The 56,892-nt window shown below is 67.3% G+C and carries 51 protein-coding genes and 1 pseudogene (1 of these 52 only partly in view); 17 read left to right on the top strand and 35 right to left on the bottom strand.

Translation table 11 applies throughout. The features are described 5' to 3' along the window. Positions 1–200, bottom strand: partial view of a LysR substrate-binding domain-containing protein gene (locus IBL25_RS04565; RefSeq protein ID WP_187777372.1) — the 5' end (the start) only. 685 nt of this gene lie to the left of the window's left edge; 200 of the gene's 885 nt are visible here — the first part of the coding sequence; it begins with the start codon at positions 198–200; its stop codon lies beyond the left edge, outside the window. Between the two features lie 102 nt (positions 201–302). Between IBL25_RS04565 and IBL25_RS04560 the strand changes: the two genes are divergently transcribed. From IBL25_RS04560 to IBL25_RS04550, 3 genes are all read left to right on the top strand, one after another. Continuing rightward, a complete protein-coding gene (locus tag IBL25_RS04560) occupies positions 303–2,000 on the top strand; it encodes an acyl-CoA dehydrogenase family protein (protein ID WP_187777371.1) in 1,698 nt (565 codons plus the stop codon). Next, positions 1,997–2,962 (top strand): Bug family tripartite tricarboxylate transporter substrate binding protein, encoded by a 966-nt coding sequence (locus IBL25_RS04555; RefSeq protein WP_202986680.1) that lies wholly within the window; start codon positions 1,997–1,999, stop codon positions 2,960–2,962. The genes IBL25_RS04560 and IBL25_RS04555 overlap by 4 nt, the downstream gene beginning before the upstream one ends. A 334-nt stretch (positions 2,963–3,296) precedes the next feature. After that, entirely contained in the window at positions 3,297–3,413 is a 117-nt protein-coding gene (locus tag IBL25_RS04550; protein ID WP_367615559.1) for an IS66 family transposase, read from the top strand. A 329-nt stretch (positions 3,414–3,742) separates the two neighbouring features. Here the strand turns inward: IBL25_RS04550 and IBL25_RS04545 are convergent, their stop codons facing one another. Beyond that, positions 3,743–4,780: a TniQ family protein gene (locus IBL25_RS04545; protein WP_187777369.1), complete on the bottom strand. Its 1,038-nt coding sequence runs from the start codon at positions 4,778–4,780 to the stop codon at positions 3,743–3,745. Between the two features lie 238 nt (positions 4,781–5,018). Between IBL25_RS04545 and IBL25_RS04540 the strand changes: the two genes are divergently transcribed. The 3 genes from IBL25_RS04540 (at position 5,019) to IBL25_RS26650 (ending at position 10,207) form a co-directional block, all read left to right on the top strand. Beyond that, positions 5,019–6,557, top strand: coding sequence for a DEAD/DEAH box helicase (locus IBL25_RS04540; RefSeq protein ID WP_187777368.1), 1,539 nt, complete (start codon positions 5,019–5,021; stop codon positions 6,555–6,557). 1,996 nt (positions 6,558–8,553) lie between these two features. Beyond that, positions 8,554–9,333, top strand: a complete 780-nt coding sequence (locus tag IBL25_RS26655) for a reverse transcriptase family protein (RefSeq protein ID WP_202986679.1) — start codon at positions 8,554–8,556, stop codon at positions 9,331–9,333. A gap of 250 nt (positions 9,334–9,583) precedes the next feature. Continuing rightward, complete coding sequence (locus IBL25_RS26650; protein WP_202986678.1) at positions 9,584–10,207, top strand: S1 family peptidase; 624 nt, start codon at positions 9,584–9,586, stop codon at positions 10,205–10,207. A gap of 87 nt (positions 10,208–10,294) precedes the next feature. On the opposite strand, the gene IBL25_RS04530 is transcribed toward IBL25_RS26650, so the two are convergent. From IBL25_RS04530 to IBL25_RS04520, 3 genes are all read right to left on the bottom strand, one after another. Beyond that, the gene (locus tag IBL25_RS04530; RefSeq protein ID WP_187777367.1) at positions 10,295–11,290 is read right to left on the bottom strand and encodes a helix-turn-helix domain-containing protein; all 996 of its coding nucleotides are present in this window, start codon (positions 11,288–11,290) and stop codon (positions 10,295–10,297) included. Continuing rightward, positions 11,266–12,042: a TniQ family protein gene (locus tag IBL25_RS04525; RefSeq protein WP_187777366.1), complete on the bottom strand. Its 777-nt coding sequence runs from the start codon at positions 12,040–12,042 to the stop codon at positions 11,266–11,268. The genes IBL25_RS04530 and IBL25_RS04525 overlap by 25 nt, the downstream gene beginning before the upstream one ends. 138 nt (positions 12,043–12,180) lie before the next feature. Continuing rightward, positions 12,181–12,486, bottom strand: a complete 306-nt coding sequence (locus IBL25_RS04520; RefSeq protein ID WP_187777365.1) for a hypothetical protein — start codon at positions 12,484–12,486, stop codon at positions 12,181–12,183. A 125-nt stretch (positions 12,487–12,611) separates the two neighbouring features. On the opposite strand from IBL25_RS04520, the gene IBL25_RS04515 reads away from it, so the two are divergent. The 3 genes from IBL25_RS04515 to IBL25_RS04505 all read left to right on the top strand — a co-directional run bounded on the left by IBL25_RS04515 (position 12,612) and on the right by IBL25_RS04505 (position 15,703). Further along, on the top strand, positions 12,612–13,016 hold the full coding sequence (locus IBL25_RS04515; protein ID WP_187777364.1) for a hypothetical protein: 405 nt from the start codon (positions 12,612–12,614) through the stop codon (positions 13,014–13,016). Between the two features lie 66 nt (positions 13,017–13,082). Continuing rightward, on the top strand, positions 13,083–14,162 hold the full coding sequence (locus tag IBL25_RS04510; RefSeq protein ID WP_187777363.1) for a 3'-5' exonuclease: 1,080 nt from the start codon (positions 13,083–13,085) through the stop codon (positions 14,160–14,162). Positions 14,163–14,284: 122 nt separating this feature from the next. Beyond that, positions 14,285–15,703 carry a hypothetical protein gene (locus IBL25_RS04505; RefSeq protein WP_187777362.1) on the top strand — a complete coding sequence of 473 codons (1,419 nt, stop codon included), beginning with the start codon at positions 14,285–14,287 and terminating at the stop codon, positions 15,701–15,703. A 282-nt stretch (positions 15,704–15,985) separates the two neighbouring features. On the opposite strand, the gene IBL25_RS04500 is transcribed toward IBL25_RS04505, so the two are convergent. The 7 genes from IBL25_RS04500 to IBL25_RS04470 form a co-directional block, all read right to left on the bottom strand. Further along, entirely contained in the window at positions 15,986–17,902 is a 1,917-nt protein-coding gene (locus IBL25_RS04500) for a bifunctional sugar phosphate isomerase/epimerase/4-hydroxyphenylpyruvate dioxygenase family protein (RefSeq protein ID WP_187777361.1), read from the bottom strand. A 218-nt stretch (positions 17,903–18,120) separates the two neighbouring features. Then, positions 18,121–18,939, bottom strand: a complete 819-nt coding sequence (locus IBL25_RS04495) for a shikimate dehydrogenase family protein (protein ID WP_187777360.1) — start codon at positions 18,937–18,939, stop codon at positions 18,121–18,123. 34 nt (positions 18,940–18,973) lie between these two features. After that, entirely contained in the window at positions 18,974–19,960 is a 987-nt protein-coding gene (locus IBL25_RS04490; RefSeq protein ID WP_187777359.1) for a Bug family tripartite tricarboxylate transporter substrate binding protein, read from the bottom strand. Positions 19,961–20,045: 85 nt separating this feature from the next. Next, entirely contained in the window at positions 20,046–21,281 is a 1,236-nt protein-coding gene (locus tag IBL25_RS04485) for a CaiB/BaiF CoA transferase family protein (RefSeq protein WP_187777358.1), read from the bottom strand. A gap of 29 nt (positions 21,282–21,310) precedes the next feature. Then, positions 21,311–21,769 (bottom strand): MaoC family dehydratase, encoded by a 459-nt coding sequence (locus IBL25_RS04480; RefSeq protein WP_187777357.1) that lies wholly within the window; start codon positions 21,767–21,769, stop codon positions 21,311–21,313. Positions 21,770–21,789: 20 nt separating this feature from the next. Then, positions 21,790–22,173 carry a VOC family protein gene (locus tag IBL25_RS04475; protein ID WP_187777356.1) on the bottom strand — a complete coding sequence of 128 codons (384 nt, stop codon included), beginning with the start codon at positions 22,171–22,173 and terminating at the stop codon, positions 21,790–21,792. Further along, positions 22,170–23,117, bottom strand: coding sequence for a ketopantoate reductase family protein (locus IBL25_RS04470; RefSeq protein ID WP_187777355.1), 948 nt, complete (start codon positions 23,115–23,117; stop codon positions 22,170–22,172). Before IBL25_RS04470 ends, IBL25_RS04475 begins: the two co-directional genes overlap by 4 nt. A 131-nt stretch (positions 23,118–23,248) precedes the next feature. On the opposite strand from IBL25_RS04470, the gene IBL25_RS04465 reads away from it, so the two are divergent. From IBL25_RS04465 to IBL25_RS27225, 3 genes are all read left to right on the top strand, one after another. Then, complete coding sequence (locus IBL25_RS04465) at positions 23,249–24,211, top strand: LysR family transcriptional regulator (protein ID WP_202986677.1); 963 nt, start codon at positions 23,249–23,251, stop codon at positions 24,209–24,211. 492 nt (positions 24,212–24,703) lie between these two features. Beyond that, a complete protein-coding gene (locus IBL25_RS04460) occupies positions 24,704–25,684 on the top strand; it encodes a Bug family tripartite tricarboxylate transporter substrate binding protein (RefSeq protein ID WP_187777354.1) in 981 nt (326 codons plus the stop codon). 52 nt (positions 25,685–25,736) lie between these two features. Further along, the gene (locus IBL25_RS27225; protein ID WP_275295949.1) at positions 25,737–25,859 is read left to right on the top strand and encodes a hypothetical protein; all 123 of its coding nucleotides are present in this window, start codon (positions 25,737–25,739) and stop codon (positions 25,857–25,859) included. Positions 25,860–25,961: 102 nt separating this feature from the next. Here IBL25_RS27225 and IBL25_RS04455 read toward each other — a convergent pair whose 3' ends face one another. The 3 genes from IBL25_RS04455 to IBL25_RS04445 form a co-directional block, all read right to left on the bottom strand. Continuing rightward, positions 25,962–27,101: an epoxide hydrolase family protein gene (locus tag IBL25_RS04455; protein WP_187777353.1), complete on the bottom strand. Its 1,140-nt coding sequence runs from the start codon at positions 27,099–27,101 to the stop codon at positions 25,962–25,964. 768 nt (positions 27,102–27,869) lie between these two features. Next, positions 27,870–28,829, bottom strand: a complete 960-nt coding sequence (locus tag IBL25_RS04450; RefSeq protein WP_187777352.1) for a quinone oxidoreductase family protein — start codon at positions 28,827–28,829, stop codon at positions 27,870–27,872. Between the two features lie 108 nt (positions 28,830–28,937). After that, complete coding sequence (locus IBL25_RS04445) at positions 28,938–29,336, bottom strand: RidA family protein (protein ID WP_187777351.1); 399 nt, start codon at positions 29,334–29,336, stop codon at positions 28,938–28,940. 169 nt (positions 29,337–29,505) lie between these two features. Between IBL25_RS04445 and IBL25_RS04440 the strand changes: the two genes are divergently transcribed. After that, positions 29,506–30,078 carry a TetR/AcrR family transcriptional regulator gene (locus IBL25_RS04440; protein ID WP_194433610.1) on the top strand — a complete coding sequence of 191 codons (573 nt, stop codon included), beginning with the start codon at positions 29,506–29,508 and terminating at the stop codon, positions 30,076–30,078. A 118-nt stretch (positions 30,079–30,196) separates the two neighbouring features. On the opposite strand, the pseudogene IBL25_RS27220 reads toward IBL25_RS04440, so the two are convergent. Continuing rightward, positions 30,197–30,556 (bottom strand): annotated as a pseudogene (locus IBL25_RS27220) (winged helix-turn-helix transcriptional regulator); the annotation flags it as partial. Positions 30,557–30,646: 90 nt separating this feature from the next. Between IBL25_RS27220 and IBL25_RS04430 the strand changes: the two are divergent. After that, the gene (locus IBL25_RS04430) at positions 30,647–31,573 is read left to right on the top strand and encodes an NmrA/HSCARG family protein (protein ID WP_187777350.1); all 927 of its coding nucleotides are present in this window, start codon (positions 30,647–30,649) and stop codon (positions 31,571–31,573) included. Between the two features lie 179 nt (positions 31,574–31,752). Here IBL25_RS04430 and IBL25_RS04425 read toward each other — a convergent pair whose 3' ends face one another. From IBL25_RS04425 to IBL25_RS04390, 8 genes are all read right to left on the bottom strand, one after another. Beyond that, positions 31,753–32,055 carry a hypothetical protein gene (locus IBL25_RS04425; RefSeq protein ID WP_194433609.1) on the bottom strand — a complete coding sequence of 101 codons (303 nt, stop codon included), beginning with the start codon at positions 32,053–32,055 and terminating at the stop codon, positions 31,753–31,755. 406 nt (positions 32,056–32,461) lie between these two features. Continuing rightward, on the bottom strand, positions 32,462–33,658 hold the full coding sequence (locus IBL25_RS04420) for a Zn-dependent hydrolase (RefSeq protein WP_187777349.1): 1,197 nt from the start codon (positions 33,656–33,658) through the stop codon (positions 32,462–32,464). Positions 33,659–33,868: 210 nt separating this feature from the next. Further along, positions 33,869–37,129: an error-prone DNA polymerase gene (locus tag IBL25_RS04415; protein WP_187777348.1), complete on the bottom strand. Its 3,261-nt coding sequence runs from the start codon at positions 37,127–37,129 to the stop codon at positions 33,869–33,871. Continuing rightward, positions 37,126–37,584 carry a hypothetical protein gene (locus IBL25_RS26815; protein ID WP_187777347.1) on the bottom strand — a complete coding sequence of 153 codons (459 nt, stop codon included), beginning with the start codon at positions 37,582–37,584 and terminating at the stop codon, positions 37,126–37,128. The genes IBL25_RS04415 and IBL25_RS26815 overlap by 4 nt, the downstream gene beginning before the upstream one ends. Positions 37,585–38,031: 447 nt before the next feature. Then, on the bottom strand, positions 38,032–38,316 hold the full coding sequence (locus IBL25_RS04405; protein WP_187777346.1) for a ribbon-helix-helix domain-containing protein: 285 nt from the start codon (positions 38,314–38,316) through the stop codon (positions 38,032–38,034). A 9-nt stretch (positions 38,317–38,325) separates the two neighbouring features. Further along, on the bottom strand, positions 38,326–38,748 hold the full coding sequence (locus IBL25_RS04400; RefSeq protein WP_187777345.1) for a hypothetical protein: 423 nt from the start codon (positions 38,746–38,748) through the stop codon (positions 38,326–38,328). Beyond that, positions 38,745–39,416 carry a helix-turn-helix domain-containing protein gene (locus IBL25_RS04395; RefSeq protein WP_187777344.1) on the bottom strand — a complete coding sequence of 224 codons (672 nt, stop codon included), beginning with the start codon at positions 39,414–39,416 and terminating at the stop codon, positions 38,745–38,747. Before IBL25_RS04395 ends, IBL25_RS04400 begins: the two co-directional genes overlap by 4 nt. Positions 39,417–39,484: 68 nt before the next feature. Further along, complete coding sequence (locus IBL25_RS04390) at positions 39,485–40,219, bottom strand: SOS response-associated peptidase (protein WP_238940213.1); 735 nt, start codon at positions 40,217–40,219, stop codon at positions 39,485–39,487. A gap of 267 nt (positions 40,220–40,486) precedes the next feature. On the opposite strand from IBL25_RS04390, the gene IBL25_RS04385 reads away from it, so the two are divergent. Further along, positions 40,487–40,645, top strand: coding sequence for a hypothetical protein (locus IBL25_RS04385; RefSeq protein ID WP_187777343.1), 159 nt, complete (start codon positions 40,487–40,489; stop codon positions 40,643–40,645). A 172-nt stretch (positions 40,646–40,817) separates the two neighbouring features. Further along, complete coding sequence (locus IBL25_RS04380) at positions 40,818–41,072, top strand: hypothetical protein (RefSeq protein ID WP_187777342.1); 255 nt, start codon at positions 40,818–40,820, stop codon at positions 41,070–41,072. 199 nt (positions 41,073–41,271) lie between these two features. On the opposite strand, the gene IBL25_RS04375 is transcribed toward IBL25_RS04380, so the two are convergent. From IBL25_RS04375 to IBL25_RS04345, 7 genes are all read right to left on the bottom strand, one after another. Further along, positions 41,272–42,267, bottom strand: a complete 996-nt coding sequence (locus IBL25_RS04375; protein ID WP_187777341.1) for a YsnF/AvaK domain-containing protein — start codon at positions 42,265–42,267, stop codon at positions 41,272–41,274. Then, positions 42,264–42,770 (bottom strand): YsnF/AvaK domain-containing protein, encoded by a 507-nt coding sequence (locus IBL25_RS04370; protein WP_187777340.1) that lies wholly within the window; start codon positions 42,768–42,770, stop codon positions 42,264–42,266. Before IBL25_RS04370 ends, IBL25_RS04375 begins: the two co-directional genes overlap by 4 nt. After that, on the bottom strand, positions 42,760–43,587 hold the full coding sequence (locus IBL25_RS04365) for a hypothetical protein (protein ID WP_367615558.1): 828 nt from the start codon (positions 43,585–43,587) through the stop codon (positions 42,760–42,762). The genes IBL25_RS04370 and IBL25_RS04365 overlap by 11 nt, the downstream gene beginning before the upstream one ends. Positions 43,588–43,828: 241 nt before the next feature. After that, a complete protein-coding gene (locus tag IBL25_RS04360; protein WP_187777339.1) occupies positions 43,829–44,011 on the bottom strand; it encodes a CsbD family protein in 183 nt (60 codons plus the stop codon). A 161-nt stretch (positions 44,012–44,172) separates the two neighbouring features. Further along, positions 44,173–45,681, bottom strand: coding sequence for a PAS domain S-box protein (locus IBL25_RS04355; protein WP_187777338.1), 1,509 nt, complete (start codon positions 45,679–45,681; stop codon positions 44,173–44,175). 309 nt (positions 45,682–45,990) lie between these two features. Beyond that, entirely contained in the window at positions 45,991–47,949 is a 1,959-nt protein-coding gene (locus tag IBL25_RS04350; RefSeq protein WP_238940212.1) for an AI-2E family transporter, read from the bottom strand. Positions 47,950–48,620: 671 nt separating this feature from the next. Further along, positions 48,621–49,367, bottom strand: coding sequence for a sulfite exporter TauE/SafE family protein (locus IBL25_RS04345; RefSeq protein ID WP_187777336.1), 747 nt, complete (start codon positions 49,365–49,367; stop codon positions 48,621–48,623). A 99-nt stretch (positions 49,368–49,466) separates the two neighbouring features. Here IBL25_RS04345 and IBL25_RS04340 point away from each other — a divergent pair, with 99 nt between their 5' ends. Next, positions 49,467–50,381 (top strand): LysR family transcriptional regulator, encoded by a 915-nt coding sequence (locus tag IBL25_RS04340; protein WP_187777335.1) that lies wholly within the window; start codon positions 49,467–49,469, stop codon positions 50,379–50,381. A gap of 252 nt (positions 50,382–50,633) precedes the next feature. Here the strand turns inward: IBL25_RS04340 and IBL25_RS04335 are convergent, their stop codons facing one another. The 4 genes from IBL25_RS04335 to IBL25_RS04320 all read right to left on the bottom strand — a co-directional run bounded on the left by IBL25_RS04335 (position 50,634) and on the right by IBL25_RS04320 (position 56,130). Continuing rightward, a complete protein-coding gene (locus IBL25_RS04335) occupies positions 50,634–51,794 on the bottom strand; it encodes an MFS transporter (RefSeq protein ID WP_202986676.1) in 1,161 nt (386 codons plus the stop codon). 240 nt (positions 51,795–52,034) lie between these two features. Further along, complete coding sequence (locus IBL25_RS04330; protein ID WP_187777333.1) at positions 52,035–53,063, bottom strand: ABC transporter ATP-binding protein; 1,029 nt, start codon at positions 53,061–53,063, stop codon at positions 52,035–52,037. Continuing rightward, positions 53,060–54,739: an ABC transporter permease gene (locus IBL25_RS04325; protein WP_367615557.1), complete on the bottom strand. Its 1,680-nt coding sequence runs from the start codon at positions 54,737–54,739 to the stop codon at positions 53,060–53,062. Before IBL25_RS04325 ends, IBL25_RS04330 begins: the two co-directional genes overlap by 4 nt. Positions 54,740–54,789: 50 nt before the next feature. Next, the gene (locus IBL25_RS04320; protein WP_187777331.1) at positions 54,790–56,130 is read right to left on the bottom strand and encodes an ABC transporter substrate-binding protein; all 1,341 of its coding nucleotides are present in this window, start codon (positions 56,128–56,130) and stop codon (positions 54,790–54,792) included. Between the last annotated feature and the right edge of the window lie 762 nt (positions 56,131–56,892).

Here is a 56,892-nt window from a genome sequence, read left to right as displayed (position 1 = left end):
CCAGCAGGCGTGAGCGTAAGCCCCGTAGCGCCGCGCAGGAACAAGCTGGTGCCAAGTTCCTGCTCCAGCTGGCGCACCCCGCGGCTGACGGCGCCGGGCGTGATGGCCAGCTCGTTCGCAGCCCGGGTCACGCTCAGGTGGCGCGCGGCCGCCTCGAAGCTCCGCAGTGCGGCCAGGGAGGGAAGGCGCCGGTAGCTCATGGGCGTTGAGCCTAGCTCAACGCCCCATCCAAAGAAATCGATTGGCAGAGCTTCCCCGAAGCGGCGAGCCTCCCCCGCAGAAAAAGACCGCGGAGGAAGCGCATGCATATCCGTCCCCCAGGACCGCCCTCGGGCGCGGCCGCCATTCCCGACAGCCAGGGACTGAACCTGTACCGCGCGGACCCTGAGCTGGCCCGGCTGGCGAGCCTCTACCTGCCGCCCGATCTGGCGGCGCACCTGGCGCCGCATCTGGACCGGCTCGGACAGCTGGCAGGCGGCGAGCTGGACTCCCTGGCTCACCAGGCCGACCGCAACCCGCCGCAGTTGCGGCACCGGACGCGCCGCGGCGAGGATCTGCAATCGATCGATTTCCATCCGGCCTACCGGAGCATGGAGCGGCTGGCCTTCGGAGAGTTCGGCCTGGCCGCCTTGTCGCATCGCGGCGGCGTGCTGGGCTGGGAAGCGCCCATGCCTCCGGCGGCCAAGTACCTGCTGACCTACCTCTTCGTGCAGGCGGAGTTCGGGCTCTGCTGCCCCGTCAGCATGACCGACAGCCTCACCCGCACCCTGCGCAAATTTGGCGACCCGGCCCTGGTGGGCCGCTACCTGCCTGCGCTGACCAGCCAGGACCTGGACGCGCTGAATCAGGGCGCGATGTTCATGACCGAGCAGGGCGCTGGCTCGGACATCGCCGCTACGGTGGTGACGGCCTCGCCGCGCGAGGATGGCAGCTGGTCGCTCTCCGGCGACAAGTGGTTCTGCTCCAACCCCGATGCCGGGCTCGCCATGGTGCTGGCGCGGCGTGAAGGCGGCCCGCCGGGGCTGAAGGGCGTCTCGCTATTCCTTTTGCCGCGCCAGCTTCCGGACGGGACGCCGAACCACCACCGCATCGTGCGGCTGAAGGACAAGCTGGGTACCCGTTCCATGGCCTCGGGCGAGGTGACGATGAACGGCGCCATCGCCTGGCTGGTGGGCGATCCGGAGGCGGGCTTCCGGCAAATGGCCGACATGGTGAACAACTCACGCCTCTCCAACGGTGTCCGCGCCGCGGGCATGATGCGGCGGGCAACCACCGAGGCGCTGTTCATCGCGCATCGCCGCCTGGCCTTCGGCAAGCGTTTGGTTGAGATGCCGCTGATGCAGCGCCAACTGGCCAAGATGCTGGTGCCGACCGAGCAGGCCCGCAGCATGGTCTTCCAGACCGCCGAGGCGCTGCGCCGCGCCGATGCGGGAGAGGAGGGGGCCTGTGCCCTGCTGCGTATCCTGACCCCGCTGCTGAAGTTCCGCGCCTGCCGGGATGCCCGCAGGGTTACCGGCGATGCGATGGAGGTGCGCGGCGGCTGCGGCTACATCGAGGAATGGTCGGACGCCCGGCTGCTGCGCGACAGCCATCTCGGCAGCATCTGGGAGGGCACCAGCAACATCGTGGCGCTTGACGTGCTGCGCGCCGCTGCCCGGGAAGGCTCCCTGCCGGTGCTGCGGTCCCATATCCAGGGTCTGCTTGGCAACGGCGCCGCCCTGCCTGAGTTGAACTCCGCCCTGGAGCGTGCCTTGGCCCTGGTGGAGAGGGCACAGCTTGATCCGGCACAGGCCCGGCAGGCGGCCTCGGCGCTGTACCACCTGACCTCGGCGGCGGCCATGGCCTGGGAGGCGGCACGCCTCGGCGCGCCGCGGCGGCTGGCCCTGGCCCGGCTGGTGCTGCGGCACCGCGTGCTGCCGCGCGACCCGCTGGAGCCCGAGGAGACCGATCTGCGGGACCTGCTGGAAGATCCCGGCATCGGGCAGGGAGAGGTCGCATGAAGATGACCCGGCGTTCCATCCTGGCCATCGCCGCGGCGGGCGGCCTGGCCCGGCCCGCTCTGGCGCAGTCTGGCGGCAGGCCGGTGCTGCTGATCGTGCCCTTCGCACCCGGCGGGCCTACCGACCTGATCGCCCGGCGTCTCGCCCTCGGCTTGGGTAAGCCATTGGGGCAGGTCGTCGTGGTCGAGAACCGGCCCGGCGCCGGTGGTAATATTGGCGCCGAGTTCGTCGCCCGCAGCGCGCCGGATGGGCAGACCATCCTCTTTGGCACCTCCGGCCCCTTGGCCATCAACCGGATGCTGTACCCGGATCAGGCTTATGATCCCGTCAAGGATTTCGCGCCGATTGCACCGCTGGGACGTATTCCCAACGTCCTGACGGTGAATGCCAAGGTTCCGGCGCGCAGCGTGCCCGAGCTGGTGGCGCTGGCGAAGAAGGAGAGGCTGTCCTTTGGCTCCTCCGGCAATGGCGCCTCCTCGCATCTGGCCGGAGCGTTGTTCAACCGGATGGCGGGCACCACAATCGAGCACATCCCGTACAAGGGCACTGGTCCGGCACTGAACGACCTGCTGGCCGGGCATGTCGCCATGGTCTTCACCGATGTGCTGACGGCCCTGCCGCACATCCAGGGCGGGCGCCTGCATGGGCTGGGCGTGACCACGCTGGAACGCTCGGCCGTGCTGCCCGATCTGCCAACCGTCGCGGAGCAAGGGCTGCCCGGCTACGACGCGTCGGTCTTCTTCGGGCTGACGGTAGCCGCGGCGACGCCGGAGCCCACCCAGGCAAGGCTGCGTAGCGCCCTCGCGAGCGCGGTCGGCCAGCCGGAGGTTCGTCAGTTCCTGGACAGTCAAGGAATGCAGGTGGCAGCTGACTTGACCGGCGCAGCCCTTACCACCGTCATGACGGAAGAGAGCAGCCGCTGGGCTCGTGTGATCAAAGAGGCGAACGTGCGGGCAGATTGACCCTGTGATGATTTGCCGCCCGTCGGCCTGTCATTGTCGGCGGGGCTGCCGTCGTTCGGGTTCGAGGCTTCCTATAAAGGAGTGAGGCGCTGCGAGCGGACCGCCATGCGTCCGTGGACGATCTATCTGGCGGCTGGCTGAACCGAAACCCCGCGTGCCTCCGCCGAGTCAGCGTCTTCTCTCGGCTGCCTTGCGGCGCGGGGTGGTGTTGGGCTGGCCTGCGGAACTGTTGGGTGTGGTAGGTGTCCGTTGCCGCCCTTACGCGTAGGATAGGGGCGTTGCCGGACGGTTCACGGACTGAGGTGGTCAGCGTCATGCAGCGGCGCCGTTGCGGGTGCGGATCGCGCGGCTGCGGCACGAGCAGTTCGGCCGCTCCTCTGAACGGCTGACGGGCGAGGTGGAGCAACTGGAGCTGCGGCTTGACGAGGTACTCGCCGACGAATCAGTGTAACCGCGCTCCTATAGAGAGACTCGGCCAGCCCTAAGTCCTTGTTCCGCACCCACGGAGCCTTCAGGTTCCTTGGACAGGCAGGCGAGAAAGAACGGACTGGCCGAGTGTTCGTGCGCCATTTCCAAGACTAGCATTTCTTCTTGAGTTTCCAGTGATTTACGGAACCGACAAACGTGCTTGCTGCCATGCCGGCCGACGCAGCCTGGAGCAGTCACCGGCGCCAGCTTTTGCAGCGGCTCCGCTTCAAGTCCCGGTGGTCACGTAGCGAGGGTGGGCCAATCTTCCCCGGCAGGCGGGCGGCATCGTCACGAACACAAGCCGCCGCCAGTTCACTCCTCGCCGTCGGAGCGTATGGCCGCCGCCCGGGCCTTCCGCTTGTCGTGCCACGATACGTATCCAGGCAGTGCCCGCGTCGCCCGCCTGTACTCCGCCACCGCCCTCCGGATCTCCTTTCCGCCACCACCCGACACATGGGTCACCCAGCGTACGACCGGCGTGGTCACGCGTCGTGTCGCTTCCCCCACATCTGTGACATGGTGTCGCCGAAGGTGGTCCAGGACGGCGGGGAACCCGGTTGGCCAGTTGCCCACCGCTGCCAAGGCGCGCGCTAGCGACTCGTGCGGCGGCACGTCGTAGTCTCCGAGCCGCTCGAAGGCGAAGGGCTGGCGGCGCGGGCGGGTCGCGACTGCGTCGAGCCCAAGACGGACCAGGAACTCGACGGCCCGGCCCGGCGTCATATTCTGGAACGGCGGCCGCGCGAGCGCCTCGGCACCCTCGGACGCGAACCGCGGGTCGCCCAGCATGCCTTGGACGCAGGCGGTGGCGTGGGCCTGCTCGAGCGTGACTGGCGCCGCCCGAATCCTTCTCAGGTCGCCGCCCGCCGCGCAGCCGCACCAAGCCACATCGTCTCCTTTCCAGCTGAGCGGGAGCTTGCATGCAAGGCAGGTGTCCACAAGCGCCGCGCGATGGATCGGGCAGGCGGAGACGAAGGACAGATCCCAGACGGCGAGATGCCGCCCGAACTCAGCCAAGCATTCAGGGCAGACCTTGCGCCCGGCGCCCGATCGCCAGTCCAAGGCACTGACGGGGAGCCTGCGGTTCCAGAACAGGACGTGCGAGTTGTCTGGGTCGCCACGCCAGAGCGGCAACAAGGATTTGAGGGGAACCTGAGCCTCCCGGGCAAGCCGTTCCACCACATCGCGCCGCACCCGGGTTGCGAGACGGGCCCAGCCGAGGCGGATCGCCAAGGCATGGGGCGGTTCCGTCCGGCGCCTGCGAGCGAGCCGGAAGACGTAGCTCTGGAGGCTCTCGTCTGGGGAGGGCTCGAGGCCGAGGCTATGCGGCCGTGGCTCGTCCTGGGCAGGCATGCGTGGCTGAGGTGGTGGCGGCATGGAGCCGGAGTCTACAGGGCAGAGGCGCCTGCAGTCGATCGGCGGGTGAGGAAGATACCGGCACCCGTCCCCTGTATCCGCACACCCAGTGGCTGCTGGCACAGCGACAGCGATGCCGAGGGTGATCAATTCTAAGTAGAAAACGAGGATGAGCTTGGGCATCCTTTCGGCTGCTGGCGGCCCATCCTGGGCGCGGTCGCGCGCGGGGTCCTCGATGGCTGAGCTGAAGATTGGCGACCGGTTGAAGCTGCCGCCCCAGTACGCCGTAGACGAGCAGGTTGCCGGGAACCCCATCCGCCAGCTGCTCCACCTGCCCCGGAACGCCACGGTCGCCGCCCGCCGCCTGAACGCCCCGGGGGCGCCGGACGGCCTCGCCCTAGACATCGAGGGGAGCGGGTCCACCCTGCTGCTCGAGCGGAAGCCCAAGGGGGATGAAGGATTCGAGCAGGTTCTGGTGTGCAGGCCCGGCAGCCTGTCCGCTGACCCGGGGGCGCTGTCCGAAGAGCTCGACGCGGCTTGGACCAAGGTCAGCACGGCCGCCGCGGCTTGGCAGGCCCCGGGCGGGGCGGCGGCTGCCGCGAGGAGTTCGTGGGCGGATGCGTTCACCTTCCGCGAGGAAACCCGGGACGCGAGACGGGAGTTGCTGGCGCAAGGATTGCGGCCACCGCAGGTCGGTGCCCTGTACGCGGCCCTGGCTCACTGGCGGGGAATCGGGGATCCGGCCACCGTGGTCATGCCGACAGACACCGGGAAGACCGAGACCATGCTCGCGATCATGGCGCGCGAGAGGATGAACCGGCTCCTGGTGGTCGTGCCCAGCACCGCGCTCAGGCGGCAGATCGCGGAGAAGTTCAAAACCTTCGGGCTGCTGCGCACCCTCGGCGTCCTGGCTGAGAGCGCCCAGTATCCGGTCGTGGGCACCCTCAAGCACAGGCCCCGCACCGTCGAGGAGGCGGAGAAGCTCTTTCTCCGCTGCAACGTGGTGGTCGCGAACATGCAGGTGCTGCAGGGGTGCGAACCCGAGGTGCAGGAGCGCATCGCGCAGCTCTGCGGCGTCCTGTTCATCGACGAGGCGCACCACGCGCCCGCGCCGACCTGGGACGCCTTTCGCAAGCTGTTCCTGGCGCAGTCCCGCAATAGGCTACTGAGCTTCACGGCGACGCCGTTCCGGAACGACGGCAAACTGGTGGAGGGGCGGGTCATCTTCAGCTACCCGCTGTCGAAGGCGCAGGCCGACGGCTATTTCGTCCCGATCAACCTGAGGAGCGTGATGGCTTGGGACCGGCCGTCCGCGGATGAGGCGATCGCCGCCGCCGCCATCGAGCAGCTTGAGGCCGACATCGGTGCCGGGTACCGCCACGTCGTCATGGCGCGGACCGAGGACATCGAACGCGCAAAGGAGGTCATCCAGGTCTACGAGGCGCTGGCGCCGGAGCACGGGCCCACCCTGGTCCACAGCAGGATGCCGGAGGCCGAGCGCATCGAGGCGCTGGCGCGGCTGCGCGAAGGGAAAGCGCGGGTCATCGTGTGCGTGAACATGCTCGGGAGGGGTTCGACTACCCCAACCTCAAGATCGCGGCCATCCACGCCCCCCACAAGAGCCTCGCCATCACGCTCCAGTTCACCGGCCGCTTCACCCGCGCGCACAAGGAACTGGGGCGGGCGACGGTGGTCGCCAATGTCGCCAGCCCTGACATGGAGGACCGGCTGCGGGACCTCTACGCCGAGGACGCCGATTGGAACCGGCTGCTGACCGAGTTGAGCTCCGGGGCAGTCGGGCGCCACACGCGCCGTTCCGAGTTCCTCGACGGCTTCACGGGCCCAGAGTCGCCCATCGCGCTGCAGAACGTCTTTCCCAAGATGAGCGCCGTGGTCTACCGAACCCGATGCGCGGCATGGTCGCCGGGCCGGGCTGAGGAGGCCCTCCGCAAGCGGGCCCGCATCCATGCGGGACCGATGGTCAATGCGGGGCGTCGCACCCTGGTTTTCGTCACCCAGGAGCAGGAGGCGGTGCCCTGGGGCGCCGTGAAGGAGGTCTCCAACACGGTCTGGCACCTGTACCTGCTGCACTGGGATCAGGACCGCGGCCTGCTGTTCATCAACAGCTCCGACAATGCCACGCTACACGAGGGCCTGGCGAAGGCGGTTTGCGGCGACGACGTCGCCGTCATCAGCGGCGACCGCGTGTTCCGTTGCCTGCACGGCATCAACCGGCTGCTTTTGATGAACCTCGGCCTGAACCACACCATCGGCCGGGCGGTGAGGTTCTCGATGCATTCCGGCTCCGACGCCGCCCGCGCCGTGACCGAGGCGACGATCGGCAACAGGATCAGGTCGAACCTGTTCGGCGTCGGGTACGAGGCTGGTAGCAAGGTGACGGTCGGGTACTCCCGCAAGGGCAGGCTGTGGTCCTACCTCGTGGCCCACGACATGTCCGAATGGGTGGCTTGGTGCCGCCACGTCGGCGCAAAGCTGCTCGACGACACGATCCAGCCGGATGACATCTTCCGTCGGGCCATGGTGCCGACCGAGGTGACGGAGCGGCCGCGGCTCGTGCCCATGTTCATCGAGTGGGACCAAAAGCTGCTCAAGAGGCCGGAGCACCTCGTCACCATCGAGATCGGCGACGCATCCGCGCAGCTGTTCGATGTTGAGCTCGGCCCGGCGGAGCGCACGGACAGCGGCCCGCTGAAGCTCCGGGTGACTGTGGCCGTCGGCGACGACTCCAGATCCGCCGATTTCGAGTTCCGGTTCGGGGCGAACGGCGTCCGCTACGTTCCGGCGGGCGGCCCACCGGCCTACATCAACGTCGGCGGCAGGCGCACGCCGCTCGGCGACTGGCTGGCGGACAACTCGCCCTGGGTCCACTTCGCGAATGGCGCGGTGCTGCTCGCCAACGAGTTGTTCTCTCCCCAGGGCATGGCCACGCGCATCCCGTACTCCCGCGAGCGGATCGCCGCGTGGGACTGGACGGGCACCGACATCCGCAAGGAGTCGCAGAAGGCGCAGAAGCGCCCCGACTCCGTGCAGCATAAGGTGATCCGGCACCTGCTCGCGCAGACGGGGGACGAGGCTTTCGACATCGTCTTCGACGACGACGATGCGGGTGAGGCCGCCGACGTGGTTGCCATCAGGGACACGCCCGACCGCATCGTCGTGCACCTCTACCACTGCAAGTACTCCGAAGGGGCTAAGCCGGGTGCGAGGCTCGACGACCTGTACGTGGTTTGTGGGCAGGCGCAGAAGTGCGTTCGCTGGCGGGACGATGCCGAGGCGCTGTTCCGCCACCTGCAGTCACGCGAGGGCAAGCGCCTGGCACGCGCGGCCCCGAGCCGGTTCGAGCGGGGGGACATGGCCGCCCTGCGGAAGCTGGAGGGCAGGCTCCGCAGCGCCGAGCGCGAGTTCGCCGTGTTCATCGTGCAGCCGGGGCTGTCGCGGGCATTGGCCGAAGGCGAGCACCTGGAGCTTCTGGCGGCGACGGAAACCTACCTGGCGGAGACGTCCGGGCTGTCGCTGGGCGTCATAGCAAGCCATTAGCTGCGCATCGAGGCCTGCTTCGTAGGCGAGCTTGACAGCTTCAGCAGGCAATCTAGGAAACCCTCAGGTCTAGGCTTGGCCAGCGGTGGCTAACTTGTCGCGGACACCTCATCCGGCTAACCCGAGTAGATGGCGCGCGATTCGTCTGGTAAGCACGCGGAGACGAGGTATCCCCTCGCATACGCGCTGTAGCAACTGCGGCGTAAGAGTTAATGTCTGCACATGTCGTGCGCGCCACGTCCTATGCGACATCCTGGCGTGACTGGAAGGGAGACCTCGTGCTCGGGTCCGGATTTGGTGCCTTCGCTGTTAAGGCCTCCCCGCTTCCCGAACTGTCCAGCGAAGCGGCGCTTCTCGAATACCTCAGCATGTCGGACAACGAGTTGAGGAAAATCTGGTGGTTCCGCAGGCGCATGTACAAGCGCTTCGACATCGCCAAAGGGAAGGGCAAGACCAGGGTCATCCATGCACCCAACGAGCGCCTCAAGCATCTGCAGAGGCGCATCGCCCTGCTGCTCGACCAGCTCTACCGCGTGCGGAACCCGGTCCACGGCTTCGTTCAAGCGAGGTCGGTGAAGACGAACGCGCAGGCACACCTGCGAAGGCGTTTTCTGCTCAACCTCGATCTCGCAGACTTTTTTCCTTCGATCACCGAGAACAGGGTCGCCGGTGTCCTCCGTTTCCTTGGCATCAGCGAACGCGTGGCGGACATCATCACGCGGCTTTGCTGCCATAGCGGCCACTTGCCACAGGGCGCGCCGACCAGCCCCGTGCTCTCGAACATGATTTACTTCCGCATGGACAAGGAGTTGATGGCCGTCGCGAAGGGAGCACGCTGCATCTACACGCGCTACGCCGACGACATCACCTTCTCGAGCCATCAGCCGATGACGGCGCTGTTCGAAGGTCCGGTGCCGCCTACGGGGCAGTTCTCGCCCGACCTTCTGGCTTCCGACTTCCACCTCGCCTCGTCAGCAATGGTTTTGGTCTGAACCCGTCCAAGGCGCACTACGCCGACCGGCATTCGCGGAAGGCCGTCACGGGCCTGAAGGTCAATGAACTGCTCAACGTTGACCGCCGGTACGTCCGGAACCTTCGGGCAGCGCTCCACTCCGTGGAGACGCTGGGCTTCAAGGACGCGCAGAAGAAGTTCGTGGATGAGCATGGTGGCAGGTCCAACCTCGTCGCGCACTTGAGGGCAAGATCTCTTGGCTCCGTTATATCAGGGGCCAGACCGACCCTATGTTCCGCTCCGTTGCATTGCGGTTCAACAAGAGCTTCCCGGATCGCACGATTGCCGTTGTGCCCACGTCGGCCGAATTGCGTGATAGATCGGTTTGGATCCTCGACAACGTCTATAACGAACAAGGCGACGAACTCCAGGGCACCGCTTTCTTCCTGAAGGACGTCGGGCTGGTCACGGCTGCCCACTGCGTAGAGAGCGCGAAGGAAGTCGAAGTGTTCCACCCGAGCAAGCGGGCCAACATGTTCACTGCCACGGTGATGAAGGTCGATGTTGACCGCGACCTCGCCATCCTCAGCCATAGCATACCACAAACGGAGTTCTTCGAGCTTGAAATGTCACCGCGTCCGGCTGCGACCGGAGATGCGACGGTGGCAGTCGGCTACCCGGGGTTCCGGCCTGGGGACAGCCTCAATGTCAGGGAAGGTAAGGTTCAATCCCTCGCCGTCAGGCCCGAGAAAAGGCTCATCGAAGTTTCGCAGAAGCTGACCCAGGGCATGTCCGGCGGTCCTCTTCTCGACAGCGCCAGCGGCGTCATCGGGGTCATCCACAAAGGTGGGCCGGGTGAAGGTCGCGACTTCGCCGTGAACATCAGTGCTCTGGTCGCCTGGCTGGCTGAGTAGGCCACCAGCACAGGCGATGCCGGATAACTCCGTATCCTGCGAGGATGGCCAGCCCTCCCAAAGCATGCGCGCAGTGCTTCAGGGCTGTCACTGACCGCCTACGAGTTCCTCCCTCGTGAAGAACGCCTGCCGCCCGCCGTCCACCCCCGGCCCGGTGACCGGCAGCACCCCCGCCGCCGCCAGGTCCGCCGCCAGCTTCCGCGGCGACGTGCCCCGCTCGCGCGCCAGCTCGGCGCCGGAGACGAACTCCGTCCGGAAGCGGTCGAACTCGGCGGCCGTGATGGCGCCGCCCTCGGTTCGGAGCAGGCCGCGCCGGATCAGGTGCGCCACCACCTCGCGCTTGAGGCCGAGCAGCCCGGCGGCGACGTGGCCGCTGACCGGTCTTCGCTCCAGCGCCATCGCCGCCTGCCGCAACGCCGCCCGGTCGAACCGCAGCCGCTTGAGGCCGACGGCGGCAGGGTCCAGGACGGCCACCGGCAGCCGCCCCTCGAGCACGAGCCGGACGAAGGCGGCCAACTCGACGCGGCGCCGCTGCATCGTGCCCGCCGCCACCTCGAAGTCGACGAGTCCTTTCGCCTCGCCGGTGTCGGCCGAGGCGCCTGCCGCCATGCGCTCCGGTAGCCCCTCGACGTCGGGGCGCCGGAACGCCCAGCGGCCCCAGCCGTCGTCGGCGGCGCGGTGGACTGGCTCCAGCACGCCGCCCTCGACCAGGCGCCGTACCCGCGACCGTGACACGCCCAAGGCCGCCGAAGTCTCGTCCAGCGTCAGCGTGTTGCGAAGCTGGGCCGCCATTCCTTCCACCTCTGCGCGGTCGAACACCGCCGGGATGCCGCGTCCCACGCCGTCGGGCGTGGGCAGCAGGCCCGCCTTCGCCATCCGTTTGGCCGTCTCCACGGATCTGCCGACCATGCGCGCCACGTCCTTCCAGACCACGCCGTCGCTGTGGACGCCCAGCAGCAGCGAACGATGCGCCCGGCGCCCGAGGACGAGGTCGCTGGCAAGGAATTGACGTGTCGCCTCGGCCAGGGCGTCGCGGAAGGGGCCAGCCTCAAGCATCGTCAGCCAGCCGTAGTAGGCGCCCAATGCCTTGCTGGCGCCGAAGCGGCCCGCGCCGTCTCAAGGAAACGTTGCAGGGGTCCGGGCCAGCCCTCGACCGCGCGCAGGCCCTCGGCGATGACGCGGGCGACGGCGTCCGGTCCCGACGCCACCAGGGTCTCGATGCGTCTTTCCTTGCGCCAGCCGGTCAGGAACATGCCGGTGACCATGACGAGGCGCACGAGGTCGGCGGGGCCCACGGCCGAAAGTGCGTGGGGTAGCCATGGAACCGCCTCGCCGGTGGCCAGCGCCAGCACCCGCGCGTTCGCCTCCGTCTCGGCGGCGTCGACCGGGCTTCTGACGAGCGTGCGCAGGTCGGTGCCGCAGGCGCAGCGAACGATCTCGGTGCCGTTCCAGCCCAGGCCCCGGCACCGAGGTCTGTGGCATCTATCCACGAGGCGCATGCTATGGCGGGGGCAGGCGGTGACCAGGGCGCAGTCCCAGGCGACCAGATGGACCGGCACCTGAGCCAGGCAGGCCGGGCAGGCGCGACGCCGGGAGAGGTCGATGAACTCGCGATGCAGTTCGCCGCCGAGGAAGCGGTGGTGGCTGGCCTGCCGCGCTTCCGCAGGCGGCGTGCCCCACCTATCGCTACTTCTGCGGCCCGAAGCGTATCGACTGGATCGGCGGCGGAAGACGAGGCAGATTCCTTGGTGATGCCGCCGCGAATATCTAATCGCAAGGCGCTGCTGCCGGAGCGCTCGCCCATGATCGTCTTTCCCGACACCAACGCAGCACATCCTGTCCCAGGCAGTCCAGCCTCGCCTGCTGGAACTGATACCTCGTCAGCTGCCATGGCGCTTCGCCAGGGCCGTGGCGCGCGCCGGAGCTCGACTTGGCGGGCGAGCGGAGCTGCGGCTGCAGCGCCGAACTCCCAGTCACCAGCCGCGTTCGTAACGCGGGCCGTAGCCGTTCTGATAGCGCCATGCCCGGCGTTGCTCACGCTCCTGCTCGATGCGCCACGCCTCGCGCCGCGCGGCCTCGGCAATGCGGGCCTCGTCACGTTCCCGGCGCCACTCGCGCCACTGCTGGCGCCGTTCCCAACCGCCGTCGTACGGGCGCTGGTCCCAGTACTGCACCTTGTGGAGCGAACTCGCCTCGCTAGCCAGGATACTTCTGACCGGCGCCGCCGACACGCCCGACGGAGCCAGTGCGACCGTGCTCAGGGCAATCGCCGTCATCATCAACACAGCAGCCCGACGCATCCGAACCTCCATTGGGGAACTCTGATGCTGCCAGCGTCGCCGGGGAACTTGTCGGATCTCGGGCCGAACGGAGGCACTCGTGCGGCGACGGATGCGCGCCACGGATGCTGGTCCACCAGCAGAGGTGGTATGTCGCCTCCATGCCTCCTTCGCCCACCTCCGATCGCCCGACCGAACTCCTGAACGCCGCGGAACGAGACCTAATCCGGCGCGAGCTGTGCGTGCGCTTCGGCCGCCCGCCAGCACTGGCCGAAGGCATCTTCCTGCGGGTGTGGCGCAGCGGTCCGCTGGCCGGTCAGCCGAAGGTTCCGGCGGCGGTGCAGAGCATGGTGGACCGCGGCCTGATGGTGGTGCGCGCCGGATCGCCGCACATGGCCCGCGCCCACTTCACGGAGGAGGGTCTGGAGGCGCTGCGCTGGCTGGCGGCGCAGCGCCGCGGGCTGGACCCGGCGCAGTTCGCCCATGTCCGGCAGGAGCTGGGACTGGGGGCGCCGCAGGCAGACGGGTAGCCGCCAGGCGCCTGTTCCCCTTCTGGTCCACTGGCTCATGGAGGCGCTGCAGGACATGGAAACAGCATGCCGCGTGACGTGATACCCGGACCCAATCCCAGTCAGCTCAAGGAAATGGCGGCACTGCTCGAGGCCAGCGGGCAATATCGCGTGCTGCGCCGGGTCGGCGCCCACGAACCCTTGGAGGTTCCCGCCGGTACTCGGACCCGCGTCGGCATCCTCCTGGACCTCGAGACCACCGGCCTCGACCCGCTGCGGGACGAGATCATCGAGATGGCCATACTGCCCTTCACCTACGGGCTGGACGGCACGGTCTACGCGGTGGGGGAGGCGTTCAGTCAGCTGCGCCAGCCGTCCGTTCCCATCCCGTCTGCCGTCACTGAGCTGACCGGCCTGACCGACGAGATGGTAGCCGGGCACAGCATCGACCCCGCCGAGGTGGCGCGGTTCATCGAACCGGTGGCCCTCGTGATCGCCCACAACGCCAGCTTCGACCGCCGGTTCTCCGAAGTCTTCTGCGACGCCTTCGTGGCGAAGCCCTGGGCCTGCTCGCTGCAGGGGGTCGACTGGGCAGCCGAAGGCTTCGATGGCGGCAGGCTAGGCTACCTGGCCATGAAGCAGGGGCTGTTCTTCGACGGCCACCGCGCCGTGCACGACTGCGAGGCGACGCTGCAAATCCTTGAGCGGCCGCTGCTCCGCTCCGGCGTCACCGGCCTGGCCCGGCTGCTGGAGGGCGCCCGGCGCCCGAGTTGGCGCATCTGGGCGATGGAGGCGCCGTTTCATCACAAGGACACCCTGAAGGCGCGGGGCTATCGGAGGAATGGCGACGCCAACGGGCACCCCAGGGCCTGGTACATCGACGTGGCGGAGGACGCGCAGGCGGCCGAGTGTGCCTTCCTTTGCGAGAGCATCTATGGGCGCCGGGTTGAGCCCCCGATGCGCCGGTTCACCGCGTACGAGCGGTTCTCGGTTAGGGATGAAGGGCAGGGGCGGCGAACGCACCGCAGGCGCAGATGGCTACCCGTGGAGGCGGACGAATGGCCTTGGAACCCTGACACATCGGCGCACCGACCAGAGGTGCGCTCGGGCGGCCCATGCATTACCTGCCCGATGGCGCCGTTGATGTGGCCTCTCTTCCTAGGGTGAGGGTCTAAGCCTCCGATGAGGCTTGAGACATGTGGCTGCATCCCATGAGGCTCATGGCCTCTCTATCCTAACGCGATCGAAAGAACTAAGAAATCGCGTCATAGGAGTGGGACGGCGGCCTGATGAACAAAGCTTTGGTGACCCTCGGCACGGTTGGTGTCGTCGCTGCTTTAGGCGCGGGGGGCTACTTCTGGGCTCAGCATGAGGGCGAAGCCCAGCTGCGGGCCGCCACGGACAGTGTGCGGGCATCACTCGGGCCTCAGGGATCGTTCTCCTACACCGGCTCTCAGGTCCATCCCTTCTCGCGTGCGGCGGACCTGTCGGGCGTGGCCATGCGGATGGCGGACGGGCGCCTCTACACCGCCGACCAGGTGAACCTGACCAAGGTGGACCATGGAAGGGTCGGGACAATCCACGTCAAGAACCTCCAGCATCGTGGGACCGACGGAAGCGTCCTGACGGTCGAGACGATGGACGCGCGAGACGTCACGTACCCTCCGCCACTGCCTGGTGCTCCGGCAGCCATCAGTCCGGGCGCTGTCACCTTTGCCGAGATGACGATGCGGAAGCTCAGGGCCGGGAGCCTCGCCTTCTCGGCGTCCATCGACTCAGCGACGCTGGGCAACTACGGGGCAGGGCGCGGGTCCAACCTTGTTGTGGACGGCTTCAGCGCTCCCGTTCCCAGCGTGCAGGGTGTCGACCGGATTGAGTTCGCGCGCCTGTCGATGAGCGGCCTCGATTTGGCCTCTCTCGTGGATGCCGCATCCCGCGGCACTCAGCCGCCGAACATCGCTGGCCCGAAATACACGGTTGCGTTCGACAACCTGCTTGTCGCCAACGGCGACACCAAGGTGGGCGAGATTGCCAGGGCTGAAGTGTCCGGAGAGCAGGCGGGAGGCCCGGGCGCCCAGACGGGCCGCCTGGCCGCCACCGGCATCTCCATCACGGTACCGAAGTCGGGACCGGGTGCCGAGTACACGTCGACCCTGCCGGATGTGGTCCGTGGCGATCTCCAGATCGGCACGACCTACAACGCGGCCGGGGGGGTGCTTGGGGTGGAGCCGTTCAGCCTGAACGTTGAGGGCGTCGGCAAGCTGGACGCCACCTTCCGGGTCCTGCATGTCGATCTCGGCGCCTTCTCGACAGGCGAGCAGCCGAGCCCGGCGGCCATCGAAGCCATGGTCTCGAACGCGCAACTGGCGCTCGCCACGGTGAGCTTGGAAGACAAGGGCCTGCGTAACCAGGTCTACGCCCTTGGTCAGGCGCAGACTGGCGCCACCCCGGCGCAGCTGGCGGAGTTTGCCGCCCAGGCAGTGACGAAGGACGCGGTCCTTCGCAGCCTCCCCAACGGCGCGGACATCGCTCGCGCAGTGTCGAATTTCCTGCGCAACGGCGGCCGGATCGAGTTTGCCGCGCGTCCGCAGCAGCCGCTCGGGTTCGGTGACTTCCAGACCCTCGCCAGCCCCCAGGCCGCCGCCAAGCGACTGGGCCTGCAAGCCAGGAGCGAAGCGGCGCCACCAGCGAGCGCAGTGCGGCGCTAACCTACGCCGATCACCCTAAGCAACAAGACCGGAGCAGCTGACAGCCGCTCCGGCTGAAGCCGGTACCTGACAGCGGTGTTCAGCGTCAGCCGCGGCCGGGCAGGCAGCCGCCACGGCCTATCCAAAGCAGACTTTGCCGACATCAATTTGGATGACCTGGTACGGCCGATAGCTGGCAGTTCGCTTCTAGGCGTCAAATGTGGCGAAGTGGACGTCGGGCCTGCCTGTGGTACTCGCGCATGGCCAGCAATGGCGTATCGCGAGCGTCCACCAGGGTCGGACTCAGGCTCCTGACGCCGCTGTGGCTTTCCGTAGCCGATATCGTGCCTGAGCAGCCAAACGCACCGCAGCGTTGGGCGCCCCGAACCCGGTGTAGCCTTCTTTGGCTTCAACGATCTCGAAGAAGAACCGATCGGCGAACGTGGCGGTGTAGGCGTGGGTGAACTCGCCACCCGTCTCCGAGCGGTCATGCAGGAGGTTGCTGCCCTCAAGCCTAGCGAGCGTGGCAGAATCTATGCCGAACCGCGCTTCCAGGTCTTCGTAGTAGTTCCGAGATATGGGAAGGACGGGCACACCGTGCTCGGAGATGAAGGCGCCGACGTCGGCGGTGCGCAGGGCAAGGTGGTGGACACCGGTGCCAGCGGCGGCCGACAGGAAGCGTCCGGTTTCGGTTTGGCGGCTTTCGGACACGTTGAGGGCGAGCCGCACGTTGTTGGCCTTGTCGCTCACGACCCGGCTTTGCACCAGCCCGAGCGGATCGCTCAGATCCTGCGCCGGTTGCGGTTCCAGGCCGAACAGGGCGCGGAAGCCCGGCATCTGCCCGGCGGTCAGGGCATAAGCGAGGTGATCCACCTTCTCCAACACGGTGTCCGGCCGGGCGGCGCCCGGCAGGAGGTGGAAGTCACTCTCCCAGATGCCGCGCCCGGGCGCGCCGGGTTCGACCAGGTAGATCAGCGTCCCGTCCGGACCCCGTAGTGCCGGAATGCGGCTCTCGCCCTGGCCCAGCGGGTCACGCCAGGATGAACTGAGGAGCGCTTCCGCCCGCGACAGCGTCCGCGAGGCGTTGTCGACCTGGAGCGCCGTGGCGCACACGGAGGTGCCGTGCAACGCGAAGTGACCCGCGGCGGCGCTGTCGGGTTCGGCGTTGAGCACGAAGTTGACGCTGCCCTGCCGCCACAGCTCGACCGCCTTGGAGCGGTGCTGGCCCATATGGCGGAAGCCCAGGCGGGAGATGAAGGCGCCGAGGCCCCGCCGTTGCTCCTCATCGACCGCGAACTCGATGAACTCGAAGCCGCCCAGCTCAGGGAGCGGCGGCAAGGGCGTGGCGGGCACCGTGGGTCCGGCCACAAGGGAATCGAGCCAGATTAGCGACCGATGGCCGTCCTGCGCGATCCGGCGGGCCGGAGCAGCGCGGAACTCGTCGTTGAACACTTCCAGTGAGAGAGGGCCGGTGTAGCCAGCGGCCAGTACCTCCCTCGTAAACTCAGCGACGGGCAGCTCCCCTTGTCCCGGGAAGTTACGAAAGTGGCGTGACCATGACAGCACGTCCATCGACAGGCGAGGCGCGTCGGCGAGCTGCACGAAACTGATGCGGTCACCGGGCACCTCGCCTGCCAACCCCTCCAGAGTGTCGCCCAGCGCCAGCGTGTGGAAGCTGTCGAGGATCAGGCCAAGCGCCGGATGGTCGGACTTCTTCACGATGTCCCATGCTTGTCGCCAGAACCTCACGTGCCGTCCCCAGGACAAAGCCTCGTAACCGATACGCAGGCCACGCTTGGCGGCGCGCTCCGCCATCTCCCGGAGGTCGGCGGCTGCCCGGGCAGGATCATCGATGGTGGCGGGATTGATGTTGCTGCAGACGAGGACGAGGTCGGTGCCGAGGGCCTGCATCACGTCAAACTTGCGCTCCGCCCGGTCAAGATTGCGGAGACGCTGCGGCTCTGGCATGGCCTCGAACTCGCGGAACGGCTGGAAAATCGTGATGGCGAGCCCAAGGTTCTCGGCCAGGGCACGGACATCCTGAGGTCGGCCGCTGAACGTCAGCAGATCCTGCTCGAAGACCTCCACGCCCGCAAAACCGGCGTTGGCCGCTGCCTCCAACTTATCCGGCAGGGTTCCGGAGAGGCAGACCGTCGCGATTGACTTTGGCAATGGGACAGTCGCCTGCGCTCGTGACGTTGGTGAAGCCGCGACGCTCATATGTGCTCCTCACGAATCATCAGTTACCGAAGGAATGAGAGAACGCGCCGCATTCCGAGGCGCAGCCGCCACGGTGTGCGGCTGGCCACGGCATCGTGTCATCGGTGGGCAGGGTCTCCGGTACAGTCCTTCCTGCGGCGAAGGACCGCGTGCCTCTGCCGAGAAGCGGCGCCCGGTGTGGTCCGGCCAGTGGGCCGGACCCACCCCGACCCCCGTGGCTACGCCGGAACCGGCGCAGCCACGCCGAAGAAGTCGCGGTAGAACGGGATCTGCTCGGCCAGCATCGGCAGGCCGGGCTGCACGGGGAGACCGAGCCGTGCCGCCTCCCGCAGCAGCCGCGTCTCCCTCGGCTTCATGATGATGTCGGCCACGCGGGTTCCCGGGCGCAGGTGCGCCAGGTCGAAGGGCAGTGGGTCCTCCACCCGCAGGCCGAGCGGCGTGGCGTTCACCACCAGCGTCGCGTCGCGCAGCGGCGGCTCGCCGGTCAGGATGGACCCCGGCCACTCCCCCGACAGGCGCCGCGACAGCGCGTCCACCTTCTCCGCCGCCGGGTCAACGACGTGCAGTCGGCGCACGCCGCCTTCCAGCAGAGCCGCGGCGATGGACACGCCCGCCCCACCGGCGCCGAACAGCACCGCCGGTCCGGCGGACAGGTCCTGCCCGGTCTTCCGCAGCCCGGCGACGAAGCCCCGGCCGTCGAAGTTCTCGGCGCTCCAGCGCCCATCCGCGTCGCGCCGCAGCGCATTGGTGGCGCCGGTGAGCTCCACCATGCCGCTGCGCCGCTCCACCAGTTCGGCCACAGCGAACTTGTGCGGGATGGTGACCAGGATTCCGTCGCAGTTCCCTATGGCCATGAGCCCGTGGAGGACCATGGCAAGCTGCCCCGAGGAAGCCTGGACCGGCACCATGACGGCATCGACCCCGACCTCGTGGAACAGGGCGTTCATCAAGTGTGGCGCCTGCACCTGCGTCACGGGATCACCAATCACCGCATAGAGCCGGGTCTGTCCCTGCGGCGACGGGATCATGGTCTGCATGGGAGGCTCCTCGGGTTTCAGGATGCGCCCGATGTCACTGGACGCGGATGTTGCGCGCCTTGATGAGGTCGCGCCACTTGGCACTTTCCTCCGCCGCGAAGGCGGGGAACTCGGCGGGCGGGCGGACGGTGGGGTTGATGGCCAGCTCGGTCAGCTTGGCCTGCACGCGAGGCAGGGCCATGACCTTGGCCACCGCGAGGTTGATACGCTGCAGCACCGGGTCCGGCGTTCCGGCCGGTGCCAGGATGGCGATGTTCTCCACCACCTCGAAATCCGTCAGCCCGGATTCCGCGAAGGTCGGGATGTCCGGCATAAAGCCGATGCGCGACGGGCTGGCGACGGCCAGCGCCTTCATGTCGCCGCTGCGCATGAAGCCCAGCACCGTGGCGGCCGTCTGGAAGGTCATCTGGGTCTCGCCGGTCAGCAGCCCCTGCACGGCGGGCCCGCCGCCCTTGTAGGTGACTTCCTGCACCTCCAGCCCAGCCATCTGCAGGAACATCTCGGTGGCGAGGTGGGTGGAACTGCCGACGCCGGAGGAGGCGTAGGACAGGCCGGAGTTCGGCTTGCGCGACATGGCCACGAAGTCCTGCACGCTGTTGGCGGCGGACTTGCCCGGCACCAGCATCAGGATCGGCATCGAAGCGACCAGCCCGGCCGGGCTGAAGGCGCGCTCGTTGTCGTAGGGGAGTTGGTAAAGGTGCGGCGCCATGGCGTAGGTGCTGCTGGAGCCCATCAGCAGCGTGTAGCCGTCCGGCTTGGCGCGGGCGACCATGCCGGAGCCGACCGTGCCGCTGGCGCCGGGCCGATTGTCCACCACCACGGTTTGGCCGAGCTCGGCCGACAGCGGCTCGGCCAGCACGCGCGCGAACGTGTCCTGCGAGCCACCCGGCGCCCAGGGCACCACCAGGGTGACGGTGCGGTTGGGGAAGGCATCCGCGGTCTGGGCTAGGGCAGGGGGCTGCGGCAGGGCCACCAGGGCGGTCAGCCCCAGAAGGGCCTGCATGAGGGAGCGGCGATTCATCTTGGGCGATCCTTCCTGTGCGTGGCTTTGCGCCATCCTTGGTGAAGGGGAGAGCATCCCGGCCCCCTTCCGCCGGTGCGCCCGGTCAAACCAGGGCGCGATCCGCCACCGGCTCGGCGTAGAGCACGCCGTCCTGCTCCAGCGCGGCGATCTCGGCCGCGGAGTAACCAAGCGAGGCCGCGACGTCCGCGTTGTGCTGCCCCAGCGTCGGGGCAATGCCGGTGGGCGCCGTGTCGCAGTCGGAGAAGCGGAAGGGCAGGTTGGGCAGGCGGATGCGGCCGAGCACGGGGTGGTCCTGCTCGACGATCATCCCGCGCGCCTGCACCTGCGGGTCGGCCAGCACTTGGTCGATGCTCTGCACCGGCGCGCAGGGCACGCCCGCCGCGTCCAGCGCCGCGATGCAGGCGGCGACGGAAGGCTGCGTCGCGATCCAGCCCTTCACGAAGTCCAGCGCCTCGAGGCGGTGCGCGTTGCGGCTTTCCGGGTCCAGGAAGCGGCGGTCGGACGCCAGCTCCTCGCCGCCGATCAGCCGCGCCAGGCGCTTCCAGGCATCGTCCACCTGTGCGGCGATCACCAGGTGGCCATCCGCCGCCGAGAAGACGCCGTAGACGGTGGACTCCGGCTGGTCGTGTCCGGTCTGCTTCGGGATCTCCTTGCCGTCGCTCAGCGTGTAGCGCTGGATGGCGAAGTCGTGCATCGACACCATGCAGTCGTAGAGCGCCATGTCGATGTGCTGACCCTTGCCGCTGGTGGCGCGGCCGACCAGCGCGGCGCAGACCGCCGCGACGCCATGGATACCGGTGTACATGTCGGCGAGCGGCATGCGCAGCAGCGGCGGCGGCTCGCCCGGCACGCCCACCTGCGCCATGGCGCCGGACATGGCTTCCGCGATCAGCCCGAAGCCCGGCCGGGAGGAGGCGGGCCCGGTGTGGCCGTATGCCGAGACGGAGCAGTAGACCAGCCGCGGGTTCAGCGCCGAGAGCTGCTTGTAGCCGAGGCCGAGGCGGTCCAGGGCGCCGGGACGGTAGTTCTCGACGAAGACGTCGGCATCCGCCACCAGCTTGTGCATCAACTCCAGCCCGCGCGGGTCCTTCAGATTGATGCAGATCCCCTGCTTGCCCATGTTCTGCTGCAGGAAGTATCCGCTCTGCCCGTCCTTGAAGTACGGGTGCGCCCGACCGGCATCGCCATCCTTGGGACGCTCGACCTTGATGACCTCGGCACCCAGCGCGGACAGGCAGCGGGACATGAAGGGCCCGGCGAGGAAGTGGCTATAGTCGACGACCTTGATGCCCGCGAGGGGGCGTGGCTGGCTGGCCATGAGTGTGGCTCCAATCGAACTGGGTGAGGTCAGGCGGCCTGCGCCTCGGGGCGGCGGGGGATCATCAGCCGGTGCTCGCCGCGCTGGACGACCTCGCCGCGCTGGTTGATCAGCTCCGAGGGCAGCACGACGATGCCCCAGCCCGGCTTGCGCGTGGTGCGCATGCTGGCGACATGGAACTTCACGTGCACGACGTCGCCCAGCTTGATCGGCGCGACGAAATCCCAGGTCCAGCCCAGCGACATGCCCGGCGGGAAGCGGAGGTCGGAGCGGGTCTTCAGCCCGTCGGCGAGGGAAAGGCCGAAGAGCCCATGCGCCACCCGGGTGCCGAAAGGCGTGGTGCGCGCGTATTCCTCGTCGGTGTGGACGGGGGTGAAGTCGCCGGTCAGTTCGGCGTAGCTCATCACCATCGCTTCGGTGACGGTGATCTCCGGGCTAATCCCGGCATCGCCGACGCGGACGTCCTCGTAGAACTTCTCTTCTGCCATCGTTCCCTCCTGCTCCTGCGTCACCCGCGCGGTTCCACGGCCAGCGCGGCGGCGACGCTGCCGGGGCTGGCCTGCAGCAACTCGATCGCCAAGCCGTCCGGCGTCGCCAGCCAGTTGCGGCCCTGCGGCATCGGCTGCAGCCCCCACGCGGTCGCGGCCCGGATCGCCGCTTCCAGGTCTTCGGTCATGACGCCGAGGTGGTAGAGCCGCCCTTCCGGCCCGGCGAAGTCGGCGTCCGCGACCAGCTGCGGCCCGCCGCGCAGCCAGACCTGGCGCGGCGCCTCGGCGGGGCCGTCGACCTCGCGCACCGCCATTCCCAGCGCTTCGCGGAAGAAGCGGAGGTACCAGGCGAGGTCACGGACGCGGATCGCCACGTGCTCGACATAACAGCGGGCGCCGCTCATGCCGCGACGCTCCGGATCGGGTTGGTGCCCATCCCGGCCTCGATGCCCTTGATGCAGGCGACCAGCGCCTGGTTGACCGGCGTGGGCACGCCGCGCTGGGCGCCCCAGCGCACCACCGCGCCGTTGATGTAATCGATCTCGGTGGGGGCGCCCCGTTCGAGGCTCTGCAGCATGGAGGCGCGGAACTCGGGCGGCAGCCCTTCCGCCGCCTTCATCCAGGCATCGCGCGGCTCCCTGGTGGCCAAGGCGATGCCGTGGGCCGCCGCCACGGCCATCGCCTCCGCCACGGCGGCCACGGCGCAGACTTCGACCTCGGGCACGGCGTAGAGGGCGCCATAGGGCAGGCGGGTGACGCCGCTGAGCGCGCCGGTCGCCACGTTGACGAGAAGCTTGTCCCAGATCACGCCAAGGATGTCGTGGCTGACCACGGCGCGCAGCCCGGCCGCCTCGAACAGGGCGGCGATGCGACGGAGGCGGGGCGTGTCGGCGCCGTCCAGCTCGCCGAGCACCGTTTCCTTGCCGGTCACGCCGACGCGGACGCGGCCCGGCTCCAGTAGCACCCCGCCAACGTAGGTCTTGCCCGCGAGGAGGCGGCTGCGGCCCGCGGCCTTGGCGAGGATCTCCTCGTGCCCCAGCCCGTTCTGCAGGGACAGGACCACCGTGTCCGGCCCGAGCAGCGGGCGGGCGGTCGCCATGGCGGCGCCGGTGTCATAGGACTTCACCAGCACGATCACGAGGTCCACCGGCCCGACCTGGGCGGGATCCGTGCAGGCGCGCAGCCGAACCGCGCGCTCCCGCTGGCCGTCGACCAGGATCAGGCCCTGGCGGCTGACCGCTTCGGCATGGGCGGCACGGGCCACCAGCCAGACCTCGGATCCGGCTTCGGCGAGCAGGCCGCCGATGGTGCTACCCAGCGCGCCCGCGCCCAGTACACAGACCTTCAAGTCGTGCTCTCCTCCACGGCCCGGCCTGTGGCGGCCGGTACCGAGGGGAAAGTGCCAGCGTCCGCCTATCTTGTGTATGCAATGGACCCAATGGACTCTATTGAAGAACGCAATAATGGGGAGGCAAGCTTGTGCGTAACGGCGAGGTTCTGGTCCCGCAGCTCGACCCCAAATGGCTGCAGCTGTTCCTCCTGCTGCACGACGGCGGCAGCGTCACCCGCGCCGCGGAGCAGCTCGGGCAAAGCCAGCCGACCGTCAGTATCTGGCTCCGCCAGTTGCGCGACGCTTTGGGCGACCCCCTGTTCATCCGCACCGCGCAGGGCATGCGCGCGACCCCGCGTGCCGAGGCGCTGGTGGCGCCGGTCCGGCAGGTGCTGGACGGGTTGCGGGAGATTGCCGCGCCGCCGCAGGCCTTCGACCCCCTGGTCACGACGCGGTGCTTCCGGATCTGCATGACGGACGCGAGCCACATCACGCTGCTTCCGGCCATCCTGGCCAGGTTGCGGACCAGCGCGCCGCAGGCGCGGCTGGAGGTCGCGAGGATCGGGCCGGAGACCGGCGACCGGCTGCTGTCCGGCGAGGCGGACATCGCCCTGGGACTGGTGCCCGAACTGGAGGCGGGATTCTACCAGCAGGCCCTGTACGACCAGGATTGGGTGTGTCTCGTCAACGCGCAGCACCCGCGCGTCAGCGAGGCACTGAGCCTGGAGGACTATGCGCGGGAAGGGCATGTCGGCGTCATTTCGGGCACCGGCCACCGGCTGCAGCAGGACGCCTTGCAGCGGCACCGCATCGCGCGTCGGATGGTGCTGGAAATCCCCGGCTTCCTGGGCCTCGGCGCCATCATCGCCACCACGGACCTGATCGTGACCCTGCCGCGCCACATCGGCACGACGCTGGCCGGACTCAATGGGCTGCGCCTGCTCCCGTGCCCACTGCCCGTGGAGGGCTTTTCGGTGAAGCTGCACTGGCACGCGCGCTTCCACCACGAACCGGCCAACCAATGGCTGCGTGGCCAGTGCGCGGCGCTGTTCAGAAGGCGCTCTGACGAGCACTCGCCCTTTCCGCCCAGTCAGGTTGTCCACTCCGACTGAGACGCTGGCTGGTGGGTCAAGCTGGCCGCAAAGCTGACGCTTGGCAGGAGATGTGGCCGCGCGCCGCTGGCCATCCATCATTGCGGACCGCAATGAACTTCATAATTTCCAACGAATACGCAATCCGGAACCCCTCTGCCATCCTCCGCCGGACGGTCGAACGACTGGGAGGAACGAACATCGGGCATCTTCGTGAGGCGAAGCGGGATCCAGGCCGATCGGCAGCTCCTGGGGCGCTCGCGTTCCGGCGCCGGTCAACGTGACGGTTCCAACCATCCCGTCTGAGTAGCGAACCAGGAACTAGGCACCGGCGACTTCGCGGCCGCTGCCCTCAGACGACCCTGTCGAACCCATCGGCGGCCTGCGTGCCGCGATGCCAGCCATCGCGGTGCGGGCGGATCGCGCCCGGCGCCCTGGACCTCCGGCGCCGGTAGCACCTGGATGCTGGCTGTCTGTCTGAACAAAAACAACGAACTACGGGAGCGTAACGGCATGATTGGACGTCGCAGTTTCGGCATCGCCACGCTGGGGATGGCAGCCGCCCTGACAACGTCTCGCGGTGCAGCCGCCGAGGAGGCGTGGCCGATCCGCCCGGTCACGGTGGTGGTGCCCTGGGGGCCAGGCGGATCCACGGACACCTTTGCGCGCCTGCTCGCGGCGCGGCTGTCGACCGACCTTGGGAAGCCGTTCCCGATCGACAATCGCTTCGGCGCCAACGGCACGATCGGCTTCGCGTCCGTGGCGCGCTCCCGGCCGGATGGTTACACGGTCATGGTCGCCACCATCAGCACCTACGCCATGGCGCCGCACCTTCTCCAGCTTCCCTACGACAACGCGACCGCCTTCGCGGGCATGGGGCTGCTGGCCCAGATGCCGATGTTCATGGTGGTTTCCAAGTCGTCTCCCATCCGCACGGTGGCCGACTACGTTGCGCTGGCGAAGAAGAGCCCTGGCCGGGAGACCTACGCCAACTCGGGTTCGGGCTCCTCGACGCACCTCGCCACCGAGCTGTTCCTCCAGCAGGCCGGTCTGCAGGTCACGGAAGTCGGCTATCGCGGCGGCGCTCCCGCGACACAGGCTGTCATGAACGGCGAGGCGGGCATGCAGTTCGTCGTCAGTTCCGGCGTGATGGGCTTCCTCCAGTCCGGTGACCTGCGCGCCATCGCGGTGACCACCCGCGAGCGCACGCCACTCGCGCCCGACGTGCCCACCTTCGCCGAATCCGGCTTCCCCGAATACGAGGTGGTGGAAGACCTCGCCATGCTGGCGCCAGCAGGAACCCCGGCACTCATCGTGGAGCGTCTCAACGCCGCCTGCGCCAAGGCCCTTCAGGCGCCCGAGGTGGCGGAACGAATGACGTCGTTGGCGGTGACGCCAAGGATCAGGCCCGCCTCCGAATGGCCGCCCTACCTAACTGCCGAGAACGCGAAGTGGCGTGACCTGATCAAGTCACGCGGGATATCGATCCAGTGACGGTGGGGCCACGGGTTCCCCACACGACCCGGCATGCCGGGCGAACTCGCCGATGACCGACCTGTACGCCGTCATCGGCAACCCGATCGGGCACAGCAAGTCGCCCGCGTTGCACAAGGTGTTGATTGCCACTGAGAGCTGGGTTCTCCCGCATTTCCCGTGCTGCGCTCGGTGACGCCGGGGCGTCGCGGGGTGGCAGAAATGCGGGCTCAGCGCCAATCTGCGCTCCCCATGTCGTCACCGTGGTGCAGCGAGCTCCGGAAGAAGATTGCCGACCTCAGGACCGCTCGCCCGATACAGCGGCAATGAACGCCCGCAGGTCGGTGAGCATCAGATCCGGTTGCTCCCAGGCAGCGAAATGGCCACCCGAGGTCATATCGGTCCAATGCACGACGTTGTAGGTCTTCTCGGTAAAGGAGCGCGGGGTCGGCAGGAAGACGGGGTCGGGGAATGCAGCAACGCCCATTGGCGCCCGAATGCGGGTCCCGGCGGGAAAGCGGCTGGAACCCTCCAGGCGCTTGCCGTGGTAGATCCAGGTTGCCGTGACGACGGCCGACGGCGCGACATAGAGCATGATGTTGGTCAGCAGTTCCTCTTCCGAGAACTTGCTCCAGATATCTGGACTGCCGTCGGTCGTCGTAGGCAGGTCCGCCCACTTGCCAAATTTCTCGAGTATCCACCCCGCCGCGCCGACCGGGCTGTCGGCCATGGCCACGCCCAGTGTCTGCGGGCGCGTCTCCTGCTCGTGGTTGTAGCCGGTCTCCCAGTCCAGGATCGCCGCGCGGCGGGAGAACAGCTCCTTTTCCTCAGGCGTGGTGGGGGTGGCATCCTCAGCGAAGATGCTCACCATGTTGATGTGGAAGCCGAGCAGCGCCTCTGGCTGCGTATAAGCCATCCAGCTCGCGATATGCGCACCCCAGTCGCCGCCCTGAACGACATAGCGCGTCTGGCCGAACAGCCGGACCATCAGCCCGTGCATGAGTTCAGCCGCCCGGCGCGGGCCGATGACGCCCGTGATCGGGTTGGAGAAGGCGAACCCCGGCAGCGAGGGCACGACAACATCATGCCCGTCAGCCGCCAGTGGCTCCAGAAGCCGCTCGAATTCAAGAAACGAGCCTGGCCAGCCGTGCAGTAGAAGGACGGGCGGTTTGGACCCTTCGCCCTTCACATGGATGAAATGGATTCGTTCGCCCTCAACTTCGGTCTTAAAATTGGGGAGCTGATTGAGACGTTGTTCCACCCTGCGCCAGTCGTAGCTGCCTTGCCAGTGGGCGACGAGCCGCTTGAGGTCATTGATGCCGACACCGGACCTCCATCCCCCAGTGTCCGGAAGCTGGCTCCAATCGTAGGCCGCGACCTTGGCCTGGATGGTGGCGAGACGTTCGTCAGGGATGTGGATCGTGTAGGGTGAAACCATCTTCTCTTCCCCAATAAAGGCCACCCCGGCGAACCCATAGGTGGCGAAGTTGATCCCAAGGCAAACCGTGCGCCTAATTAAGACCGGAGACGCATCAGATAGCAGGCTGTGGCCGGATGAACGGTGGGGCGTATAGGTAGTCCGCCATCAGCGGAATTGCCTTGCAGGACTACAACACCGCCATCTCAAAAGGATTGATCCTTCTAGGATGCGCGGAAAATGAACGAATGGCCCGGCAGCAAATTCCTTCTCGAGCACGGGGGAGGTCTCTTGTTGTCTGATCGCGCCAAACACCGGGAGCGTCTTTGAGCCGCTGTGCATGGAGCACCCCGTTCTTGCACACGGAATTCCATATATGCTCATGGGGTGCAGCTGGAAGACGGCACATCTTTCAGCCCCAGGCACACAGATGATACTGTAGGAACGACCGATACACGGAAGGCTGAACAGGATTCACAGTTCCGTCACTGCGTCCGCTGTCTAGGGTCGAGCATCGCCGAAACACATGCGGTTTGTTCTCTGCGTGGAACGGGTAGAGACCCCCGGGCAGGAGAACGCGGCCGAGAAGATAGGGCAGACCGCGGCCCGTCTGCTCCATACGGACCTGCCGCTCCGACAAACTGGGAGACCTGCCGTTCCGCGCTTCCGGCAGAGGCCCGGTGTTTCACCTGCTCAGCAAGCTCTCATCCAGGCCAGCGCCATCAGCACCAACAATCTCAGCTTCCGTGAGCTTGAAGTGACCGATGCTGTTTCTCTGTTGAGCCATCTTCAGGGCAGCAGAACGACACGTCCCAGAATGGAGTTACCTTCTGCATAGGCATGCGCGAGGGCTGCGTCAGCCAATGCGAACCTGCGGTCGATCGTAACCTCGAGTTGGTCCCTGGCTGCTCTCTGCAGCATCTGCGAGACCGTCCGATAAACCTCCGGCTTCTCGAGCTGAGTGCCCATGAAGACCCCCATGAGCGACTGGTTGGCCTGAAGTGCGGGCCAAAGATCGAGATCGAGTGCCGCTCTACCAGCGTTCCCGACAAATACCAGGCGCCCCTCTGGCTGCAATGATGCCAGCGAGCTTCCCAATGTAGATCCCACTGGGTCCACCACGAGGTTCACCCCCCGCCCGTCGGTCAGGCGCATCACCTCTTCAACCACGTCAGTCGTGCGATGGTCGATCGCGTGGGTAAGGCCAAGAGCCGCCAGCCGTTGCGTGCGTTCACGTCCTGAGACGGTCGCGATCACCGTCGCTCCGGCCTGATGCGCGAGTTGAATAGCGGCAAGGCCGACACCTCCGGCACCGCCTTGAATGAGCACCGTTTCGCCTTCGCCCAGGCCTCCGCGCGTAAAGAGACAGTGGTAAGCGGTTCCAAACGAGATAGGCAGTGCAGCCGCCGCCGCCGTATCCAAGCCATCCGGCACGAGCCAGGTTCTGGAGGCCCGGGCGGCGCGCATGGCAGCGTGGGAGCCGCACAGGTCGAAGCTCGTCACCTTCTGCCCGGTGAGCCGGTTGCGAACCTGCGAACCGACAGCGACCACTTCGCCTGCCGCTGCGTACCCCAGGATGTATCCCGGCGTCGGAGGGGGCGTGGACGCTCGGTTGATGAGGTCGCCACCTTCAATGGAGATGGCTTCAACCCGGATCAGCACGCCATCGGGTGGGCAGGGCGGATCTGCGACATCCCTGTAGTGCAAGACCCGCGGCTCGCCCGCCGTGTCGTAAACTGCTGCCTTCATGGCGTGTTGTCCCGTTCCTTCATGCGGCTGTCCTCAGATGGCCGACAGGTCCTGAGCAGAGGCTGACAGAGCATCGGGCTCGGATACCAAGCGATACCCGGCGACGGGTCAGGCGGTTTGTGGCACTCGCGCGATGACTTTGATCTCGAAGTCGAAGCCCGCAAGCCAGGTCACGCCCACCGCGGTCCAGTTGGGATAGGGGGGTGCGCCGATCGCCTTGTCGCGCACGGCCATTACGGTCTCGAACTGTGTCTCTGGATCGGTGTGGAAGGTCGTCACGTCGACCACGTCGTCGAAGCTGCAACCAGCCACCTCGAGTACGGCGTTCAGCCGGTCAAAGGCCAATTGCACCTGCTTGGCAAAGTCCGGCTCGGGCGAGCCGTCCTCGCGGCTGCCGACCTGGCCAGAGACAAAGAGCAGGTCGCCCGATCGGATGGCCGCGGAGTAGCGGTGCTTCTCGTAAAGTGCCCGCCGCCCGGGTGGGAAGATGGCGTCACGCTTGGACATCTGGGCCTCCTGTGATCCTCATTTGGGAACCCTTTCCCGGATGCGAGAGCGCGTTCATATACGCCTCGTATGGCGATGCATGACGACATACGAGGCGTATGTCAATTAACATACGGTTCGTATGCAGGTGCTGGAGGGGCTGCCGGTGGCTGTGGGACAACGCGCGCGCATGATGGAAGAGACTCGGGCCAAGCTGATCCGGGCGGCGCGGCAGGCCTTTGCGGAGAAGGGTTATGCGGCAGCGTCGATGGACGACCTGACCGCTGCGGCCGGGCTGACACGGGGGGCGCTCTACCACAACTTCGGCGACAAGAAGGGCCTGCTCCGTGCCGTTATCGACCAGCTCGACGCGGAAATGGTGGCAAAGGCAAGGGCCGCGCGGGACCAGGCTGAGACTCCGTGGCTCGGCTTCCTGGCGGAAGGGGTGGCCTATATCGAGCTGGCGCTGGAGCCAGAAATTCAGCGGATCATGCTGCTGGATGGCCCAGCCGTCCTAGGCGATCCCTCGCAATGGCCGGGCCAGAACGCTTGCCTCCGCACCACGACGGAGACGGTCCAGGCGTTGATCGACGCGGGAACGGTGCGGCCGCTGGATGCCGAGGCCGCCGCGCGGTTGATCAACGGGGCAGCGCTGAACGCCGCGCTCTGGATCGCCGCCTCCGATAACCCTCGCGCCGTCCTTGCCCGGGCCGTTGAAGCCTTCCGGCACTTGGCAACGGGCTTGCTGGAGGCCAAGGGTTGATAAGGGCTCGGTACCTGCTTCTACCGCCCGTCGGCCTGGGTTGCCGATGATAGGAGTAGGGAGCCTGTCCCTGGATTTCGTCGTAGGCACGGCGGCATTGTTCGATGCGCGGCCAGTTCTCCCTGATCCAGGATGTGAAACCTTCCAGCGCGGGTAGCATGCTGGCGCCCATCTCTGTCAATTGGTACTCGACCCGCGGTGGCACCTCCGGGAAGTAGTGGCGCAGGAGGAGCCCGTCGCGCTCCAGGTTCCGGAGTGTGAGCGTGAGCATCCGTTGGGTGATGCCCTCAATGCCGTTCTTCAGGCTCGAGAACCGCAGCCGGTGGCCTGGCGCCAGGGCCAGGTGTGACATGACGAGGATGGTCCACTTGTCACCAAGGCGGGCGAGGACGCTGTTGGGCGCGCATGGCCGGAACAAGGGGCCTTGCGCGGTCTCCTCATAGGGCCGCCCGTGGATCTGTTTGGCCAAACGTATCATCCTTGTGCCTGGGGGAGAAAAATGTGCCGTCTTCCGGCAGCTCTCCATGGGTATATATGAGGAACCTTTGTTTAACGACGGAGGTTCTCCATGCCAAACCACAAGCAGCCGATCCTGGTGTTCGGGGCCACCGGTCAGCAGGGCGGATCGGTCGCTTCCGCGCTCCTCAAGGAAGGCTGGCCGGTTCGTGCCTTTGTGCGGAGCGTCCACGCATTAAAGTCCACCGCTCTTCGTGAGGTCGGTGCCGAACTAATGCAGGGGAATCTTGCGGATGTCTGCTCGATCCGATCGGCCATGAGGGGTGTCCATGGCGTTTTCAGCGTGCAACCGAGTTCAGGCCAGGGCGCCCTCTACGGCGTGAGCGATGAGGACGAAGTGCGCTTCGGCACCACCATCGCCGACATCGCCGTGGAGAGCGGAGTCCGTCATCTTGTGTACAGTTCCAGCAACGCCGTTGGTGACGAGCCGACAGGGATGGGGCACTTCGACAGCAAGGCCTGCATCGAGGCGCATGTGCGGACCCTGCCCATCGCCACATCCATCATCCGGCCTGCGGCGTTCATGGAGATGCTGATGATGCCGGGCTTTGGCCTGGACAAAGGCTGCTTCAACTTCTTCATGAGACCGGACCAGCCGATGCAGCTCGTGGCGGTGGAAGATATCGGCAGGATCGTCGCCGCGCTCTTCGCCGACCCTTTGCGGTTTGAGGGCTCGATCATCGAAATCGCAAGCGACGTGGTGACAGTCCAGGATTTAGAGGAGTTGCTCACCCAGGCGGCAGGAAAGCCGATCAGCTACTCTCGCTTCTCCAGCGAAGTGCTGGCGGCCAATCCTTTTCTGGCGAAGCTGACGGATCTTGTCGATGAGGGGCGATTGACGGGCTATGCGAACTTCGAGGAACTCCGCAGGATGAACCCTAGGTTGATGTCCTTTCGTTGCTGGCTTAGCGGGTGTGGCCGCGAGGCCTTTGAAGTGGCATTGGGGGCGGCGGGGGCGTGGCGCTACGGTCCAACGTAACGCGGTGACGACACGGTGTAATCCGAAACTCCGCCGTTGGAAGGGGGACTGACCAGAGGTGCTCGTTGGGGCATGAGGCGTACCCAGTGGTTTATGTCCGTTCCTGGGCAGGCAGGGGAGCCGCTTGGATGGCAGCTGTGGGCGCGAAGCGGCTGCGACAGGGGCTCCCGATGTAAGTGTCAGCCGAATGGGTTACTGACCTGAGGCACGTTCGGCTTGCCCTGGTCCTTGTCCGGCAGCCGGTCCCCTTCGCCCTCGAGCACCTGTACGACTGCCTCTAGCAGCGCCCGAAGGCGCCGGGCGTCCTCCAGACCCTGCCGGTCGCGCGTGAGGTCGGGCGAGCCGTACAGCGACACCCGGTCCAGCCGGTTCTCGATGGTGATGACCTGCGCAGCAAGAGCCGGGCGGACGATGTCGGGCGCCTTACCGGACGCGAAATGCTCCGGACAGCTGGTCGGTGCGGCAGCAGCGGGGAAGGGCACAGCCAGGACACCGGCGAGGAGAACCCAGCGGGCAGCGGAGACCCAGACCCGAGGCAGTAAGGAAGAACGGCCTTGCCCGCAGGCCACTGATGGCTGCGACCTTGGTCTGGCCCTTCCGGGCACTTTGACGATCCCGATCCGCACGACCACCCCTGTCGACATGGGTGACTTGTAGGCCCTCATTGGCCGGGCAGCGAGCCGTCCATGGTCCGCTCCCATAGCTGTCAGATTGCCGGGACTGACGGCGTTGCGGCCGGGGTCAGCCTGGCGGGCATACGTAGGTTCTGAAAGGCGCTGTCAGGTGGAACCATCCGAAAGGGCCATCTTCCACTACGGAGCTGAACCTTGACCAAAACACTGACTGGAAGAGTGGAGAAAGCCGGTTCATGCCTCCTCCAGTTCCATTTCAGCTGGCCAGGAAGCGCCGCGCCCCTTCCTCCAGCACCTTCATTCCCATGATGAGATCCTCGCGCTTGGTATCCTCCGACCAGTGGTGGCTGATTCCACCGATGGAGGGCACGAAGAGCATGCCGACAGGCAGCTTCCGCGCCAGGATCTGGCTGTCGTGAATGGCGCCGCTCGGCATAGCCTGCCAAGCCCCTGGGCAGAGGCTCTCCGCCGCAGCGCTGAAGGCCTTCACGATGCCAGGATCACAGATCGCCGCCTCGGAACGCCCGATCTCCTCCAGCACGGCCGGGCAGCGCTCGCGCCGGTTGCTTTCCGCCACGACCCGACGAAGGCAGTCTTCCATCCGGTCCATGACGTCCACTGACAGGTCGCGAAAGGAGAAGACGATCTCTGCCCGCCCGGGGATGATCATGGGCGCATTCGGCTCCAGCGCGATGCGGCCGGTGGTCCAGACACTGCGCTCGGCGCAGACGCGCGGGAATTCATGGTCGAGCATTCCCAGCAGCCGCACCGCGGTCAGCCCGGCATCGCGCCGCTCCCGCATGGTGGTGCCGCCGGTATGGTCCTGCTGGCCAGTGATGGTGATGCGGAACTGCCGGATCGCCACGATGCCGGTGACCACGCCGATCCTGAGACCGGCATTCTCCAGTTGCGTCCCCTGCTCGATATGCATCTCAAGCGCCCCCTTGTAGCGGGCGGGGTCGATGGTGATGCGCTTGCGTCCCGCCAACCCCACCGCCTCCAGGGCAGGGCGTAGCGGCTCGCCCGTATACCGGTTGCGGGCTGCGTCCAAGTCAGCTTCGGAAAACTCGCCGATCAAAGAGCGGCTGCCGATGAAGTCGCCCCAATGCGCTTCCTCGTCACAATAGGCGCAGACGTCGACGGGCAGTCCGGCCCGCGCCAGTTCCAGCGCGCCGATCACGCCCAGCACGCCATCAAGCCAGCCCGCATAGTTCTGTGTTTCGATATGGCTGCCGGACAGCAGGTGCGGGCCCGGGCCGCGATGCCGACCAAAGACATTGCCGATGCCGTCGATCGTGACGTCGAGCCCGGCCTCCTCCATCCGCCCGGCCAGCCACCGGCGGCTCTCGATGTCGTCCGCGCTGAACGTCGGCCGGTGCACACCCGTCTTGTAGGCGCCGATGCGCCGAACCGTATCGAGGTCTGCCAGGAAGCGGTCGGTATTCAGAGGCATGGCTGTCATCCGTGTTGCGACGCCAGACAGGGTATTCTCAAGGCGGCGGCCACGACAAACAGCCAAGCTCGCCGTATGGCTTTGCCATCTCATGGCAGAACACCAGGGTCACGCTTTGGCCACCCTGGTGTCCTCCGTCGTGGTGGCAGTCCACGGCGGTGCTACCGGAACAACCTGCGCTCGAGGCGTAAGCGGACCAGGTCTGGTGGCCTACTTGAAGTCCCTGGTCTTCTGCACGATCCGCGGCCGCCGTGACCCGGGCTCCGGCCGCCGCACCTCGTCGGCGTGCCCGAGGGTGCGATCCCATCCGGCCGGTGCGCCACCGATGTGGCCGAGGCTATCCAGCAGCTCGGAGCGGTCCTCCAGCCGGTCGACGATGAGGTGGATGATGGGTACCTCGGTGCTCTCCTCCGTCCGCTCGACGCGACCTTCGGCCAGCAGCAGGCGCCCGCCCAGGAGCGCCGCCCGGTCGCGCTCCGCGATGCGGTCGTAGATGACCAGGTTCGCCGTGCCGTGCTCGTCCTCGCAGGTGACGAACACCACGTTGCCTTCGCCGGGCCGCTGGCGCGTGATGGTCAGGCCGACATGCCGGACGCGCTTGCCTTGCCGGAGGGTGGCGAGATCCTGAGTGTCGACGCAGCCCATCTCGGAGAGCACAGGGCGCAGCAGCGCCAGCGGATGGCGTCCGAGCGTCAGACCGGCCGCCGCGTAGTCGTTGACCACCCCTTCGCCCTCGCGCTCGGGTGGCAGGTCCGGCTCCGGTTCGACCTGTAGGGGCACGTGGTCCATGCCGGAGAACAGCGCCATCTGCCTGCTCTCCACCGCCGCCGCCTCCCAGGCCGCCGCGCCCCGGTCGCGGTTCAGGCTGCGGAAGGCATTGGCGGCTGCCAGCGCCTCGATGGTCGGGCACCCGACACCGGCGCGAAGGGCGACCTCGGCAATGGAGGCGTAGGGCACGCCGTTGCCGAGGAACCGCGCCTCCTCGATAGCCCGGCCGTCTTTGGCCGCCAGCCCGCCCACCAGCCGCATGCCGAGCCGCAGCGCCAGCCCGTCCGTGCTGTGCCGGTCCGGCGTGAGATTGTGGTCCCAGCGGCTGGCGTTGACGTCGATCTCCAGGATGACGACGCCGTGGCGCCGGGCGTCGTCGATGATCTGCGCGGGCGCGTAGAACCCCATCGGCTGCGAGTTCAGCAGGGCGCGGGCGAAGACGCCGGGGTGGTGGCACTTCACCCAGCTCGAGGCGTAGACGAGGTGCGCGAAGGAGGCGGCGTGGCTCTCCGGGAAGCCATAGGAGCCGAAGCCCTCGATCTGCGAGAAGACCCGCTCGGCGAAGTCGCGCTGGTAGCCGCGCCGGACCATGCCCTCCACCAGCCGGTCGCGGTAAGCCGTCACGCCCTGGGTGTGCTTGAAGGTCTGCATGGCCCGTCGCAGCTGGTCGGCCTCGTCCGGGGTGAACTTCGCGGCGACGATGGCGATCCGCATCGCCTGCTCCTGGAACAGCGGCACGCCCAGCGTCTTGCCGAGCACGCGTTCCAGCTCGTCCTTTGGGCCGTGGTCCTGGCCGGGCGACGGGAACTCCACTGGCTCCTTGCCCGCCTTCCGCCGCAGGTACGGGTGCACCATGTCGCCCTGGATGGGGCCGGGCCGCACGATCGCCACCTGGATGACGAGGTCGTAGAACTTCTCCGGCCGCAGCCGCGGCAGCATGTTCATCTGCGCCCGGCTCTCCACCTGGAAGACGCCGACGCTGTCGCCGCGCCGGAGCATGGCGTAGGTGGCGCCGCACTCGGGCGGCAGGCTAGCCAGGTTCAAGGAGAGCTTCTTGTGCTCCTCGAGGAGTTCCAGGCCGCGGCGCAGGCAGGACAGCATCCCGAGGCCCAAAACGTCCACCTTGAGGACGCCGAGGGCGTCGATGTCGTCCTTGTCCCATTCCAGGGTGGTACGGTCTTCCATCGCGGCGCTGGTGACCACCGCCAGCTCGACCAGTGGCCCTCGCGTGATGACGAAGCCGCCGACATGGGTCGCGATGTGGCGCGGCGTGTCCTGCAACTCCTCGGCAAGGTCGAGCGTCATCGAGAGCCGCGGATCCTCGTCGGGCTGGAAGCCCTCGAGTTGGGCGACCTCCCGCAGCGAGAGGGCGCCGCGGCCCCAGCCCAGCTTGCTCAGGCGGCCGGCGACGTCCTCGGACAGGCCCATGGTCTTGCCGACCTCGCGCACGGCGCTGCGGCCGCGGTAGCGGATGACGGTGCCGCAGATCGCCGCCCGGTCGCGGCCGTAGCGGTCGTAGATGTGCTGGACGACCTCCTCGCGCCGCTCGTGCTCGAAGTCGATGTCGATGTCCGGCGGCTCGTCGCGGCTGGCGGAGACGAACCGCTCGAACAGCAGGTCGTGCTTGGCCGGATCGACGGCGGTGACGCCGAGCACAAAGCAGACGGCGGAGTTGGCGGCGCTGCCGCGGCCCTGGCAGAGGATGCCCTGCTCGCGAGCGAAGCGGATGATCTCGTGCACGGTGAGGAAGTAGGGCGCGTAGCCGAGCTGGGCGATCAGCCGCAACTCGTGGCGCAGGCGCCCCTGGACGTCCTCGGGCACGCCGTCCGGCCAGCGCTCCGCCGCCGCCTCGAGCACCCGCGCCTCCAGCGTCTGCTGCGGCGTCTTGCCCGGCTCCATGATCTCGTCCGGGTACTCGTAGCGCAGCTGGTCTAGGCTGAATCCTTGCGCCGCCTCCAGCACGCGAACCGTGTTCTCCAGCGCCTCGGGATGCCGGGCATAGAGGCGCCGCATCTCGGCCAGCGGCTTCAGGCATCGCTCGCCGTTCGGCTGGGCATGGAGGCCGAGGTTGTCGATGGTGACGGTGCGCCGGATGCAGGACATCACGTCCGCCAGGCGGCGCCGGTCGGGATGGTGGTAGCGCGGGTCGGTTGTCGCCAGCAGACCGGCGCCCGCCGCCCGCGCCATCTCCGCCAGGGGGCCCATCCTTTTGCTGTCGTCGCGGAGGACGGACGGTGCCGCCAGGAACAGCGGCAGCGCCAGCCGATCGCGCAGCACGGCCGCATCGTGGGCCAGCCGCCGCGCGAACGCGGCGTCGGGCGCCACCGGCGGGACGGCGGCCATCGCCCAGCCCTCCGTGGCGGCGAGTAAATCCTTGCGGGTGATAGGGCACTCTCCCTTGGGCGCCGACATCCGCGCCTCGGACAGCAGGCGCGTCAGGCGGCCGTAGGCGGCCCGCGAGGTCGGCCAGACCAGGTACTCGGCGCCGTCCAGCAGCTGCAGGCGCGCGCCAACCACGAACGGCAGCCCAATCTCCTTGGCGGCGACATGCCCGCGGACCACCCCGGCCAGGCTGTTGCTGTCGCAGAGGCCGAGCCCGGCGTGACCATAGACCTTCGCGGTCGCGGCCAGCTCGTGCGGCGACGAGGCGCCGTTCAGCAGGGAGAAGTGGGAGCAGGCGCCGAGTTCCGCGAAGCCGGTCACCCCCCGGCCCGGTGCAGCGGCGCCGGGGGCAGGCGCGAGATGACGAAGCGGGACCGCGCCAGATGGTCGGCGATCCACTCGGCAGCGAGCTTCGCCGTCAAATCCTTGGTGCCGGGGGTCGGCTTGCCGCGGGCGTCGTGCCGCAGCGCGTAGGCGAGGCAGGCGACGACATCCTCGCGCGGCACCGGCTTCGCGCCCTCAGGGGCGCCGGTGTGACCGTGGTCCAACTCAGGGCAGGGCGCCCGCTTCGCCAGAACGTCGAGAGCTTCGGCCAGGTGGCTGGCGGGCAGGGAGGGCCAGACCGCCAGCACGGCGGCCCGTGCGGCTTCCAGGGCTTCGTCGGGGCTGCGACCAGAGGCCAACGAGGCTTCCCGGGCTGCGAGGAGAGATTGCCACAACGCGGGGGCGATCCAGGCCGGTGGAGTGAGCGGGGCGGAAGGATCGTCGTCGGGCATGATGTTGCGGGCCTTGGGCAAGTGACAAGCCGGTAGAACATAACAGGAACATATTCGCTCCTGGAAGTCCGTTTGATACACGGAGCCAGCCGCTTGATCTAAATTACTGTAAAGGCGCCTGCTTTTTGGTCGCAGCCTCAGCAGACGAGGATCTCGAGGACAGAGCGAATCGGTGATGACCGGCTGAAGCCCCAGCCGGTCGCAGCCGTGCTACGGGCGCGACGAAGGTCGCGTCGGCCAGCTCAGGCGCGGCTGGCCTCGCTCATAGTGAGGTGGGCGGCCTCCAGCGCGGCAAGCAAGCGGGCACCCCTGGACCGCCGCTGCATTATCGCTGCTGTGGCCGTCGTCCATTTGTTTGCGGGCCGTCTCGATGCCCTTGGCCAGGCGGTCCCGGCACTCGGCCACGTGCTCGTTGGCCTAGCCCAGGGTCAGTTTGGCGTCAGTGCGCTAGGCAGCCCAGGGGCAGCACGTCCTGGCGCCTCGCGCCTTCCTCCGCTCCAACATCGCATGGATTTCCACCTCGCCTTCCGCGAGACCGACGAAGTTCTCCGCACTGCGCCGCTCGACCAGCTTCCGCAGTGCCCGGAGTTCCGCGTCGCGCTCCTCGACATCGTGCCGCAGAAGCTCAAGCCCTCGCCGGAGGACTGCGGCGAGGCTGGGGTGCTGTCCGCTCTCGACCAGGGAGCGCGCGAAGGCCGCCTCGTCGTCGGTCAGCGAGATCAATGTCTCCATGGCTGCCTCTCACTTCGGCCGCGCCATCTCGGTCTCGACCCAGAATGCGAACTCCTCGAGACGGCTCAGGAGGGCCTCGGCGTCAGCCTTGCTGCGGGCGCGCGTCCCGTACTGCACCTCGTCCTTCTCGCCCAGGATCCGACGAAGGTTGGTTTCCTGGGCGGTCGGGAGGCGGTTGCCGAGGGCGTCGCGCAACGCCTTCACTGCGGCGGCGTGATCCTGCTGGTTCGCCCTCCCCGCGTACCGCGCCGTCAGGGCATCCGTGAACGCGATCACGGCGTTGACGATCTGGGACATCGCGGGGTTGCCGATGTCGCCGTCCTCCGCCAGCAGGACCTCGTTCCGGGCCGCCTTCAGGTAGGCCCGCGCGATTTTCAGGCGCTCGGTCCCGAAGGTGGCGTCGACGCTCTTCGCCGCGCCCTTCCTGGTCATGCGGCTACTGTTCCCGCGGCGCGTGCGAGCGCCATAGCTAAGTCGTCCGGGCGCTGGCCGACCAGGGGCACCGCGTCCCGAGTTACGCCCATCCACCAAGGGTCGCACTGGCCCGCCAGCCTCGCCACGTCGTCGGTCCCCAGCGCCACCACCGAGGGGGAGAAGCCCATCCTACCGGCTGGTGCCACCAGCGCGTCCCGGAAAGCGTCTGCCAGCCGAGGCAACGCCGCAGGCTCGCCCACCAGCGCCAAGTCGAGGTCGCTGTCCGCCCGGTCCTCGCCACGCGCGACGCTGCCGAACAGCCAGAGCGCCACCAGCCCCGGCCCGGCCGCCTCCGCCGCGCTCCTGGCGCCCTCCAAGATGTTCTGGAACCGCCGCTCCTCCGCTTCGAACAGCGCGGACAGCGCGGGAGCCAGGGGATGCTCCGGGCGCAGGCGGTACAGCACGCTCCGGCCGGTTCCGGCCGTGTCCACGGCGCCCGCCCCCACCAATGCCTCAAGACCTCTCGCCACGCTCGCCTTGGCGAGACCGGTGCGACGGACGAGATCCGGAGCGGAAAGCTGGCCGCCATGCCGCGCCAGCTCGCGCGCCAGCCGGACCCCAGCGTCTGTGCCCAGGATGGAGGACAGGGGGTATCTCTGCGCGCTCTGGCTGCTTGCCCTTGCCATGGATTGATTTCAGCCCTTTCCAAGATATCGTAGGGGCGGTGGGTTTCGATAACAAGTCATAGGTCTCGTTATCGGGCCTTACCGGGATGCTGCCGCCTGCACGAGGAAGTGCTCGTCGCCAGGGCGACACCGCACCGCCGCTGAGGTGGAGAACCCGAGTAGTCGGGTTCCTTGCGGTTGCCCTTGGACACGATGAGCATGTCGGCGTCCGGCAGCGGGCGCTGCAGCTCGCGGGCGACCTCCCACGGCGCCTCCAGCCAAGTGTCCATCTCGTCCGGCGTGGTCAGCAGCACCGGCATCGCCTTCGGGTGGATGGCGCCCACGGTCTCGTTCGGGTCACAGGTCAGGAAGCCGTAGAGCTCGTGCTCTCCCTCGACCGGGTTCGACTTGGGGCCACGGGTGCCGGTCCAGCGGGTCCAGATGCCCGCGAAGGCGAAGAGCGGCCGTTCCTCTGACAACGCAAACCACACCGGCGTCTTCCGAGGCTTGGTGTCCTCCCACTCGGAGAAGGACGTCACCGGCACCAGGCAGCGGTGCCCAGGGCCGAGCCACCGGCGCCAGTGCGGGCTGCGGGTGTTGCGGATGTTGGTCACCGGGTGGCCACCGTACTGCTCCGGGCCCGGCATGCCCCAGCGCAGCATGGCCAGCTCCCGCTCACCGTCCTCCGCCTGCCGCACAACCGGCGCCATGCTGTCGGGGTAGATAGCGGGCAGGGAAGGGAGGTTTCCGGTGCAGTCCCGTGTGGCTCGGGTCAGCTCCAGGATGGCTCGCTGGTTGCTGGTCATGGAGTAGAGATTGCACATCGCCTGTCTCCCGAAGGCGTGGATTCCTGCTCCGCGCCCTGGGCACCGTACCTGCCTGCACCGCCGTCCAGAAGCCAGTCAGCTGCCGGGCGCCAGGCTTGAATGATGGAGCCGGGACAACAGGGCGGCAGATCGGTGCCTGCCCTGAGTCATTCATCGCGTTTGTGGTGGCGGTGACCTCTGGACCTGCTTATCCATCGGGTAACGAACTCACTGACCGACGGGCATCCATGACGCTGGCGGTCAGGAACCGTACCGGAGGCGACGATGGACGCGACCCGTACCGTGCCTTCTCCTGAGGATGAAGCCGAACTCGACGCCATCCTGGGGCTGTTGCTTGACGAGGCCGCGGCTGACGTCGAGCGCTGTGACTACCGTGACCTGAGCGGCCCGGAACTCTGGGCCTATCTGAATGACCGTGGATAGTTCGACTAGGTCGGCTTAGCGCATAGCAGTCCCCACATGAGCAGGTTCGACTTCCTGAAAACGGACATGAGCCGCTGGTAAGGAAGCCCATATCGTCGAGAGGCGTTGAGGCGAGGGGGCAAGCACGAAGTGACACTTACCGGAGCGGCTCCCTGTAATGAGGAGCCGGAACATGTCCCTCTCGTCCTTCAACATCTACAGGAGCCAGAACGGCGATGTCTGGCGACTGATAAAAAGTGAGGCCACAAACCTCATGTTCATCCGGCATGAAGCGAACCCGGCTTCGGGCGGCCATGTCACTGAAATGAGCATAGAAGAATTCTTGAGCTGCAATGGCTCCGGCCCGGAGTATGCGGCGACAAGAGAACTTCTCAGGAATTTACCACATGAAACAGAAGCGCTGACTTCCTCTGCCTTGTCCCGATAGGAAGGGCGTCCATGACTGCATCGCGGCTTCGGATGGAGAAAAGCAGCCGCATCCTTTGCGCAGGAGGGCTGGCCCAGTCCGCCGCCCAGCCACTCAGCACGCCCTCGCCGGAAGCGGTTCCGCTGGCCTAACTAGGCGCTCGTTGCAAGGGGGGCGGGGCAGAGTAGATCCTGCCCCGCCCCTTCAGATACTTGGTCGCTCAGTCTTTCCGCGTGGGGTTCGCGCCGCTGATGTTGGTGCCGAGCGCGTCGTCAACGGCGCGGCTCGCCACCGTGCCCGGCGGGTTGCTGTTCCCGGCCCCGGCGGCACCAGCGCTGCCCGCAGTGCGGGCGCCTGTCGTGTCGTCGATCTCGACCTCCTGGCGCCGCACCGTGTCATGCACGGTCTCGACGTGCTCCCCGGTGTCCTTGCGGATCGAGACCTCCTCCACGACGCGGGCTTCCTTCGAGACAATCGCCTCCTCACGGTGCTCCGTGGCCTCGATGGTCTGCTCGCGGAAAGCATCGTCGGCGTCCGTCAACGGACGGTCGACGGCGCGGCGCTGCACCTCGACACGCTCCTCGCGCAGGGAGACCTGCTCGGACACAGGCGTCTCGACCATGTAGGAGCGCACCCGCACACGGCCGCGCTCCACGTCGCGCTTGCCGACCCGGATCTGCTCCTCGACGATCGGGATGACCTGCTCGCCGCCGACCTGCGTGGCGCTCCCCGTCGTCGCGGTCCTGTTCTCCAGCCCGGTCTGCGCGGCCACGCCCGTGGCTGCGACGCCCAAGCCGGTGGTGGAGGGAGAACTCGCAACGGTGGTATCGGCCGCGGCGCCAGCCTGGTAGCCGGTCCAGCCGGACTGCCGCCACTCGGCCTCGCGGCTGTCCAGGTCCACGGCACCCTGGTTCTCCAGGATGCTCATGGCATCGTCGAGCATGCCTTCCTCAACCTGGGCGGACACCACGGTGCTGCCCCGACGCATGCCTTCAGCATAGGCGTAGCGGTCTTCGTCCGGGACAAAGAGGTCTTTCAGCGTTGCCCACAGGCCTGCGTCCTGCGTGCCGGACGCGGGTGCAGCCGTAGTGGACGTCGTCTCGGCCGCGTAGACCTGGACGAGGTCGCGGTCGATGTTGAGTTCCTGCGTCAGCCGCTGCACCGCCTGATCGGCTTGGCTGCGGCTGTCGAACATGGCGGTGATCATGCGCATCATGGCTTAGGCTCCTCGTTGTTGCCGTTCATGGTGGCCGTCCCGGGTGCGGGTTCACCGGCCTCCTGGGGTGGCGTTCTCGCAACCGTGGCACGCTGCACCCGCCGTTCGACGGTCTGCTCCACGGTCTCCTCGGTATCGACGAAGCGCAGGCGGATCTCCTCCTTCAGGACGAGGCGCTTCTCGACGACGAGGATTTCCTCGACCACGGGGATGACGAGCACGCCGTCCTCCTCGCGGGCTTGCGGCGCTTCCCGAACCTCGTGGCCGAGCATGACGCGCTGGACTTCCGCGCGCCGGGTGCGCAAGCTCTCGCGGACGGTCTCCTCCGCCGTCTCGGTGGTCACCGACACCCGGACACGGCCGGTCTCCACCGTGCGCTGGCCGACCCGGAGAACCTCCTTGGCGAGCGGGATCATCTGCTCGACCGGCTCGGCCGCTTCGCGCTCGCCGGAGGGCGCGGCGGTGCTACCGCCCCGTCCTCCTGTGTTGCGATCAGGCGACACGCGTGTTCCGGAACGCGAGCAGGTCGCGGGTGCCGCGGCGCGCCCCGATCACCGCCGCAATTCCGCCGAGCAGCATGATGCCGAAGATCGAGAAGCCCGCGATCGAAGCACCCCGTGCGGCGGCGTCCGCTGCGCGCCGTGCCGTCTCCTCGGCCCGCTGCGCCGCCTGGGTCGCCTGCTGCTCGGCCTGCTGCACCCGCTGTTGCGCGTCCTGCGGGCTGATGCCGTACTCGGCGGCCACCAGTTGGTTCAGGCGGTCGCGGTCCTGCTGCGACAACTGGCCGTCCGTCACGCGGCGGGTCGCCAGGGTGCCGATCTCGGCCTTGCGCTGGTCGGAGGTCATCGCCGCAGGGTCACCACCCGAGCCGCTCAAGGCGCCCTGCACACGATCCACCACACCCTGGGCTGCCGACTGCAAAGTGCCGGTGCTGGTCCGGTCCGCGACCTGCTGCCCTGCGGTGGAGGCAACCGACCCGGCACCCCGGGCGACGCCGCCCAGCAGGTTGGACGCACCGGTGGTGGCGGTGGAGGCGATGCCCGACACCAGGTTGCCCAGCAGCACCGCCGAGATCAGGAAGGTGGTGCCCCACACGGCCAGACCGTGCAGCGTGCCGTCAGTGTTGTCGGAGGTGCCGGACAGGCGCGCGGCGGTGTAGCCCCCGACCGCGAGGCCGATCAGGTTGGACACCAGCACCCAGATGGCCGCGCCGATGCCGAAGGACGAGGCGGCAGGAGTGTCGCGGGCGGTGGCATCGACCGTGGTGGCGCCGACCCCGGCACCGAGGGCGTTCAGCATCAGCCCGACTGCGAGCGCCACAACGGCGCCAGCAATGACCGCGCCCCAGGACACGCGCGAAAACAGCGAGGGCGCGCCCTCTGGCAGCACGGCCGTGGCAGTTGCCGGTCCCCGGGACCCTGTGACTGTGGTTTGCATGTTCGATGGCTCCCGCCTTCGCTGGGGGTGTGAGTTTCCGGGTGGGACGTGACCCGGATTGATGTGCGTGACAGGCCGACGCCGCCGGTTCTTCGGCGGCCCTCGCTCACGAATGGAGAGACGTCTACTTGTCCGCGGCGTCCCGCAGCGTGTCCTTCGCACCACCGACGGTGTTCTGGACCTTGCCAGCCGCCTTCTCGGTCGTGCCTTCGGCCTGTATCTTGGTGTCGCCGGTGATCTTGCCGATGGCTTCTTTGACAGACCCCTTCACCTGCTTGGCAGCGCCAGCAATCCGATCATTGTCCATGTTGAGCGTCCTCAGGAGGAAGGCGTCGCACTGCAGGCCCGGAGCCAGGCAAGACGGCACCACTGGCGGTTCAACACGCAGCGGCAGACATGGTTCGGCCGGGGCGCCAAAACGTCACGGCTGCCTCTAGTCGTGCTGCACCATCTCCTGGTGCCAGAGGACTAGCCTGCCCTGCGGAGCTTCTTGGGGCCCGAAGCTTCACCGAAGAAGCCGCGCTCGCGGGCCCAGACGATCAGCGCTGACCGGCTGCGAACCTGAGCGCGGCGATAGAGGCTCGCCATGTGGTTGCGCACCGTGTTCCGGGCCACCCCGAGCCTTGCGGCGATGGCAACATCGTCCAACCCTTTGCAGACGAGTGCGAGCACTTCCTTCGCGCGTGCAGGCAAGGCGTCGATCTCTTCGACTGGCGCAGCCACTGAGCTTCCAGGCCGCCGCAAGTGCGCCAGCTTGTCCAGCACGACGTTCGTGAACCAGGAGGTGTCCTTCATCACCTCCTCGATGGCGGCCACGATCTCCTGCTCGGTGCGCTTGCGCTCCGTGATGTCCTGCACCGTCAGCAGCACGCAATCCTGCCCGGCGATATCCACGGTGTCGGCAGACACTAGGCAATCGAGAACGTTGCCGTTGCGTGTGCGCAGGCCCATCTCGTGGTTCCTGACCGAGCCTGTCAGCTTGATCTGCTGCTCGAGCGCCAGCCGCTCTGCCTCGTTGTCCCACAGGCTCAGGTCGTCCGGCCTGCGGCCAATGAGTTCCGTCTCAGGATAGCCGCTCTCCCGAACAAACGCCTCATTGACCGAGAGGAAGCTGCAATCGTCGCGCAGCGCCACCACGGTGGGTGTCGCCACCAGGCGAAAGGCCTTCGCGAAGCGCTCCTCGCTGTGGCGCAGGCTCTGGTGCGCCTGCTGCCGTGCCGTGAGGTCGGCGAAGGTGAAGAGCATGCAATCGGTATTGCCCACTTCGATAGGCTGGCCCGCGACGAGGACAAGCTTCTCGCCCCCATCTGGTAGCTGAAGCGTGGCCTCCATCTGCGGGATGGTGCGGCCTTCCCGCAGGCGCTCGACAGCAAGTTCCCGACGTGCGGCATTCTCCAGCACGTCGATCTCGAGGCCGGATCGCCCGATGACTTGATCTTCCCCGTACCCGGTCATCTCCAGGAAGCCGCGGTTGACTTTGATGTAGCGGAGGTCCGACAGCCGCAGGATGATGGCGGGGGCAGGGTTGGCGGAAAAGGTTCGCTCGAAGCGCTGCTCGGCGTCGTAGCGCTCGCTCTGGTCGTCGATGATCAGGACAAGGCAATCCGGCATGCCTGCCGCGTCATTCAGCACCAGGCTGCGGATGTGGTGGGTCCACTGCGGATCGGGTGCGCCCGCGGGCGCAACCTCCACGGTCACCTCGTCGAACACCTCACCCGCGACCACCCGCTCCATGGGGTACTCACCCGCGGGAAGCCGGTGCTTGTTCCTGTAGCGTAGCTCGAAGCGCGCCCGGTACTCGGACACGGTGGCGCCAAGATCCTCGACCCGCTCGACGCCATGCATCCTGAGCGCGGCCTGGTTTGCCCAGGTCAGTGTCTGATCCGGCTCGATCAGGATGACGCCGTCGCGCAGGCCGGACACGATCAGCTGAAGCTGGTGATGGAGCAGCCCTCGAAGGGCATTCTGCTCAGCCATGAAGCCTCCCTGAATGACGTCAACGTCTGACCCGGCGCTTGTGTGGCGCCCTCTGCTCCTTTGCCTCTTCGAGATGCCTCTGCCGCCGGTCAGCTTCTCTGATGAGGGCTGGAAGAGGATGTCCATGCGGCCATGCAAGCCGCACGGACACGGAGAGCCTTGTTACTTCGGCATCGGCGGCTGAGTTCCCATCTCGGCTCATGATGCATCGGATTCCTGCGGCTTCAGACGGCACTACCAAGTATCGTGGCTTGGCTGGCCATCTGGCAGGAGCTTGGCGATAGATGCTTGTTGGCCTGATAGGCGGAATCAAACCGGCCCCTCTTCCGAAGCAGGCTCCTGCTGCATGACCACAGCCCCCTTGGCCGGGTCCTGAGCGCCCGAAGCGGCGACCATGAGGCAACGGGTGACCGCGTCACGCAGGGAGGCCGTGTAGTAATCCGCGCCGACGGCCTTGGCTTGGGTTGCATCGCTCAGCACCGCCTCACCTTCCGGCCAGAGGCCGACAAGCATGGGTATGCCCGGGAGGCGCTGCTTCAGGCGGCGCAGGAGGTAGCGCAGATGGGCGGGGTTGCCGCTGATGTCGAGGTAGGAGATGCAAACCATTGCGACCCCGGCGGTGTCGAGGCGCCCAACCTGCTCGCGCGAACTGGCTTCGTGCGGGACCACGCGGGCACCGAGGCCATGCTTGGTCAGCAGCTGCGCCAGCATGGCCGAGGCGGATTCATCCAGCGGGCCCCGTCCGGCAAGGCAAAGCACCGGGTTGTCCGAGGCCCAGCTTCCCACACGCTCGGTCCGTGGCGGCAGCGGCACGTCGGGTACAGGCAGGTGCGGAACGGCCTTTTCGGACACGCTGGTCCCGGCGGGTGCCGCACCGGCCGCCTTCTGGTCTTTCTCCGGCGGATTCTGGTCGGGAACGTCCGACAGGTCATTCACCAGGCCCGACACGGCCATCCTGATACGCTCCAGCCGCTCCGGCCGCAGCACGCCGCGCTCCAGGTCCGTGGCGGCGAGGCGCAGGCCCCTCAGGGCCACCTCGTCGTAATAGGCGGTGAGCGAGCGGTCCTGGAGCAGGGTCTCCGCCTGGGCCAGTGTCTCATCCGTGTCGCCAGCCAGGACGCGCTGGTAGAAGTTCTGCACCGGCGTCAGCGCTGGGCGGTCCCCCAGCAGGACATCGAGGAACTCTAGTCTTTCCACATGCCGCCCCAGTACCACGAGGCAGAGCGTCAGGGGCGTGGCGAGGATCAGCCCTATGGGACCCCAGAGCCAAGTCCAGAAGATGGCGGCGACGATGACCGAAACAGGCGAAAGGCCGGTGCTGTGGCCATACACCATTGGTTCGACCACCTGGCCGATGAGGGGCTCGGAAATCAGGAACAGCGCGGCCGTCCAGACGACCATGGACCAACCCGGCTCCGTGCCCGCCGCCAGCAACAGGGGAAACGCGGCGGCCAGGACGGCGCCGATATAGGGGACGAAGCGGAACAGCGCGGCGAGGATGCCCCAGACGATCGGGCTGGGGACCCCGATCAGGAACAAGCCGACCGCGACCAGCACACCGAAGCAGCTGTTCACCATGAGCTGGGCCAGGAAGTACTTGCTCAGCCGCCGCCCGGCGTCGTCCAGCGCCTCGGTGGTGCGGTGCAGGTCGTTGGAGCCGAACAGGCGGATCAGGCGGTCGCGCAGGTCCTCCTGCTGCAGCAGCACGAAAATGCTGACGATGAGGACGATGAAGGTGGTCTCCAGCGGGCCGAGCACGGGCGAGATGAAGGTGCGCGCGAGGTCGAGGGCCGAGGACTCGGCGGGGCGGACCTCCACCGGAACAGGGCGGGTCTCGCTGTTCGCGCCGGTGCTTGCCCCCGGAAGGGCAGGCGCATTGCCGCTGCTAGGTGGTGAAGCGGTGGACGGTGCCTCGGGAGCCGTGGCGGCCTCGTTGTTGAACCTGCGGGACAGGTCGTTGATCCGGCCCAGGAAGGTGCCCTGGACGTTATCCACCTTTTCCTGAATGACGCGCTGATAGCGCGGTGCGTCCCGGGCGAGGCTGGCGATCTGCACACCAATCACGCTGCCGATCAGCGTGATGGTGCCGAGCGCGAGCATGACCGCCATCAGCACGGCGGCGACGCGCGGCAGGCTGAGCCGTCTCAGGAGCGCCACCACGGGGGCCAGCACGAAGGAGAGGAGAACGGCGAGCGTGATGGGGATCAGCACGTCGCGCGCGAGGTAGAGCGCACCTACCGTCACCACGCAGACCACGACGGTCAACAAATGTGCGGCATCAGGACTTGCCGGTGGCTGCACCTGGGCTGGAGGGCGCGGCTCTGAACCGAAAGCTGTACTCATGGGGCATGCTCCGTGCCGCAGGAACCGGCCGGACAACGCGCTCTTGGAGATTGCGGTTACAAAACCATCGGCGCCGCATGGAGGCGCCGAAGAGTCGCAGCGGACGCTCGGAGCTGCTTTGGGCAACTTGGGATCAGTTGTTCCACCATCGCTGCCTCTCCCGCTCCGCTACCCGGCTCTAGCGGTCTGTTGTTGCAGGGAGGTCACGCTCCTTCCCGGCAGTGACTTGAGTGCCTCAAGCATTGCCGCCGAGTTCCCATGCCCCGATGCCGCACAGGCCACAGAGGCGAGGATGCACAACGTCTTGGAGAGAATAATGGCTGCGGAGCAATCTCGGACATCCGAGCAACCAATCAGCTTTCCGCATAGCGGACATTGATGGCCTATCGTTCCAGTTCAGTCCTGCTCCATCATGTCGCGCAAGCCTGGCGAAACGATAGGGAAGCAACCCTCGATCGTGTTGGTGGCAACTGTCGGAGCTAAGGCGGGTACCATCGGAGGTATAGCCGCGTCGAAGAGGGCAATGACGACGCCAGCCAGCGCGAGCACCAGGATAACTCCTGGGCGCGCGGCATCGGGCGTCGTTGTCCTTCCTATCATGCCACTCCCCTCCAGAGCAGCTCCCCGCCCAGCGCCAGGAGGCCTAAGAAAAAGCAGAGCCGGAACGTCTCCGGACGGACCCGTGCCCGCAGCCATCCGCCGAGCGCCATGCCAGCGAGCGCGGGCAAGAGGGCAAGCAGTGAGGTGCCCGTGATGGCGAGCGGCAGTGCGCCATGCAGGGCGAGACCGCCCGCCAGGGCAAAGGTGGACACGGTGAACGACAGGCCGAGAGCCTGCACCAGGTCGTCGCGCTCCAGCCCAAGCGATCCCAGGTACGGCACGGCCGGGATGACGAACACGCCTGTCGCCCCTGTGACCAGCCCCGTCACCGCACCCACCAGCGGCCCCGCCCAACGCTCCGCCCCGGGAGGTATGCACAGCCGCAGCTTCATCAGCCCGACGACGGCGTAGAGCACCAGCGCCGCGCCGAGGCCCGCGGTCGCGGCGTGGGCGGCCGTGCCCGCGATGATCCCCGATCCAGCAAGGGTGCCCACCACGACGCCCACCATCATGGGCCAGAGGCGGCGCAGCAGGGCGCCGAAGCGCGGCCCGGCGAGGAGCTGCCAGATGTTCGTCACCAACGAAGGCACCAGCAGCATGGCCGCGGCCTCGACGGGCGGCATGGCGAGGCCAAGCAGGCCCATGGAAACGGTGGGCAGGCCAAGGCCGATGACGCCCTTGACCAGTCCGGCGAAGAGGAATGTGCCTGCGATGAGCAGGACGAAGGGGAGAAGGTCGGTCATGGGCAGCGATGCTGCGGCTAGGCATCCCTGCGCCACAATGCGGGAGTAGCGTAGCCAGCCTCAGCCCTTTACGAAGGCAAGCCGACCGGAGCATGCCCGATGCACTTCGACCTGACCGACCTACGCCTGTTCCTTCACGTGATCGAGGCAGGAAGCATCACGGCAGGCGCGGCGCGCTCTGGCCTCGCCCTGGCCTCCGCCAGTGCCCGGGTTCAGGGGATGGAGGCGCAAGCAGGCATTGCTCTGCTGGAGCGCGGGCGGCGCGGGGTCGAGCCGACACCAGCGGGCCGTGCGCTGCTGCACCACGCGCGGCTGGTGACCGGGCAGGTGGAGCGAATGCGCGGCGAGTTGGGCGAGTACGCCCGTGGGCTGAAGGGACATGTCCGGCTGCTGGCCAACACGGCCGCCGCGACCGTGCATCTGCCCGAGATCCTCGCGGCCTTCCTCGTCGCGAACCCGAATGTCGATGTCGATCTGGACGAGCGGCCAAGCCCCGAGGTGGCCCGGGCCGTGGCGGAGGAGCGGGCCGAGATCGGGATCGCGGCCGGGCACGCCGACCTGTCAGGGCTGGAGGTGATGCCGTTCCGGACTGATCGGCTGGTACTGGTGGTGCCGCCCGGTCACGCGCTGGCAGGGCGTGACGGGATCGCCTTCGCGGAAGCGCTGGGGAGCGAGTTCGTGGGCCTCTCCGGCGACAGCGCGCTCGGCGGGCACTTAGCCGGGCATGCGGCACGGGTGGGGGGACGGATGCGCACGCGCGTGCGGGTGCGCGGGCTGGACGCTGCCTGCCGCATGATCGCACTCGGCGCAGGTGTCGCCGTGGTGCCAGAGGCGGCGGCGAGGCAATGGGATGAGCGCGGCTCGCTCGTCGCCGTGGCCCTCGAAGATCCTTGGGCCGAGCGGCGCCTCGTTGTGGCCGTGAAGCGGCTCGCCGCGCTGCCGTCCCATGCGCGACGACTGGCGGACCACCTCGTGGCGGCTGGCTCAGGGAAGGCGCTCCTGCCAGCAGAATGACCTAGGAAGCGCTGCGGCGGCAAGCCACCCCAGAACCTAGGCTCCTTCGGACCGATCCCGTGGAAATCGGCCTAAAGGGGCGAAAGGGTTACCTGCGGACAGGATCTGAGAGCCAGATGCATATCCGCTTTTCGGCACTTGGCTTCAGAAGCAGCCATTCCGCTTCCGGCCGGACCCGGTCGCTGTGCGCCCAATGCAACCACCTACATGGCTGCCGAGTAGGGCGGAAGCAGTGATGCCGCTCTGGTCCAGCTACACCTGACGAGTCCGAGACTGGTGCCGGTACATCGCGCTGGCGACCGTCGAGGTGGCGAGGAACATCAGGCCAGCGACAGCGACCGACGTTGCTGACAGGGAGGCCGCGGTCAGGATCGCGCTGGCGACGATGACGCCGGACGAGTTGGCGGTGCGCAGCAGGGCGAAGACCTCCGCCCGCCGGTGCGGTGGAGCCAGCGTGTCGAGAGCAAGCGAGTAGTAGGTGCCAAGCGGCGCCAGGACGGAACCCACCAGCACAGCGCCGAGAACGGTCATGGCGACCGACTGCTCGAGCGCCACCAGGGCGGCGCCCAGGGTCATGATGGAGAGTTTTGCCACCACCGCCATCCGCGTGGCCATGCGGTTGCGCAGGCTGACCCAGATCCCACCGGCCACCGAGGCCAGGCACAGCGGCACGGTGAACAGGAACGCTAGGGCTGGCTCGTAGCCGAACCGCAGCGCTAGCGCGACGGCGCCGATTTCAATGGCTGCCACGGTGGCCCCACCCGCCGCGGCACACATGAGCCAGAGCAGGATGGACGGGCTGAGCACCGAACCCCCGGCATGGAGTACGCCTTCGACGGAAGTGGAACGGGTCTGCGGCACCAGCAGCATCGGGATGGCGCCCAGGCCCGCGAGCGCCAGGACGGCGAAGACCGGCGAAATGGTGCCGAGGCCCGAGGCCGCCACCGGCGCCAGCACGAAGGTCAGCTCGTTGAGCGTGGCCGCGATGCCGAGGGCACGGGGAAGCCGCGAGGCAGGTGCCAACGCGTTGAGTACGGAGCGCAGATACCCGTGGGCCGCGCCGTTCACGGAGCCCCCGACCACGGCGGCCAGGATGAGCCAGATGAACGGCGCCCCGCCTGCCGCCAGGGCGGAGAGCAGGACCAGGGCCGCGGTGCGGACGCCCACCAGCACCCTCAGGAAGGTGGCAGCGGGCCAGTTCCTGCCGAGCCGGGCGATCGGGACCGCCCCCACCACCTGCGCCAGTGTCATGGCCAGGACGATGGCCGCGCCGCGGCTGGCGTCGCCAGTGAGGCCCAGGGCAACCAGCGAGAACGCGATGGGCCCTGCCGCCTGCGGCACGCTACAGGTGGCGGAGGAGATGAACCAGCGGAGCAGCCGCCAGCGGTTGGACGCTGCGCTGTCAGCAACCATTCGGGAACCCGCCATCGTGCTCGGCAGTGATACAAGGGGCCGCATCCGGCGAACCGCCACAGGCCTTTGCGCCTGCCGCCCAGTCATGACTTCGGCTGACTATGCTGTCGACTATCTGCAAAGCAACGGCATCGCCCGTACCGTCAGCCTGCGCTTGGAGCAGCTGTGTAGAACATGGCCCATCACGCCTCCCTCCACGCATGATGGCTAACCGTACCACTACACTCCGGGACTAAACACCTAGATGACCGAGACCTGACGCGGATCCACAACTATTAGAATGGCTGCGCCGGGTGCCAATGGTTCACAGCCGCGCTGATGGGTTTCCTCGGCGATGAGGGTCAGGCCGTCGAGGTCCAGAGTGTAGCGCAGGTGCCCGCCCAGGAACTCCGCACGCAGCACCTTGGCAGGCAAGGCCCCAGGTTCGGCCACCCGCACAAGCCTCATGCTTTGTGGACGCAGCGCCAGGGTGGCACGGCCGTCGGCAGCCGGTTCAGCCAATGGCAGCACGGCGCGGCCGACACGGAAGACGCCGCCAGTCACCTCGCCCTCAATCAGATTCGCCGTACCGAGGAAGCCCGCCACGAAACGGTTTACGGGGCGGTCGTAGAGCTCCGTCGGCGGGCCGACCTGCAGCACCTTGCCGCCGTCAAGAACGGCCATGCGATCGGCGGCGGCGTTTGCCTCCTCCTGGTCATGAGTGACCAGGATGGTGGTCAGGCCCAGGCGGCGTTGGAGCTCCACCAGTTCCTGCCGTACCCCGGCGCGCAGGGCGGCATCGAGATTGGAAAGTGGTTCGTCGAGCAGCAGCACCTCAGGTTCGATCGCCAGAGTACGGGCGATGGCGACGCGCTGCTGTTGGCCACCGGATAATTGTGCTGGGCGGCGGTCGATCAGGTGCGCGAGTCCCACCAGGTCAAGTGCAGCATGGACCTTGCGGTCGCGGTCGGCGCGCGAGATGCCGCGACGGTCCAAGCCGAATGCCACGTTCTGCCCCACCGTCATGTGCGGCCATAGCGCGTAGTTCTGGAAGACCAGGCCAACGTTGCGGCTCCAGGGCGGAACACGGGTCATGTCCTTTCCGCCGATCACAATACGGCCTTGATCGGGCGTACCGAAGCCCGCGATCAGCCGCAGCAACGTGGTCTTTCCACTGCCCGATGGGCCAAGGAAGGCAAAGAACTCCCCCTTGCGCACCGAGAGAGAGACATCTTCCAGCACCCGCGTGGCGCCGTATCCAAAGGATACGGCTTCGACCTCGACGCTCATGCGGCCTCCTGGCTTTCAGACGTTCTGACGCGGCGGCTGCGCTCGCGCTCGGCGACTGCATGTGCGCCCCATGTGCAGAGCGCGACTGCGAGCACGGCGATGACGCCCAGTGCCGCGCCGGGGCCACGGCCTGCGGCACTCTGCATATAGATGTAGATCCCATAAGCTATCGGTGCATCGACGTCGCGTGTCACCAGAACCAGCGTGGCGGAGAGCTCCACGGCGGCGGTGGCAAAGCTGGTGACGAACGCCGCTGCCAGCCCACCAGCCATCAGGGGCACGGTGATACGGGTTAGGGTCACGGCCTTGCTGGCGCCAACATTCTCCGCGGCTTCCTCCAGACTGCGATGCACCTGACGCAGCGCGGCTGTAGCACCGCGCAGGGCGTAGGGCAGGCGGCGGACCGCCAGAACGATGATCAGCATGCCCCACCAGGTGGCCAGCGAGTCACCTCCAGGCAGATGGGTGTCGAAATAGGTGCGCAAGATGCCGATGCCCAGCACCAGCCCAGGGACCGCCAACGCCGACATCGCAGCAAGGTCAAGCAGCTCCCGACCGGGCAGCTTGGTGCGATGTACCAACCAGGCAATCACCACCCCCAGCACCACATCGATCAGCGCGGCGATGCCGCAGAACAACAGGGTGTTGGTCAGAAATTGTGGTGTCTCGCGCAGTACGGTGCCGTAGTGGGCCAGGGTGAAGGCGTCGGGCAGCGGGCTGAAGGACCAGATAGTCGCCAAACTTAGCAGCAGGATGCCGATATGCGGCGCCAGCACTAGGAACAGCACCGGCACAACAAAAAGCCAGGCCAGAAGCTTGCCGCGCGCTGTCATGCGCCGATGCGACAGCCCACCACCGCCGCGCTGTGCCGTGGCGTAGTCGCGCCCGCGAAGCAGCAGGCCCGAGCCGACCATGGCGGCGAGCGATACCGCGATCAGGATCACGCTGATCACATAGCCCATCGGATCAGCCAGCCCGACCGAGGTCACGCGCAGATAGGCCTGCGGCGCCAGCATATTGGTGACATTGAGCAGCAGCGGCGTGGCAAGGTCGTCGAAGACCTTCACGAAGACCAAGCTAGCGCCTGCGAGGTAACCCGGAAGCGACAGCGGAAGCACGATGGTGCGCAGCAGGGTCAGGCCGCGCGCGCCCAGGTTTTGTCCGGCCTCCTCCATCGACACGTCGATGTTTGCGAGCGAGGCCGAAAGGTTCATCAGGATGAAGGGGAAGTAGTGCAGCGACTGGACGAAGATGACGCCGTTAAGCCCCTCCATCAGGTCCAGGCGGAGATCGAACCAGTCCATCAGCAGCAGATTGACGGTGCCGTTGCGGCCGAAGATGAGCTGCATCGCCACTGCGCCAACGAAGGGCGGCATCACCAGCGGCAGAACGCCCAGAGTTGCGATCAGCGCACTGCCAGGGAAGCGATAACGCGCCAGGATGACTGCCAATGGTACCGCCAGGACCGAGGCGAAGACAACGCTCATCCCTGCGACATAGAGACTGTTCCAGAAGCTTTCGATGAACAGGCTGGTGCGGAAGAAATCGGCGAAATGGATAAGGGTAAAGCCGCCTGCCGGGTCGAGGAACGCGGTCAGGATCACCCGCCCTACCGGCATCAGCAGGAAGGCCAGCAGAAAAGCCGCGACCAGCGTCGCGGCGATCACTTGGCTCACACTGGCCTCGAAGCGTAGCCGCGCCCTCCAGGGGCGCACCAGGGCCGCGCTCACCGGGCCCGCAGGGCCTGTTCGGCGAGGCGCTTGCCCTCCGCATAGGCCGCTACGGTTGCGCGGTCCCATTCCTCCTCGAACTGCGCCTGACGGCCCGCAGAAGGCTGGTCGGGCTTCGCCGCGCGGAAGGCGCCAGCGACGGACTTGTCAGCGGCCTGGGCCTCGGTGACAGGAACGGTGGTCAGCTTCGCGCGGGCCTCTCCCAGCAGGCGCAGCCCTTCCGGGCTGTTGCTGCGGGCTAGTTGCGCTTCGGCGGCCCGAACCGCCTTCCAGGCATCGACCAGCTCACGGAGGCGGAAGGTGATGGCGCGGTCGAAGAGGCTGTTGAGCAACTCGTACCGCACTTCCGAAACGTCATTGTCGAACTTCACCCGGGCGCCAAGGCTGGGATTGGTGAAGGGGTTGGGAAACCCAGCCGGGGCCTTGGCATAGATTTCGGCACGCACCGGCAGGCGCATCACCTTGGGGTCGAGCAGGATCTGCTGGCCCTCGGGCGAGAGCAGGAACTGAATGAAGGCCTGGGCGGCATTGGGGTTTCGCGCGCCCTCGATCATCGCGATGTTGGCCGGTACCAGGGTGGTGACCGACGGGTAGACGAAGTCTACCGGGAACCCGGATGCCTTGGCCGAAAGGCCGAAAAAGTCGATCACGATCCCCAAGCCGTACTGCCCGCTGTTCACGGCATCCGGAACGCCGAAGCTGCGGTCGGAGACCTGTGCGAAGTTTCCAGCCATTTCCAGCAGTTGAGCCCAGCCCTTCGCCCAGCCCTTACCCTGGAGAATGGTTTCGATGGTCAGATGGGTGGTGCCCGATCGGCTGGGAGCGGAAATGCCGACATGCCCCTGATAGACGGGCTTCGTTAGATCCGCCCACTCCTTCGGCTCGGGGAGACGGTTCGCGCGCAGGTAACGCGTGTTGTACATGATGCCGTAGCCGCTGACCGCAAACCCGAAATAGCGGCCATCCGGATCGTTGGTCGGCTGGCCCCCGATGCGTTCGGGGATGCCAGACGTGTCGATGCGTGGCCTGGCAAGCAGATTGCCCTGCTTGAGCACCTCGAAAGCATCTGGGGCACTGGCCCACATCAGGTCAGGCGGGCTGGATCGCGTCTCTCTGATGAAAGCGACTGCGGCATTCGTGTTTCGGTTCTGGATCTCGACTTTGGTGCCCGGATGAGCCTTCTCGAAGGCCGTGGCGAAGGGGGTCGTGACGTCGCGCGAGAAGCTGGTGACCACCACCACCCGTTGTTCGAGCTGAGCGCTGGCCACCCTCGGCAGCAGGGCGGCAGCGCCGCCCGCAGCGAGCATGGCGCGGCGTGACAGGACTGGTCGCGGCATGGTGTACCTCCCGTTCGACAGGCCTTTTGAAGGTGGGCCTGCATTGATTTTCAAGCAATCTGACATGACGCCGCATGCTTAGGAATGGGGTTGTCACGTGTTCACCCGGAGAGGCTTTCGACTACCCACCTCTGACGCGCGGCGGTAATTCCCATGCCGCCGCACAACTGGTTCTCACAGGAGCTGGCGCCAGCGGGGCCTGCTGCTAATCCGTTGCCCGAGGCAGACGGGGCAGATCTACTTCAAAGGCATGTTGCAGTGCCGGGCAACCGAAGGTTCCGGCCGCCGTGCAGAGCATGGTGGATCGCGGCCTGATGGTAGTCAGCGCCGGTTCGCCGCACATGGCCCGCGCCCACTTCACGGAGGAGGGTCTGGAGGCGCTGCGCTGGCTGGCGTCACAGCGCAGTAGGCTGGCCCCTGGGCAGTTCGCCCATGTCCAGCAGGAGCTGAGACTGGGGGTGCCGCAGGCGGACGGGTAGCCGCCAGGCGCCTGGTCGCCTTCTGGTCCACTGGCTCATGAAGGCGCCGCGGGCATGGAAGCAGCATGCCGCGTGACGCGACCTCGACCCGATGCCAGCCAGCTCGAGGAGATAGCGGCCCTGCTGGAGGCCAGCGGGCGGTATCGCATGCTGCACCGGGTCAGCGCCCACGAGCCCCTGGACGTCCCTGCCGGTCCCGGTCGATTGGAATGGTTTGGGACCAGCCCGCCGCTTAGTCGGGTTGCAGCTTCCGCTCCTGAACAACCTTCTTATAAACCTCGTA

It is taken from the genome of Pseudoroseomonas ludipueritiae (genome assembly GCF_014490445.1).
Classification (GTDB): Bacteria; Pseudomonadota; Alphaproteobacteria; order Acetobacterales; family Acetobacteraceae; genus Pseudoroseomonas; species Pseudoroseomonas ludipueritiae.
Note: the sequence above shows the minus strand (reverse complement) of the source record. Positions and strands in the feature narration are given on the sequence as shown.

Coding starts and splice junctions, on each gene's coding strand:
- IBL25_RS04560 (WP_187777371.1), top strand. CDS start 303: ATGCATATCCGTCCCCCAGGACCGCCCTCGGGCGCGGCCGCCATTCCC.
- IBL25_RS04555 (WP_202986680.1), top strand. CDS start 1,997: ATGAAGATGACCCGGCGTTCCATCCTGGCCATCGCCGCGGCGGGCGGC.
- IBL25_RS04545 (WP_187777369.1), bottom strand. CDS start 4,780: ATGCCTGCCCAGGACGAGCCACGGCCGCATAGCCTCGGCCTCGAGCCC.
- IBL25_RS04540 (WP_187777368.1), top strand. CDS start 5,019: ATGGCTGAGCTGAAGATTGGCGACCGGTTGAAGCTGCCGCCCCAGTAC.
- IBL25_RS26655 (WP_202986679.1), top strand. CDS start 8,554: ATGTCTGCACATGTCGTGCGCGCCACGTCCTATGCGACATCCTGGCGT.
- IBL25_RS26650 (WP_202986678.1), top strand. CDS start 9,584: ATGTTCCGCTCCGTTGCATTGCGGTTCAACAAGAGCTTCCCGGATCGC.
- IBL25_RS04525 (WP_187777366.1), bottom strand. CDS start 12,042: ATGTGCTGCGTTGGTGTCGGGAAAGACGATCATGGGCGAGCGCTCCGG.
- IBL25_RS04520 (WP_187777365.1), bottom strand. CDS start 12,486: ATGATGACGGCGATTGCCCTGAGCACGGTCGCACTGGCTCCGTCGGGC.
- IBL25_RS04515 (WP_187777364.1), top strand. CDS start 12,612: ATGCTGGTCCACCAGCAGAGGTGGTATGTCGCCTCCATGCCTCCTTCG.
- IBL25_RS04510 (WP_187777363.1), top strand. CDS start 13,083: ATGCCGCGTGACGTGATACCCGGACCCAATCCCAGTCAGCTCAAGGAA.
- IBL25_RS04505 (WP_187777362.1), top strand. CDS start 14,285: ATGAACAAAGCTTTGGTGACCCTCGGCACGGTTGGTGTCGTCGCTGCT.
- IBL25_RS04500 (WP_187777361.1), bottom strand. CDS start 17,902: ATGAGCGTCGCGGCTTCACCAACGTCACGAGCGCAGGCGACTGTCCCA.
- IBL25_RS04495 (WP_187777360.1), bottom strand. CDS start 18,939: ATGCAGACCATGATCCCGTCGCCGCAGGGACAGACCCGGCTCTATGCG.
- IBL25_RS04490 (WP_187777359.1), bottom strand. CDS start 19,960: ATGAATCGCCGCTCCCTCATGCAGGCCCTTCTGGGGCTGACCGCCCTG.
- IBL25_RS04485 (WP_187777358.1), bottom strand. CDS start 21,281: ATGGCCAGCCAGCCACGCCCCCTCGCGGGCATCAAGGTCGTCGACTAT.
- IBL25_RS04480 (WP_187777357.1), bottom strand. CDS start 21,769: ATGGCAGAAGAGAAGTTCTACGAGGACGTCCGCGTCGGCGATGCCGGG.
- IBL25_RS04475 (WP_187777356.1), bottom strand. CDS start 22,173: ATGAGCGGCGCCCGCTGTTATGTCGAGCACGTGGCGATCCGCGTCCGT.
- IBL25_RS04460 (WP_187777354.1), top strand. CDS start 24,704: ATGATTGGACGTCGCAGTTTCGGCATCGCCACGCTGGGGATGGCAGCC.
- IBL25_RS27225 (WP_275295949.1), top strand. CDS start 25,737: ATGACCGACCTGTACGCCGTCATCGGCAACCCGATCGGGCACAGCAAG.
- IBL25_RS04455 (WP_187777353.1), bottom strand. CDS start 27,101: ATGGTTTCACCCTACACGATCCACATCCCTGACGAACGTCTCGCCACC.
- IBL25_RS04450 (WP_187777352.1), bottom strand. CDS start 28,829: ATGAAGGCAGCAGTTTACGACACGGCGGGCGAGCCGCGGGTCTTGCAC.
- IBL25_RS04445 (WP_187777351.1), bottom strand. CDS start 29,336: ATGTCCAAGCGTGACGCCATCTTCCCACCCGGGCGGCGGGCACTTTAC.
- IBL25_RS04440 (WP_194433610.1), top strand. CDS start 29,506: ATGATGGAAGAGACTCGGGCCAAGCTGATCCGGGCGGCGCGGCAGGCC.
- IBL25_RS04430 (WP_187777350.1), top strand. CDS start 30,647: ATGCCAAACCACAAGCAGCCGATCCTGGTGTTCGGGGCCACCGGTCAG.
- IBL25_RS04420 (WP_187777349.1), bottom strand. CDS start 33,658: ATGCCTCTGAATACCGACCGCTTCCTGGCAGACCTCGATACGGTTCGG.
- IBL25_RS26815 (WP_187777347.1), bottom strand. CDS start 37,584: ATGCCCGACGACGATCCTTCCGCCCCGCTCACTCCACCGGCCTGGATC.
- IBL25_RS04405 (WP_187777346.1), bottom strand. CDS start 38,316: ATGGAGACATTGATCTCGCTGACCGACGACGAGGCGGCCTTCGCGCGC.
- IBL25_RS04400 (WP_187777345.1), bottom strand. CDS start 38,748: ATGACCAGGAAGGGCGCGGCGAAGAGCGTCGACGCCACCTTCGGGACC.
- IBL25_RS04395 (WP_187777344.1), bottom strand. CDS start 39,416: ATGGCAAGGGCAAGCAGCCAGAGCGCGCAGAGATACCCCCTGTCCTCC.
- IBL25_RS04390 (WP_238940213.1), bottom strand. CDS start 40,219: ATGTGCAATCTCTACTCCATGACCAGCAACCAGCGAGCCATCCTGGAG.
- IBL25_RS04385 (WP_187777343.1), top strand. CDS start 40,487: ATGGACGCGACCCGTACCGTGCCTTCTCCTGAGGATGAAGCCGAACTC.
- IBL25_RS04380 (WP_187777342.1), top strand. CDS start 40,818: ATGTCCCTCTCGTCCTTCAACATCTACAGGAGCCAGAACGGCGATGTC.
- IBL25_RS04375 (WP_187777341.1), bottom strand. CDS start 42,267: ATGATGCGCATGATCACCGCCATGTTCGACAGCCGCAGCCAAGCCGAT.
- IBL25_RS04360 (WP_187777339.1), bottom strand. CDS start 44,011: ATGGACAATGATCGGATTGCTGGCGCTGCCAAGCAGGTGAAGGGGTCT.
- IBL25_RS04355 (WP_187777338.1), bottom strand. CDS start 45,681: ATGGCTGAGCAGAATGCCCTTCGAGGGCTGCTCCATCACCAGCTTCAG.
- IBL25_RS04345 (WP_187777336.1), bottom strand. CDS start 49,367: ATGACCGACCTTCTCCCCTTCGTCCTGCTCATCGCAGGCACATTCCTC.
- IBL25_RS04340 (WP_187777335.1), top strand. CDS start 49,467: ATGCACTTCGACCTGACCGACCTACGCCTGTTCCTTCACGTGATCGAG.
- IBL25_RS04335 (WP_202986676.1), bottom strand. CDS start 51,794: ATGGTTGCTGACAGCGCAGCGTCCAACCGCTGGCGGCTGCTCCGCTGG.
- IBL25_RS04330 (WP_187777333.1), bottom strand. CDS start 53,063: ATGAGCGTCGAGGTCGAAGCCGTATCCTTTGGATACGGCGCCACGCGG.
- IBL25_RS04320 (WP_187777331.1), bottom strand. CDS start 56,130: ATGCCGCGACCAGTCCTGTCACGCCGCGCCATGCTCGCTGCGGGCGGC.